At 72.8% G+C, this 56,179-nt stretch carries 49 protein-coding genes (2 of these 49 cut by a window edge); 11 read left to right on the top strand and 38 right to left on the bottom strand.

From position 1 onward, the window contains the following. Window positions 1–6, top strand: partial view of an RHS repeat-associated core domain-containing protein gene (locus ACGFZL_RS19490; protein ID WP_393693348.1) — the end only. The gene continues 2,904 nt to the left of window position 1, outside the view; the window shows 6 of its 2,910 coding nt (coding positions 2,905–2,910); the start codon falls outside the window, past its left edge; it ends in the stop codon at window positions 4–6. 204 nt (window positions 7–210) lie between these two features. Here the strand turns inward: ACGFZL_RS19490 and ACGFZL_RS19495 are convergent, their stop codons facing one another. Together ACGFZL_RS19495 and ACGFZL_RS19500 are read right to left on the bottom strand one after the other, a co-directional pair. After that, window positions 211–477: a GlsB/YeaQ/YmgE family stress response membrane protein gene (locus tag ACGFZL_RS19495; RefSeq protein ID WP_355176301.1), complete on the bottom strand. Its 267-nt coding sequence runs from the start codon at window positions 475–477 to the stop codon at window positions 211–213. 190 nt (window positions 478–667) lie between these two features. Continuing rightward, window positions 668–1,105: a MarR family winged helix-turn-helix transcriptional regulator gene (locus ACGFZL_RS19500; RefSeq protein ID WP_393693170.1), complete on the bottom strand. Its 438-nt coding sequence runs from the start codon at window positions 1,103–1,105 to the stop codon at window positions 668–670. Between the two features lie 56 nt (window positions 1,106–1,161). Here ACGFZL_RS19500 and ACGFZL_RS19505 point away from each other — a divergent pair, with 56 nt between their 5' ends. Both ACGFZL_RS19505 and ACGFZL_RS19510 read left to right on the top strand, forming a co-directional pair. After that, complete coding sequence (locus ACGFZL_RS19505) at window positions 1,162–1,686, top strand: DUF6790 family protein (protein WP_393693172.1); 525 nt, start codon at window positions 1,162–1,164, stop codon at window positions 1,684–1,686. A gap of 20 nt (window positions 1,687–1,706) precedes the next feature. Beyond that, window positions 1,707–2,375: a TMEM175 family protein gene (locus ACGFZL_RS19510; protein ID WP_393693174.1), complete on the top strand. Its 669-nt coding sequence runs from the start codon at window positions 1,707–1,709 to the stop codon at window positions 2,373–2,375. 69 nt (window positions 2,376–2,444) lie between these two features. Here ACGFZL_RS19510 and ACGFZL_RS19515 read toward each other — a convergent pair whose 3' ends face one another. Beyond that, window positions 2,445–3,050: a dihydrofolate reductase family protein gene (locus tag ACGFZL_RS19515; protein WP_393693176.1), complete on the bottom strand. Its 606-nt coding sequence runs from the start codon at window positions 3,048–3,050 to the stop codon at window positions 2,445–2,447. Between the two features lie 47 nt (window positions 3,051–3,097). Continuing rightward, entirely contained in the window at window positions 3,098–3,484 is a 387-nt protein-coding gene (locus ACGFZL_RS19520) for an ATP-binding protein (protein ID WP_393693178.1), read from the bottom strand. 112 nt (window positions 3,485–3,596) lie between these two features. Between ACGFZL_RS19520 and ACGFZL_RS19525 the strand changes: the two genes are divergently transcribed. Beyond that, window positions 3,597–4,418, top strand: a complete 822-nt coding sequence (locus ACGFZL_RS19525) for a Scr1 family TA system antitoxin-like transcriptional regulator (protein WP_393693180.1) — start codon at window positions 3,597–3,599, stop codon at window positions 4,416–4,418. After that, complete coding sequence (locus tag ACGFZL_RS19530) at window positions 4,415–4,645, top strand: DUF397 domain-containing protein (RefSeq protein ID WP_393693182.1); 231 nt, start codon at window positions 4,415–4,417, stop codon at window positions 4,643–4,645. Before ACGFZL_RS19525 ends, ACGFZL_RS19530 begins: the two co-directional genes overlap by 4 nt. Here the strand turns inward: ACGFZL_RS19530 and ACGFZL_RS19535 are convergent. From ACGFZL_RS19535 to ureA, 6 genes are all read right to left on the bottom strand, one after another. Further along, a complete protein-coding gene (locus ACGFZL_RS19535) occupies window positions 4,642–5,985 on the bottom strand; it encodes a hypothetical protein (protein ID WP_393693184.1) in 1,344 nt (447 codons plus the stop codon). The two genes, ACGFZL_RS19530 and ACGFZL_RS19535, sit on opposite strands and share 4 nt — an antisense overlap. Before the next feature lie 36 nt (window positions 5,986–6,021). Further along, on the bottom strand, window positions 6,022–7,635 hold the full coding sequence (gene cimA / locus ACGFZL_RS19540) for a citramalate synthase (protein WP_393693186.1): 1,614 nt from the start codon (window positions 7,633–7,635) through the stop codon (window positions 6,022–6,024). A 305-nt stretch (window positions 7,636–7,940) separates the two neighbouring features. Then, window positions 7,941–8,549 (bottom strand): TetR/AcrR family transcriptional regulator, encoded by a 609-nt coding sequence (locus tag ACGFZL_RS19545; protein ID WP_393693188.1) that lies wholly within the window; start codon window positions 8,547–8,549, stop codon window positions 7,941–7,943. A gap of 31 nt (window positions 8,550–8,580) precedes the next feature. Next, entirely contained in the window at window positions 8,581–9,621 is a 1,041-nt protein-coding gene (locus ACGFZL_RS19550; RefSeq protein WP_393693190.1) for an agmatine/peptidylarginine deiminase, read from the bottom strand. Window positions 9,622–9,650: 29 nt separating this feature from the next. Continuing rightward, window positions 9,651–11,375, bottom strand: a complete 1,725-nt coding sequence (locus ACGFZL_RS19555) for an urease subunit alpha (RefSeq protein WP_393693192.1) — start codon at window positions 11,373–11,375, stop codon at window positions 9,651–9,653. After that, entirely contained in the window at window positions 11,372–12,103 is a 732-nt protein-coding gene (gene ureA / locus ACGFZL_RS19560) for an urease subunit gamma (RefSeq protein ID WP_355176290.1), read from the bottom strand. Before ureA ends, ACGFZL_RS19555 begins: the two co-directional genes overlap by 4 nt. A 157-nt stretch (window positions 12,104–12,260) precedes the next feature. Between ureA and ACGFZL_RS19565 the strand changes: the two genes are divergently transcribed. After that, the gene (locus ACGFZL_RS19565) at window positions 12,261–13,694 is read left to right on the top strand and encodes a cytosine permease (RefSeq protein ID WP_393693194.1); all 1,434 of its coding nucleotides are present in this window, start codon (window positions 12,261–12,263) and stop codon (window positions 13,692–13,694) included. 383 nt (window positions 13,695–14,077) lie between these two features. Here the strand turns inward: ACGFZL_RS19565 and ACGFZL_RS19570 are convergent, their stop codons facing one another. The 6 genes from ACGFZL_RS19570 to ACGFZL_RS19595 form a co-directional block, all read right to left on the bottom strand. Further along, window positions 14,078–15,166: a branched-chain amino acid aminotransferase gene (locus ACGFZL_RS19570; protein WP_393693196.1), complete on the bottom strand. Its 1,089-nt coding sequence runs from the start codon at window positions 15,164–15,166 to the stop codon at window positions 14,078–14,080. 255 nt (window positions 15,167–15,421) lie between these two features. Further along, complete coding sequence (locus ACGFZL_RS19575; protein ID WP_393693198.1) at window positions 15,422–16,474, bottom strand: 3-isopropylmalate dehydrogenase; 1,053 nt, start codon at window positions 16,472–16,474, stop codon at window positions 15,422–15,424. 76 nt (window positions 16,475–16,550) lie between these two features. Continuing rightward, the gene (locus ACGFZL_RS19580) at window positions 16,551–16,682 is read right to left on the bottom strand and encodes a hypothetical protein (protein ID WP_355176286.1); all 132 of its coding nucleotides are present in this window, start codon (window positions 16,680–16,682) and stop codon (window positions 16,551–16,553) included. A gap of 241 nt (window positions 16,683–16,923) precedes the next feature. Next, window positions 16,924–17,457, bottom strand: a complete 534-nt coding sequence (locus ACGFZL_RS19585; RefSeq protein WP_393693200.1) for a GNAT family N-acetyltransferase — start codon at window positions 17,455–17,457, stop codon at window positions 16,924–16,926. A 54-nt stretch (window positions 17,458–17,511) separates the two neighbouring features. Then, on the bottom strand, window positions 17,512–19,143 hold the full coding sequence (gene pruA / locus ACGFZL_RS19590) for an L-glutamate gamma-semialdehyde dehydrogenase (RefSeq protein WP_393693202.1): 1,632 nt from the start codon (window positions 19,141–19,143) through the stop codon (window positions 17,512–17,514). Between the two features lie 183 nt (window positions 19,144–19,326). Next, window positions 19,327–20,253, bottom strand: coding sequence for a proline dehydrogenase family protein (locus ACGFZL_RS19595; RefSeq protein ID WP_393693204.1), 927 nt, complete (start codon window positions 20,251–20,253; stop codon window positions 19,327–19,329). Window positions 20,254–20,414: 161 nt separating this feature from the next. On the opposite strand from ACGFZL_RS19595, the gene ACGFZL_RS19600 reads away from it, so the two are divergent. Beyond that, window positions 20,415–21,611 (top strand): PucR family transcriptional regulator, encoded by a 1,197-nt coding sequence (locus ACGFZL_RS19600; RefSeq protein WP_393693206.1) that lies wholly within the window; start codon window positions 20,415–20,417, stop codon window positions 21,609–21,611. On the opposite strand, the gene ACGFZL_RS19605 is transcribed toward ACGFZL_RS19600, so the two are convergent. Next, window positions 21,586–22,182 (bottom strand): TetR/AcrR family transcriptional regulator, encoded by a 597-nt coding sequence (locus tag ACGFZL_RS19605; RefSeq protein ID WP_393693208.1) that lies wholly within the window; start codon window positions 22,180–22,182, stop codon window positions 21,586–21,588. The two genes, ACGFZL_RS19600 and ACGFZL_RS19605, sit on opposite strands and share 26 nt — an antisense overlap. Window positions 22,183–22,279: 97 nt before the next feature. On the opposite strand from ACGFZL_RS19605, the gene ACGFZL_RS19610 reads away from it, so the two are divergent. Next, window positions 22,280–23,806: an MFS transporter gene (locus ACGFZL_RS19610; RefSeq protein ID WP_393693210.1), complete on the top strand. Its 1,527-nt coding sequence runs from the start codon at window positions 22,280–22,282 to the stop codon at window positions 23,804–23,806. Window positions 23,807–23,882: 76 nt separating this feature from the next. On the opposite strand, the gene serA is transcribed toward ACGFZL_RS19610, so the two are convergent. From serA to ACGFZL_RS19640, 6 genes are all read right to left on the bottom strand, one after another. Beyond that, window positions 23,883–25,472, bottom strand: coding sequence for a phosphoglycerate dehydrogenase (gene serA / locus ACGFZL_RS19615; protein ID WP_393693212.1), 1,590 nt, complete (start codon window positions 25,470–25,472; stop codon window positions 23,883–23,885). 237 nt (window positions 25,473–25,709) lie between these two features. After that, the gene (gene ilvC, locus ACGFZL_RS19620; protein WP_355176279.1) at window positions 25,710–26,708 is read right to left on the bottom strand and encodes a ketol-acid reductoisomerase; all 999 of its coding nucleotides are present in this window, start codon (window positions 26,706–26,708) and stop codon (window positions 25,710–25,712) included. An 86-nt stretch (window positions 26,709–26,794) separates the two neighbouring features. Further along, window positions 26,795–27,319, bottom strand: a complete 525-nt coding sequence (ilvN, locus tag ACGFZL_RS19625) for an acetolactate synthase small subunit (RefSeq protein ID WP_355176278.1) — start codon at window positions 27,317–27,319, stop codon at window positions 26,795–26,797. A gap of 22 nt (window positions 27,320–27,341) precedes the next feature. Beyond that, entirely contained in the window at window positions 27,342–29,195 is a 1,854-nt protein-coding gene (locus ACGFZL_RS19630) for an acetolactate synthase large subunit (RefSeq protein WP_393693215.1), read from the bottom strand. A 239-nt stretch (window positions 29,196–29,434) separates the two neighbouring features. Continuing rightward, window positions 29,435–32,503: a putative bifunctional diguanylate cyclase/phosphodiesterase gene (locus ACGFZL_RS19635; protein ID WP_393693350.1), complete on the bottom strand. Its 3,069-nt coding sequence runs from the start codon at window positions 32,501–32,503 to the stop codon at window positions 29,435–29,437. Window positions 32,504–32,837: 334 nt separating this feature from the next. After that, window positions 32,838–33,779, bottom strand: coding sequence for a 2-hydroxyacid dehydrogenase (locus ACGFZL_RS19640; RefSeq protein WP_355176275.1), 942 nt, complete (start codon window positions 33,777–33,779; stop codon window positions 32,838–32,840). Between the two features lie 73 nt (window positions 33,780–33,852). Here ACGFZL_RS19640 and ACGFZL_RS19645 point away from each other — a divergent pair, with 73 nt between their 5' ends. Then, complete coding sequence (locus tag ACGFZL_RS19645) at window positions 33,853–34,851, top strand: aldo/keto reductase (RefSeq protein WP_393693217.1); 999 nt, start codon at window positions 33,853–33,855, stop codon at window positions 34,849–34,851. Between the two features lie 109 nt (window positions 34,852–34,960). Beyond that, entirely contained in the window at window positions 34,961–36,127 is a 1,167-nt protein-coding gene (locus tag ACGFZL_RS19650) for a PQQ-dependent sugar dehydrogenase (RefSeq protein WP_393693352.1), read from the top strand. Here the strand turns inward: ACGFZL_RS19650 and ACGFZL_RS19655 are convergent. The 14 genes from ACGFZL_RS19655 to ACGFZL_RS19720 all read right to left on the bottom strand — a co-directional run bounded on the left by ACGFZL_RS19655 (window position 36,120) and on the right by ACGFZL_RS19720 (window position 54,666). Next, window positions 36,120–39,233: an AAA family ATPase gene (locus ACGFZL_RS19655; RefSeq protein WP_393693219.1), complete on the bottom strand. Its 3,114-nt coding sequence runs from the start codon at window positions 39,231–39,233 to the stop codon at window positions 36,120–36,122. The two genes, ACGFZL_RS19650 and ACGFZL_RS19655, sit on opposite strands and share 8 nt — an antisense overlap. A 146-nt stretch (window positions 39,234–39,379) precedes the next feature. After that, the gene (locus ACGFZL_RS19660; protein WP_355176272.1) at window positions 39,380–39,565 is read right to left on the bottom strand and encodes a hypothetical protein; all 186 of its coding nucleotides are present in this window, start codon (window positions 39,563–39,565) and stop codon (window positions 39,380–39,382) included. Window positions 39,566–39,771: 206 nt separating this feature from the next. After that, window positions 39,772–40,320 carry a hypothetical protein gene (locus tag ACGFZL_RS19665; protein WP_393693221.1) on the bottom strand — a complete coding sequence of 183 codons (549 nt, stop codon included), beginning with the start codon at window positions 40,318–40,320 and terminating at the stop codon, window positions 39,772–39,774. A gap of 35 nt (window positions 40,321–40,355) precedes the next feature. Further along, on the bottom strand, window positions 40,356–40,916 hold the full coding sequence (locus tag ACGFZL_RS19670; RefSeq protein ID WP_393693223.1) for a GNAT family N-acetyltransferase: 561 nt from the start codon (window positions 40,914–40,916) through the stop codon (window positions 40,356–40,358). After that, a complete protein-coding gene (locus tag ACGFZL_RS19675; protein WP_393693227.1) occupies window positions 40,894–43,140 on the bottom strand; it encodes an MMPL family transporter in 2,247 nt (748 codons plus the stop codon). Before ACGFZL_RS19675 ends, ACGFZL_RS19670 begins: the two co-directional genes overlap by 23 nt. Before the next feature lie 192 nt (window positions 43,141–43,332). Next, window positions 43,333–44,847, bottom strand: coding sequence for an Asp-tRNA(Asn)/Glu-tRNA(Gln) amidotransferase subunit GatB (gatB, locus tag ACGFZL_RS19680; protein WP_393693229.1), 1,515 nt, complete (start codon window positions 44,845–44,847; stop codon window positions 43,333–43,335). A 15-nt stretch (window positions 44,848–44,862) separates the two neighbouring features. Further along, the gene (locus tag ACGFZL_RS19685; RefSeq protein ID WP_355176267.1) at window positions 44,863–45,105 is read right to left on the bottom strand and encodes a hypothetical protein; all 243 of its coding nucleotides are present in this window, start codon (window positions 45,103–45,105) and stop codon (window positions 44,863–44,865) included. Next, entirely contained in the window at window positions 45,102–46,616 is a 1,515-nt protein-coding gene (gatA, locus tag ACGFZL_RS19690) for an Asp-tRNA(Asn)/Glu-tRNA(Gln) amidotransferase subunit GatA (protein WP_393693232.1), read from the bottom strand. The genes ACGFZL_RS19685 and gatA overlap by 4 nt, the downstream gene beginning before the upstream one ends. A 5-nt stretch (window positions 46,617–46,621) precedes the next feature. After that, window positions 46,622–46,918 (bottom strand): Asp-tRNA(Asn)/Glu-tRNA(Gln) amidotransferase subunit GatC, encoded by a 297-nt coding sequence (gene gatC, locus ACGFZL_RS19695; RefSeq protein WP_070023066.1) that lies wholly within the window; start codon window positions 46,916–46,918, stop codon window positions 46,622–46,624. Between the two features lie 543 nt (window positions 46,919–47,461). Next, the gene (locus ACGFZL_RS19700; RefSeq protein ID WP_393693234.1) at window positions 47,462–49,711 is read right to left on the bottom strand and encodes a putative bifunctional diguanylate cyclase/phosphodiesterase; all 2,250 of its coding nucleotides are present in this window, start codon (window positions 49,709–49,711) and stop codon (window positions 47,462–47,464) included. Between the two features lie 258 nt (window positions 49,712–49,969). After that, the gene (ligA, locus tag ACGFZL_RS19705) at window positions 49,970–52,162 is read right to left on the bottom strand and encodes an NAD-dependent DNA ligase LigA (RefSeq protein ID WP_355176265.1); all 2,193 of its coding nucleotides are present in this window, start codon (window positions 52,160–52,162) and stop codon (window positions 49,970–49,972) included. 15 nt (window positions 52,163–52,177) lie between these two features. After that, entirely contained in the window at window positions 52,178–53,191 is a 1,014-nt protein-coding gene (locus ACGFZL_RS19710; RefSeq protein ID WP_393693354.1) for a methionine synthase, read from the bottom strand. A 207-nt stretch (window positions 53,192–53,398) separates the two neighbouring features. Next, on the bottom strand, window positions 53,399–54,088 hold the full coding sequence (locus ACGFZL_RS19715) for an SDR family oxidoreductase (RefSeq protein WP_355175972.1): 690 nt from the start codon (window positions 54,086–54,088) through the stop codon (window positions 53,399–53,401). Between the two features lie 38 nt (window positions 54,089–54,126). Further along, window positions 54,127–54,666 carry a TIGR00730 family Rossman fold protein gene (locus ACGFZL_RS19720; protein ID WP_355175973.1) on the bottom strand — a complete coding sequence of 180 codons (540 nt, stop codon included), beginning with the start codon at window positions 54,664–54,666 and terminating at the stop codon, window positions 54,127–54,129. Between the two features lie 109 nt (window positions 54,667–54,775). Here ACGFZL_RS19720 and ACGFZL_RS19725 point away from each other — a divergent pair, with 109 nt between their 5' ends. Further along, window positions 54,776–55,099, top strand: a complete 324-nt coding sequence (locus tag ACGFZL_RS19725; protein WP_355175974.1) for a DUF427 domain-containing protein — start codon at window positions 54,776–54,778, stop codon at window positions 55,097–55,099. Between the two features lie 19 nt (window positions 55,100–55,118). Here the strand turns inward: ACGFZL_RS19725 and mnmA are convergent, their stop codons facing one another. Next, a protein-coding gene (gene mnmA, locus ACGFZL_RS19730) for a tRNA 2-thiouridine(34) synthase MnmA (RefSeq protein ID WP_393693238.1) crosses the window boundary here: on the bottom strand, window positions 55,119–56,179 show its 3' portion. 67 nt of this gene lie beyond the right edge of the window; 1,061 of the gene's 1,128 nt are visible here — the last part of the coding sequence; its start codon lies beyond the right edge, outside the window; its stop codon occupies window positions 55,119–55,121.

Below are 56,179 nucleotides of genomic sequence, written 5' to 3' on the forward strand. Positions count from 1 at the left end.
AAGTAGTCCCGACAGTGAAGGCAAAGGCGCAGAAGTGAGCGTTCTCACCATGGCAGTGATCGGTGCCGTCCTCGGTCTCGTGGTCGGGCCCTTGACTGTCCTGCTCGTCGTCAGATCCCGGCGACGCCGGTAGGGAACCAGAAGTCGGCGGCTCCCGCGACCTCAGCGCGCGGGAGCCGCCGACGGGCGGGGTGCCGATGCTGAGCGCGGTCAGTGCGAACGTCGGCCGGTGATGACGCGGTACAGCAGGAGAACGATCACCGAGCCGACGATCGCGGCGATCCACGTCGAGAGGTGGAAGAAGCCGTTGATGGAGTGAACGCCGAAGATCACCTTGCCGAGCCAGCCGCCGAGCAGACCACCGACGATGCCGATGAGCATCGTGACGAGGCAGCCGCCCGGGTCCTTGCCCGGCATGAGCGCCTTGGCGATGGCGCCCGCGATGAGGCCGATGAGAATCCAGGCGATGATGCCCACGGTGTGCGTCCTTTGTTGTAGGTGATGCGGTGGAGGGCCCTACGGGGGCTCCCCCGGGGCTGCGACATACACATATCCGCTCGCGATCACTCCACACGGGACCAAGGTCCCGTACCCCACGACCGGCCCATCCGCAGGGGACTCGCAGCCGGGCGGAGTGCGCTCGCGGTCTCCCGGGCGGGCCGCGCGCTCAGTCGCCCGTGTCGCCCGTGTCGCCCGTGAGCAGCTCGGCCAGCCGCTGCGTGTCCGCGAGGTAGCGCTCGTAGGGGAAGCCGGCCGCGACGAGCGCGGCACGGAACTCGTCGTCGAGCGGCTTCCCCATGGCGTGGAACGCCTCCCGGCCGGCCTCGGTGAGCCGGACCAGCCGCCGCCGGGCGTGGCCGGGGTCCACGGTGATCCGCACGAGCCCGTCCGATTCGAGGGGCCGCAGCGCCCGGCTGACCGCCGGGTCGGACACCGACAGCGCCTGGGCGAGGCGATGCTGCGTGGCCGGCTCGACCTCCTCCAGCGTGCCCAGGAGCCGTATCTGGCTGTAGGTCAGGCCGCCGGGATTCCCCGTACGCCGCCGGGCCGCCTCGCCCAGCAGCATGACCACGCGGTGCAGCACGTCTGCGAGTCCTTCGTCCACGGCTCCACTGTACCTGACTGTTGACTGGTTAATGTTAACCATGCAAGACTCACTGCATGGACAATCTCTCGTACGTCGCTCAGTCCGCGTTCCCCCTGGTCTGGATAGCCGTCCCGGCCGCCGGGGCCTACCTGCGGACCCGTCACGCCAGGTCTCCCCAGGAGGCGCTGGAGACCTGGCAGCGCTGGTGGGCGATCGGCGCCTTCGGCTGCGGCAGCCTGTGGATGACGGTCGCGTTTCTCGGCGCCCCGGACACCATGGCCACGGCGATCGGCTTCGAGCGCACGCCCTTCATGTTCGAGATCGCCTTCGCCAACCTCGGGATGGCCCTCCTCGGCTTCCGGGCCGCCTCGGCCTCCGCACGCGAGCGCGTCACCATCGGGGTCGGCGGCGCGATGTTCCTGTGGGGGGCCGTCGCCGGCCACCTCTACCAGTGGTTCGCGAACGGCGACCACGCCCCCGGCAACACCGGCGGAGTCCTCGCCACCGACATCCTGATCCCGGCCGTCATGATCATCCTCGCCGTGCGGTCCCGGCGCCTGGCGGCCACGCCCAGGCCCGCCGAGGCCGTCGCCGCCTGAACCCGCGGGAGCCGTTCCCCATGATGGTGATCCGTACCAGCCGCACGCCCGACGACGTGACCGAAGCCGAGCCCGCAGAAGTACGGGCGGTCGCCGCCGACCGGCTCACCGCCTTCGTCGACGCGGCGATCCCGATCGCGCTCACCCTGCTGGCGCTCGACCTCCCCGTCCCCTCGGGGGAGACCACCGACGCCATGCTGAGGTCGGTGGCACACCACGGCAGGGAGTACCTGGCCTTCGCGATCAGCTTCGTGGTGATCGCCGCCCACTGGCGGGCCCACCACGAGGTCTTCCGCTACGTCCGCTCGCTGAGCACCCGACTGACCGGCCTCACCCTGGCATGGCTGTTCATGCAGGTCCTGATGCCGTTCGCGACCCGAGTGATCACCGCGGAGGGCGCCTTCGCGCCCCGGTTCAGCCTGTACGCGATCGTGCAGGTCCTGGCCTCGGCGTCGTTCGCGCTGATCATCCGGGAGATCCAGCACGCGCTTCTGTACCGCACCGAGGAACCACCCCGGGTGTTCGCCCAGAACCGGGTGCGCAGCCTCTGCCTGGCCGCGGTGTTCGCGGTGTCCGTCCCCGTCTCCTTCCTGACCACCAGCACCGGTGCCTCCCTGTGCTGGCTCGCGGCACCGGCCGTGCTCCGCGTCGCCCACCGCCTCCAGAGCCGCGCACCGTCGGGCGGCTGACGGATCGGCGGCGATACCGTGCAGCCAGGCTTGCACGAGGGAGGGGGGAGGTCAGCTCGCCATGATCGCCTAGTAGCTGTCGTAGGTGGGCTTGCCGGTCGTGCGGTAGACGGCGACGGTCGTGCCGCTCTTCGTCGTCTCGATGCTGACCGGGTCCAGGGCGGTGGGGATCGCGCCGTCGGCGAACAGGTGCTTGCCGGTGCCGATGATGACCGGGTGGATGGTCAGGCGGTACTCGTCCACGAGGTCGTGCCGCATCAGGGTCTGGGCGAGGTCGCCGCTGCCCACCACCTGGATGTCGCCGCCCTCGGCCGCCTTCAGCTCCCGTACGGCCTCGACCGCGTCGCCCTCCAGCAACGTGGAGTTCTGCCAGTCGACCGAGGTCAGGGTCCGGGACGCCACGTACTTGTGCATGCTGTTCATCCGGTCGGTGAACGGGTTCCCCGGATCGGCGGTCGGCCAGTACGAGGCGAAGATCTCGTACGTCTTGCGGCCGAGCAGCATCGCGTCGGAGGTCTCGTACCAGCCGGCGATGGCCGCGCCCGCCTCGTCGTCGGACACCGGCTTCTGCCAGCCGCCGTGCGTGAAGCTGCTCTCCGGGTCCTCTTCCGGATTGCCGGGCGCCTGCATGACGCCGTCCAGGGTCAGGAACGTACAGACGATGATCTTGCGCATGGTGTGCTCCCTTCGTCTTAGGGATAGACCGCCCGGCTGCCCGTGACTCATCGGGGCGGCGGCGCGAACTCGCACCACACGATCTTGCCGGGGTTGCGCTCCCCCACCCCCCACTTGTCCGACAGGGCGGCGACCAGCAGGAGGCCCCGGCCGCCCTCGTCGTCCTCCGACGGCTCCGGCGTCCGCAGTTCGCCCGGGCCGCTGTCGTGCACCTCCATCCGCAGGACGCCGTCTGCGTGCAGGGCGAGGCGGACGAGGTAGCCCCGGCCCGGGGGGACGCCGTGCAGCAGCGCGTTCGTCGCCAGCTCGCTCACACAGAGCAGTACGTCGTCGCGCCGCTCGGTCAGGGACCAGGCGTCCAGGGTCTTCCCGACGAACGTCCGGGCCTGGCGTACCGACTTGCGTTCACGGAGGTAGAAGAGTTCTGCGTTCATGAGACGAGTGTCACCGTGCGTCACTACCCTGGGCCTGTGAGTGAGGTCGTAGTTCTCATTACTACGACCTCACTACGACCCCTTCGCCCCCACACACGGGTAGGCAACGCGCATGAACTCAACACCCAAGAACCGGAAGCTCGGTACGTGGCAGGCGGTGGGGGCGTTAGTCGCCTTCTACCGCAAGCGGGCCCGGCTGACCCAGGAGCAGTTCGCCGAGCTGGCCCACCTCCACGTCGACACCATTCGCTCCATCGAGCAGGGCAGGATGCCCCTCCAGCCGGACCGGGCCGAGCAGTTCGACGAGCTGCTGAACACGGGCGGGGCGTTGTCGGCCTTCGTCACCCGCCTGCCCGTGCGGGAGCGGATCGTGCAGTTCGCGCAGGGGCTGGTGGATCACGAGCAGGAGGCAGTCGGAATCCTGGCGTACCAGAGTCTTGCGGTGCCGGGACTGCTCCAGACCAGGGACTACTGCCGCGCCGTATTCGACTACCGGTATCCGGCGATGGGCGACGAGACGGCCGAGCAGTGGGTGGACGCCCGCATGGAACGGCAGTTGATCTGGCAGCGTGAGCGACCGCCCGTCGGGCACTTCGTCCTCGAAGAGAGCATCCTGCGGCGGCAGGTGGGCAGCCTCGAGGTGATGCGCGAGCAGTTCCGGCGCATCCTGGAGTACACCGAGCCGACGAATATGAGCTTCCAGGTCATGCCCATGGAGCGGACCCCACACGCATGCCTGGATGGTCCCGTGGTCCTGCTGGAAACCCCCGAACACGAACGGCTGGTCTACCTGGAAGTGCAGAGGGCGAGTTTCCTGGAAGATGATCCTGAAGAGGTCAGCGTCTATCACCACAAGTATGGAATGCTGCGGTCACAGGCGCTCCCGCCCGCCGAGAGCGTCCGCCTCTTGCACGAACTGCTAGGAGAGACATGACGACCGCGTGGTTCAAGTCCAGCTACAGCGGCAGCGAGGGAGGCGACTGCCTCGAAGTCACCTACGACTGGCGCAAGTCCAGCTACAGCAGCTCCGAGGGCGGCAACTGCGTAGAGGTCTCCACCCACCCCGCCGCCATCCACATCCGTGACTCCAAGGCCGCCCCCATCGGCCCGGTCCTCACCGTGGCCCCCTCCACCTGGCGCCGCTTCCTCGGCGAGGTCTAGAACCCGCCCCCGAAGTCCCCTCCCCCGCCGCCACCCCCGAAGTCGCCTCCCCCGAACCCGCCCCCGAAGTCCCCGGGGTCGAAGTTGCCGCCGGAGACGTCGCCGCCGTCGAAGCCTCCGAAGTCGCCGTAGCCGGAGCCGTAGGAGGCGCCGTAGGCGGGGCCGGACATCATGCCGCCCAGCATCGTGCCGAGGAGCAGGCCGGGCAGGATGCCGCCGCCGAAGTAGCCGCCCGCCCAGGGGCCGTAGGCCGGGCCCGCGTCCCAGTACGGGCGGCGGCCCTGGTCGGTGTCGACCTCGCGGACCGCGGGGTCGAGGCCGTCGGCGAGCCGGGTCTGGTCGGCGGCGCAGACGGGCACCTCGCGGGCGGCGCCGCCCGGGGGCGTCCAGGACGCGTCGGCGACCGAGGGGCCGTGCCGGGGGTCGAAGAAGCAGGGCGGGCGCCGCTCCGGGAGCGGACGGCCCTCGCGGCGGGCTGCCAGCTGGGCGAGGGAGAAGCGGCCGTCCTCCAGGGCCTCGGTGACGCCGCGCACGTCCTCGGGGCGGCGGGCGTCGGCCATGAAGCGCTTCGCCTGGTCGTAGGCGTCCAGGGCGCGCTCGTAGTCGGCGCGCATCGCGTCGTCGGCGCCCGGCTCGGCGGGGTGGAAGTCGAGGCGGTCCAGCTCCTCGCCGAAGGCCGTGATGTCCTCGTCCACCACCACGCGCAGCCGCTCCAGGGCCGCCCGCTGCTCCTCCTCGCGGCGGCGCCGGCTGCGGCGGCTCACCGCGTAGACCCCGGCGCCCCCGGCGACCACCACCGCGCCGGCCGTGATCAGGGCGCCGGTGGAGACACCGGATCCCCCGTCGGAGCCCCAGGAGGACGGCGCCGAGCCGCGCACGCTGCGCAGGGCGTCGTCCACGAAGTCGTTGAGCTGGGCCTTGGGGTCGCCCGCGCCCTGCACCGTCCCGACCAGGTTGCCCACGCCCTGCCTGCTCAGCACCACGCTGTCGGCCCGCGCGTCGAAGCGGTCGCCGAGGCGGACGCCGTACAGGCCGGTGATGCCGGTGGACGTGCGGAGTTGGTTGAAGAGGTTCGCCGTCGGCTGGTCGGCCGGCAGGACCGCCACGAAGACCGGCTTGTCCGCGTCCTTGATCTTGTCGGCGAGCGCGTCCGCGTCCGCCTTGGACAGGATGTCCGTGGCGGCCGGGTCGACGTAGACCGGGCTCTCGCGCAGGGCCCGGCCGATGGTCGACACGTCGGTGGCCGCCTGGGCGCCCGGCACGCCGGTCGTCAGGACCGCCAGTGCGGCGACGACCGGCACGAGCAGGAGGCGGATGAGGACGAGCGCGTGGCCCTTCATATGTTCGAAGGTACCCGAAAGCCCCTAAAGCAGGCATCAGGCGGCCGGGGCGACCCCCGCGCGCAGCAGGCCGTAGGTGTACGCGTCCTCCAGGGCCTGCCAGGAGGCCGCGATGACGTTCTCCGCGACGCCCACCGTCGACCACTCCCCCGTCCCGTCGGTGGTGGAGATCAGGACGCGGGTCGTGGACTGGGTGCCGTGCTTGCCCTCCAGGATGCGCACCTTGTAGTCGACCAGCTCGAAGCCGGCGAGCGGCGGGTAGATCGTGCCGAGCCCGACGCGCAGCGCCCGGTCCAGGGCGTTGACCGGGCCGTTGCCCTCGGCGGTGGCGACGATGCGCTCGCCCTTGGCCCACAGCTTCACCGTGGCCTCGTTGGCGTGGGTGCCGTCGGGGCGGTCCTCCACGATCGCGCGCCAGGACTCGACCTCGAAGTACTTCAGCGGGCGGCCCTCGGCCTCGGCGCGCAGCAGCAGTTCGAAGGAGGCGTCGGCCGCCTCGTAGGTGTAGCCCTCGAGCTCGCGCTCCTTGACCCGCGCGACGACCCGGCCGACCAGCTCGCGGTCGTCGCCGAGGTCGATGCCCAGCTCCTTGCCCTTCAGCTCGATGGAGGCGCGCCCGGCCATGTCGGAGACGAGCATCCGCATGGTGTTGCCGACCAGCTCGGGGTCGATGTGCTGGTACAGGTCCGGGTCGACCTTGATCGCGGAGGCGTGCAGCCCGGCCTTGTGCGCGAAGGCGGAGACGCCGACGTAGGGCTGGTGGGTGGAGGGGGTGAGGTTGACGACCTCGGCGATGGCGTGCGAGATGCGGGTCGTCTCGCGCAGTTTGCCCTCGGGGAGCACCTGCTTGCCGTACTTCAGCTCCAGGGCGGCGACCACCGGGAAGAGGTTGGCGTTGCCGACCCGCTCGCCGTAGCCGTTGGCGGTGCACTGCACGTGGGTGGCGCCCGCGTCGACGGCGGCGAGGGTGTTGGCGACCGCGCAGCCGGTGTCGTCCTGGGCGTGGATGCCGAGCCGGGCGCCGGTGTCGGCGAGCACGGTGGCGACGACGGCGTGGATCTGGGCGGGGAGCATGCCCCCGTTGGTGTCGCAGAGGATCACGACGTCGGCGCCGGCCTCGGCGGCGGTGCGGACGACGGCCTTGGCGTACTCCGGGTTGGCGCGGTAGCCGTCGAAGAAGTGCTCGCAGTCCACGAAGACCCGGCGGCCCTGGGCGCGCAGGTGCTCGACCGTGTCGCGGACCATGGCGAGGTTCTCGTCCAGGGTGGTGCGCAGGGCCAGCTCGACGTGCCGGTCGTGGGACTTGGCGACCAGGGTGATGACCTCGGCGCCGGACTCCAGGAGCGCCCTGACCTGGTGGTCCTCGGCGGCGGTGGCCCCGGCGCGGCGGGTGGCGCCGAAGGCGACGAGCTTGGCGTGCCGGAAGTCGATCTCCTGCCGGGCGCGGGCGAAGAACTCGGTGTCCCGGGGGTTGGCGCCGGGCCAGCCGCCCTCGATGAAGCCCACCCCGAAGTCGTCCAGGTGCCGCGCGATGGTCAGCTTGTCCGCGACGGTGAGGTTGATGCCCTCGCGCTGCGCGCCGTCGCGCAGGGTGGTGTCGAAGACGTGGAAGGAGTCGTCCGGTTCGGTGGGCTCACTGGGTGCGGTCATGATCTTCACAGCTCCTGTTGGGGATCTCGGTCTAACCGGAATGACCGGCTCCACCGTCCGTCTATGATCCCGTGCGCTCCCTTCCCGGCTGGGGGTGGGCCGGAAAAGCGAAAAACCCCTCGCGGGTGCGAGAGGTCTGCGCGCGGGTCGAGGACGACGGTGTCCGCCCGTACCTGGTCGTACGTGGCGGTCACTGCGGACCGGCGCGCCTGCTGCCGATAATCATGGCGAGCGAGAGCACGCCAGCAGTCTGGCACAGACCAACGGCCGCGGAGGGTGCGTCTCAGAATGCGAGCCGGTGACGCTCAGTCCCGCGCGTACAGACCCTCGGTGAGGAACTCCCCGACGTGGCCGAGGATCTGCTCGCGGTCGGTGCCGCGCAGGCCGATGGCCACGTGGATGGCGAAGCCGTCGAGCAGGGCGCGCAGCTTGGCGCCGAACCGGTCCGGGTCGACCCGGCGGAACTCCCCGCGTGAGACGCCCTCGGCGAGCAGCGCGACCAGGTCGCGGTGCCAGGCGCTCTCGATGGCCACCTGGCGGTCGCGTCCGGTGTCGTCGGCGTTCTGCGAGCGGTTCCAGACCTCCAGCCACAGCGTCCAGTGCGGGTCGCCGGGGCGTTCGGGGACGTAGAGGTCGACGTAGGCGTCGAGGCGGGCGCGGCAGGTGCCCGCGCGGGCGAGCAGCCGGCCGCGCTCGACGCCGAGGCGGCCCTCGCTCCACTCCAGGGTGCGGAGCAGGAGTTCGTCCTTGCTGCCGAAGTAGTAGAGGAGGTGGCCGCTGCTCATGCCGACCTCGCGGCCGAGCGCCGCCATGGTGAGCTGCTCCAGACCGCGTTCGGCGATCATCTCCATGGCGGTGGCGAGCACGTCCTCGCGCGGCGGGGCCGGTCTGCGTCCTCCACCACCACCGGCCATCGTCGTTCGCTCCCGCTCCTCGTTGGTCGTGCTAGATCTTCGGCTGCTGCTGGGTGATGCAGTGGATGCCGCCGCCACCCGCGAAGATCGTACGCGCGTCCACCAGGGTCACCGTCCGGCCCGGATGCAGGCGGCGGAAGATGCCGGCCGCGACCTCGTCGCGCGGGTCGTCGAAGCCGCAGAGCACGACGCCGCCGTTGCAGAGGTAGTGGTTGATGTAGGAGTAGTCGGCCCAGTGGCCGTCCGCCTCCAGGACGGTCGGGGCGGGGACCTCCACGACCTCGAGGGGGCGCCCGTGCGCGTCGGTGGCGGCGCGCAGGATGCCGATGGCCTCCTTGGTGACCTCGTGGTCGGGGTGGGCCGGGTCGGGCTGGTGGTGGGCGACGACCACGCCGGGCGCGGCGAAGGCGGCGACGATGTCGACGTGGCCGAGGGTGCCGAAGCCGTAGGGCGGGTAGTCCGAGGTCAGGCCGCGGGGCAGCCAGATCGCCTTGGAGGTGCCGAGGTGGGCGTGCACCTCGGCCTCGACGCGCTCCTTGGTCCAGCCCGGGTTGCGCTCGGGGCCGAGCTGCACGGTCTCGGTGAGCAGCACCGTGCCCTCGCCGTCGACGTGGATGCCGCCGCCCTCGTTGACCAGCGCCGAGGTGTAGGTCAGGGCGCCGGCCAGGTCGGCGACGTACGCGCCGATCTTCGCGTCGTGGTCCCAGCGGGCCCAGCTCTGGGCGCCCCAGCCGTTGAACGTCCAGTCGACGGCGGCGAGGCCGCCCCGGCCGTCGGTGAGGAAGGTCGGGCCGATGTCCCGCATCCAGGCGTCGTCCAGCTCGCGCTCGACGGTCTCGACGCCCTCGCCGAGCAGGGCGCGCGCCTCGGCCGCCTGGCCCGGCCCGCACACCACGGTCACCGGCTCGAACCGGCGCACCGCGCGGGCGACGGCCGCCCAGGCGATGCGGGAGGCGGCGAGGTCCTCGGGGTCGTCGAAGGTCGGGTTGGGGCCGGGCCAGGCCATCCAGGTGCGCTCGTGCGGGGCCCACTCGGGGGGCATGCGGAAGCCGTCGGCGGCGGGAGTGGTCATGTCGGTCCTAGCGAGTGGTTCGGCGGGGGTCACAGGAAGTAGAGGCGGTTCAGCGAGACCGAGTCGGCCGGTTCCGAGCGCAGCGGGTCGCCGTCGAGGGTGACCAGGCCGGTGCGCTGGTCGACGTCGACCGCGCCGACGCGGGCGTTGAGCCGCAGGTCGGCCGGGCCGATGCCCCGGGTGCCGCGCACGGCGACGCGGCGGCGCCGGGTGGGCATGGTGTCGTTGCCCTGGTCGAGCGCGGCCTGGGCGACGAAGGCGACGGAGATGTCGGCGGCCGTCGCGCCGTACGCCCCGAACTGCGGGCCCAGCACGAGGGGTTCGCAGGTGTCGGTGGCCGCGTTCGGGTCGCCGACCACGCCGTACGCCGGGAAGCCGGACTTGAGGACGAGCTGCGGCTTGGCGCCGAAGTACTCCGGGCGCCACAGCACGATGTCGGCGAGCTTGCCGGCCTCGATCGAGCCGACCTCGTGGGAGAGGCCGTGGGCGATGGCCGGGTTGATGGTCAGCTTGGCCATGTAGCGCAGGACGCGGGCGTTGTCGTCGCCGGCGCCGTCGCCCGCCAGGGGGCCCAGCTCGCCCTTCATCTTGCCGGCCATCGCGAAGGTGCGGCGCACCGTCTCGCCGGCCCGGCCCATGCCCTGGGCGTCGGAGGAGGTGATGCCGATGGCGCCCAGGTCGTGCAACACGTCCTCGGCGCCCATCGTGCCGGCGCGGATGCGGTCGCGGGCCATGGCGGCGTCGCCGGGCAGGTCGGTCTTCAGGTCGTGGACGGAGACGATCATGCCGTAGTGCTCGGCGACCGCGTCCCGGCCGAAGGGCAGGGTGGGGTTGGTGGAGGAGCCGATGACGTTGGGGACGCCGGCCATCTTCAGCACGTTGGGGACGTGTCCGCCGCCGCAGCCCTCGATGTGGAAGGCGTGGATGGTGCGGCCCTCCAGGACACGGAGGGTGTCCTCCACGGAGAGGCACTCGTTGAGGCCGTCGCTGTGCAGGGCGACCTGGACGTCGTGCTCCTCGGCGACGCGCAGGGCGGTGTCGAGGGCGCGGGTGTGGGCGCCCATGTCCTCATGGACCTTGAAGCCGCTGGCGCCGCCCTCGGCGAGGGCCTCGATGAGGGGGGCGTCGTGCGAGGACGAACCCCGGCCGAGGAAGCCGATGTTGACCGGCCAGGCGTCGAAGGCGTTGAAGGCGTGGCGCAGCGCCCAGGGCGAGTTGACGCCGACGCCCCAGACCGGGCCGAACTCCTGGCCGATGATGGTGGTGACGCCGGAGGCGAGGGACGCCTCCATGATGCGCGGGGAGAGCAGGTGGACGTGGGTGTCCACGGCCCCGGCGGTGGCGATGAGGCCCTCGCCGGACACGATGGACGTGCCGGTGCCGACGACGACGTCCACGCCGTCCAGGGTGTCGGGGTTGCCGGCCCGGCCGACGGCGTGGATGCGGCCCTCGCGGATGCCGATGGACACCTTGCGGATGCCCTGCACGGCGTCGATCACGACGACGTTGCTGATCACGACGTCGCAGGTCTCGCGCACGGCGGCGGCCTTGAGGTGCAGCCCGTCGCGGGCGGTCTTGCCGAAGCCGGCCAGGAACTCCTCGCCGTAGAGCTGGGAGTCGGACTCGACGCGGATGGTGAGCCCCGAGTCGCCGAGGCGGACCCGGTCGCCGGCGCGGGGGCCGTGGGTGGCGGCGTAGGCGTGCGGGTCGACGTGGATCGACTCGCTGATCTCGCGTCCCTTGGAGCGGCTCATCGGTCGCCTCCTTCCGTGGGGGCCGTGGGGGTGTCTTTCGGGGCCTTCGGGTCGGTGCCCAGGTAGCCGCAGGCGGCGGCCCGGCGCAGGGCCTCCTCCTTGGCGCCCGGGACGTCCAGCGGGCCATCGACCAGGCCGGCGAAGCCGATGGCGACGCGCAGGCCGCCGATGGGCACCAGGCCGACCTCGGCGCTCTCGCCGGGGCCGAAGCGCACGGAGGAGCCGGCGGGGACGGCCAGGCGCATGCCGTAGGCGCGTTCGCGGTCGAAGTCGAGGCGCGGGTTGGCCTCGAAGAAGTGGAAGTGGGAGGTGACGGAGACCGGCACGGTGGCGGTGTTGGTGACCGGCAGCCGCACCGCGGCCTCCGGCTCGGCGTGGTCGGGGCCTGGCAGTAGGGCGCCGGGTGCCGCCTCGCCGAGGGCGCCGCCCGCGATCGGGTCGGAGACGACCGCGAGCCGGGAGCCGTCGTCGAAGACCGCTTCCACGTGCACCTCGGTGACCACGTCCGCGACGCCGGGCAGCACGTCGTCCGGGCCGAGCACCGAGCGGGCCCGCTCGATGGCCTCCGCGAGGCGCGCGCCGTCCCGGGCGGCCTCGCAGACGGTGTCCGCGATGAGCGCCGTGGCCTCGGGGACGTTCAGCCTGAGGCCCCGGGAGCGGCGGGCGCGGGCCAGTTCCGCGGCTCCGAAGAGCAGCAGCCGGTCACGTTCCGTGGGGGTCAGTCTCACGTCGCGGCACCTCCTTGCCATCCGATAATTAGAACACCACTCTAAACAGACATCCGCATGCAGGGAAAGATTGACGGATGAGACGTCGCGCGTCACATTGAACGTCGCTCTAAAGCTTTGGTCCTCAGTCCCAGGCGGCCGTCGAAGGAGACCAGCCATGCCGATCGAACAGCGCGGAGTCGACACCATCCCGGAGGCCGAGCGCACCAGCGGGCCCCGGGACCTGGTGTCGATCCTGCTGGGGTCCAACCTCTGCCTGGGGGTGATCGTCTTCGGCTGGCTGCCGCCGTCCTTCGGCCTCGACTGGTGGGGCTCGGTCAGCGCGGTCCTCGCCGGCACGGTGATCGGCACCCTGTTCACCGCCCCGCTGGCGCTGATCTCGCTGCGCACCGCGACCAACCTGTCCACCTCGTCAGGCGCCCAGTTCGGGGTGCGCGGCCGCCTGGTCGGCTCGGTGGTCGGGCTGCTGCTGGCCCTCGGGTACACCGCGCTGACCGTGTGGATCGGCGGGGACGTGATGGTCGGGGCGCTGGGGCGGCTGATCGGGCTGCCGCAGGACGGGGTGGCGTACGGGGTGGTCTACGGGCTGCTGGCGGCGGCGACGGTGGCCGGCGCGGTCTACGGGTACCGGGTGCTGCTCGCGATGTCCCGGGTGCTGGCCTTCGGGATGACGGCGCTGCTGGTCCTCGGGGTGATCGCCTACGCCCCCGACTTCACCACCGCCGCGCTGCCCTCAGCGGGCGGGTATCTGCTGGGCGGCTTCTGGCCGACCTGGCTGCTGGCGGCCGTGGCTGCGGGGCTGTCCGGGCCCATCGCCTTCATCACCCTCCTCGGCGACTACACCCGCTACATCTCCCCCGCCCGCTTCGCCTCGCGCCGGGTGCTGCACGCGACCTGGCTGGGGCTGCTGCTCGGGCTGCTGGTGCCGCAGCTCTTCGGCACGTTCACGGCGTACGCGGCGCGGGGGGCGCTCGACTATGCCGGGCCGCTGGTGGCTGCCTCGCCGGGCTGGTACCTGGTGCCGCTGCTGCTCGCGGCGTCGGCGGGGTCGGTGGGGAACGCCGGGCTGATGCTGTACTCGATGGGCCTCGACCTGGACGCGATCCTGCCCCGTGCCTCGCGGGCGCGGGCCACGGTGACGGTCGCGGTCGTCGCCACGGCGTGCGTCTTCGCGGGGCACTTTGCCTGGGAGGCCCAGTCCGCGATGACGTCCTTCGTGCTGCTGCTGACGGCGATCGGGACGCCGTGGGCGGTGATCACGCTGATCGGGTTCGTGCGGTGTCGGGGGGTGTACGACGCGGACGCCCTCCAGGTGTTCAACCGGCGGGCGCGGGGCGGGGTGTACTGGTACCGGGGTGGCTGGAACGTGCCGGCGGCGGTGGCGTGGGCGGCCGGCGCGGTGACGGGGCTGCTGGCGGTGTCGCTGCCGTCGTACTCGGGCCCGCTGCTGTCCCTGACCGGGGGTGTGGATTGCAGCTTCCTGCTGTCCGGGCTGGTCGGTGGCGTGGTGTATCTGGCGCTGACGCCGGGTGGGGAGCGGGGTAGGGCCGCCGAGGTGGAGTCCAGGGCGGCCCTGCGCGTGTCCGACTAGGGCGTTCCGGGGGGCATGGCACTGGCGTGACTGCATGCCCTAGGGGCGCGGGGAACTGCGCGACCAGCCACGACGCACCCGCACCCCCGATCAATGCGCAACCCGGCACGTGGGGGGGGGCGTGGCGCAGCCCGGCGCAACGGGGTGCCGCTGCGCCCACCCGTGCCGCCCCAGCGGCACGACTGCCCGCAGCTACGCGGGCGGGGTGGGCGGGTGCGGCACGACTGCCCGCAGCGGCGCGGGTGGGTGGGCGGGTGCGGCACGACTGACCGCAGCTGGGGCGGAAGGAGTGCCGCAGCTACGGCGCAGGCGGGACTGCATGCCCTAGGGGCGCGGGGAACTGCGCGACCAGCCACGGCGCGCCCGCAGGCAACCCGCGATGCTCAGCCGATCTTGTGCATCCAGCCGTGCTGGTCCGGGGTCAGGCCGCGCTGGACGCCCAGGAGGGCCTCGCGGAGGGCCAGGGTGACCGGGCCGGGGTCACCCGTGCCGTGGGTCCAGCTGTCCGACCGGGTCTTCACGTGGCCGATCGGCGTGACGACCGCCGCCGTGCCGCAGGCGAAGACCTCCGTCAGGGCACCGGACGCCGCGTCGGCACGCCACTGGTCGAGGGTGATCGTGCCCTCCTCGGCCGTGTAACCCGCGTCCCGGGCGACCTGGAGGAGCGAGTCCCGGGTGATGCCCTCCAGGATCGAGCCGGTCAGCGACGGGGTGACGATGCGGTCGCCGTAGACGAAGGCGACGTTCATGCTGCCGCTCTCCTCGACCTTCGTGCGGGTCACCGCGTCGAGGTAGACGACCTGGTCGCAGCCGTTTGCCGCGGCCTCGGCCTGCGGGAGCAGGGAGGCCGCGTAGTTGCCGCCGGTCTTGGCGTCACCCGTGCCGCCCGGGACCGCGCGGACGTGGTCCTCGGAGACCCAGATGGTGACCGGCTTGACCCCGCCCGCGAAGTACGCGCCGGACGGGGAGGCGATCAGCATGAAGAGGTACTCGTTGGCCGGGTGGACGCCGAGCGCGGCCTCCGAGGCGAACATGAAGGGGCGCAGGTAGAGCGACGCCTCGCCGCCGTGCGCCGGCACCCAGTCCGCGTCCTGGGTGAGCAGCGCGTCCAGCGCGGAGATGAACAGCTCCTCGGGCAGCTCGGCCATGGCCATGCGGCGGGCGGAGTTGCGGAAGCGGCGGGCGTTGGCCTCGGGGCGGAAGAGCGCGATCGAGTCGTCCGGCTGGCGGTAGGCCTTCAGGCCCTCGAAGATCTCCTGGCCGTAGTGCAGGACGTGGGTGGAGGGGTCCAGGGAGATCGGGCCGTAGGGGACGAGCTGCGCGTCGTGCCAGCCGCGGCCCTCGGTCCACTTGATCGTCACCATGTGGTCGGTGAAGTGGCGGCCGAATCCCGGATTGGCCAGGATCGCCTCGCGCTCCGCGGCGGCCAGCGGATGGGCGGAGGGCTTGAGCTCGATCGTGGGCGTCGTCATGGGTGCTTGTCCTCACCAGGTTGTGTAGTGACGGGCCGCGCCGGGCGCCCGCACCGCCTGTCGCCAGTGCTAGGACGTCCGAGCTTTCCCTCATACCGCGGCTCCGCGTTCGATTATCGCGCGGACCCGGGCGGGAGGGCGGCCCAGGGTCGATGGTGGCACCCGGCGTAGACACGCGGAAGCCGCCGGGTGGGGTGACCCGGCGGCTCGCGTACGTCGTGTACGTCGTGTACGTCGTACAGAAGGTGCGCCGGGTCAGCCGGCTACTCGCGCGGCCAGCGCGTCGCCGATCCGCGCGGTGCTCCGCTCGCCGAGCGCGGCCCGCTCGGTCAGGTCGGCGGCGACGGCCGCGTCGATGCGGTCGGCCTCGCCCTCGTAGCCGAGGTGGCGCAGGAGCAGGGCGACGGACAGCACGGTGGCGGTGGGGTCGGCCTTGCCCTGGCCCGCGATGTCCGGGGCCGAGCCGTGCACCGGCTCGAACATGGACGGGAAGTCGCCGGAGGGGTTGATGTTCCCGCTGGCGGCGACCCCGATGCCGCCGGAGACGGCGGCGGCGAGGTCGGTGATGATGTCGCCGAAGAGGTTGTCGGTGACGATGACGTCGAAGCGCTCGGGCTGGGTGACGAGGTAGATCGTCGCCGCGTCGACGTGGATGTACTCGGTGGTGACCTCGGGGAACTCCTCGGCCACCTTGTTGAAGATGTTCGTCCACAGGTGGCCGGCGAAGGTCAGCACGTTGTTCTTGTGGACCAGCGTGAGCTTCTTGCGCGGGCGGGCCTGGGCGCGGGCGAAGGCGTCGCGGACGACGCGCTCCACCCCGTAGGCGGTGTTGACGGAGACCTCGGTGGCGACCTCGTGCTCCGTGCCGGTGCGGATGCTGCCGCCGTTGCCGGTGTACGGGCCCTCGGTGCCCTCGCGGACCACGACGAAGTCGATCTCCGGCTGGCCGGCCAGCGGGGTGGCGACGCCGGGCAGCAGCTTGCTGGGGCGGAGGTTGACGTGGTGGTCGAAGGCGAAGCGGAGCTTGAGCAGGAACCCGCGCTCCAGGACGCCCGAGGGCACCGACGGGTCGCCGATCGCGCCGAGCAGGATCGCGTCGTGGCCCTTGAGCGCGGCCAGGTCGGCGTCGGTGAGGGTCTCCCCGGTGGCCTGGTAGCGCCGGGCGCCGAAGTCGAACTCCTGGGTCTCCAGCTTCACGTCCTGCGGAAGCACGGCGGAGAGGACCTTGAGCCCTTCGGCCACGACCTCCCGGCCGATGCCGTCACCGGGGATCACTGCGAGATCGATGCTGCGAGAACTAGCCGACATGTGCGGCACCCTACCGCTCGTCCCAAGAGATGACACGGCCCGTCCGGCATGCGGACAGGCCGGCGGAGGGGACCGCTCAGTGCCCGGTCACGCCGCCGTTGTCCCGGCGGTCGAGGGCGCGCTGGAGGGCGGCCGCGGCGTTCTTGCGGTCGGAGTCACTGGAAGCGGAGGCGTGGCGGACTCGGCGGCGGACGGTCGTCTCGGCCATGGGGGATCGACTCCTTCGAGGCAAGCGGGGAGTACGGGCGAGGAAGTGTGCGCGACACCGGAAGGGGCGGGGAGCCATGGGCCACAGGGGTCGCCTGCGCGGAGCCCGGCTCTCGACCGCCGTTCGCTGGATCAGCGATTCGTTCGGCTCCTACCAAGCTAAGGGAGCCTCGCCCACCTGTCTGCACAATTACTTGGGCTTCCTACTATCTGAGACGGCGACGCCCGGGACCCCCCGGCCGTCAGGTCACGTCGCCGTCCCGCCAGTCGAGGACCAGCGCGGACCCGTGGTCGGGCGGCAGGTTCCGTACGAAGAAGTCGCCCTCCTCCTCGGGCAGCCGTACGACGCCGCGCTCGGGCGACAGCACGTGCACCTCGCCGCCCCAGCGCTCCCAGCCCCGGGCGGCGTAGAGCAGGGCGCCCTCGTCGCTGGCGGACAGCGCGCCCAGCTCGTAGCCGCCGTCGATGATCCGCTCCAGCTCGGCCATGACCCGCCCGCCGAGCCCGGTCCGGCGCACGTCGGCGCGCACGGCGACGGCCTCGACGTACCCGGTGCGCAGCCAGCGGCCCGCGCACCGCACCCGGCGCATGACGACGGAGCCGTGCGCGGCGAGCCCGCGGGCGTCGGAGACGAGGACGTGCGTCCCGCCGAGCCCGTGGTTCCAGTCCTCGTCGGAGAAGTCCCCGTCGAAGGCCCCGTCCAGCAGGGCGCGGACGGAGCGCAGGGCGGCCGGGTCGAGGTCGGCGGTGTGGGCTAGACGCAGGCGGCTGGTCATGATGCGAGTATCCCCGCACCGGTGGCGGCCGGTGCGGGGATACAAGGGCAGCGGTCAGCCCATGTGCGGGTAGCCGTAGTCGGTCGGGGCGACCAGGGTCTCCTTGATGGCGCGGGTCAGCGTCCAGCGCATCAGGTTCTGCGGGGCGCCGGCCTTGTCGTTGGTGCCGGAGGCCCGGCCGCCGCCGAAGGGCTGCTGGCCGACGACGGCGCCGGTCGACTTGTCGTTGATGTAGAAGTTGCCGGCCGCGTAGCGCAGCTTGTCCATGGTGTACGCGGCGGCGGCGCGGTCGCCCGCGACGACCGACCCGGTGAGCGCGTAGTCGGAGACGGACTCCATCTGGGTCAGCATCTCGTCGTACGTGTCGTCCTCGTAGACCAGGACGGCGAGGATCGGGCCGAAGTACTCGGTGCGGAAGACCTCGTTCTCCGGGTCGGTGCAGGCGATGACGGTCGGGCGGACGAAGTAGCCCACCGAGTCGTCGTAGGAGCCGCCCGCGACGATCTCGCAGGTCGGGTCCTCCTTGGCGCGGTCGATGGCGGCCTTGTTCTTGGCGAAGGACCGCTCGTCGATGACGGCGCCGACGAAGTTGGAGAGGTCGGTGACGTCGCCCATGGTGAGGTAGTCGACCTCGGCGGCGAAGTCCTCCTTGAAACCGTCGTTCCAGATCGACGCGGGGAGGTAGGCGCGCGAGGTGGCGCTGCACTTCTGGCCCTGGTACTCGAAGGCGCCGCGGGTCAGCGCGGTCTTCAGCACGGCGCGGTCGGCGCTCGGGTGGGCGACCAGGAAGTCCTTGCCGCCGGTCTCGCCGACCAGGCGCGGGTAGGTGCGGTACTTCTCGATGTTGTTGCCGACCGTCTTCCACAGGTGCTGGAAGGTCCTGGTCGAGCCGGTGAAGTGGATGCCGGCCAGGTCCCGGTGCTCGAGCGCCACCTTGGAGACCTCGATGCCGTCGCCGGTGACCAGGTTGATGACGCCCTTGGGCAGCCCGGCCTCCTCCAGGAGCTGCATCAGCAGCACGGCGGCGTGGGTCTGGGTCGGGGACGGCTTCCAGACCACCACGTTGCCCATCAGGGCCGGGGCGGTGGGCAGGTTGGCGGCGATGGCGCTGAAGTTGAACGGCGTGATCGCGTAGACGAAGCCCTCCAGCGGGCGGTGGTCCAGGCGGTTCCACACGCCCGGCGAGTTGGCCGGGGGCTGCTCGGCGAGGATGCCGCGCGCGTAGTGGACGTTGAAGCGCCAGAAGTCGACCAGCTCGCAGGGGCTGTCGATCTCGGCCTGCTGGGCCGTCTTGGACTGGCCGAGCATGGTGGAGGCGGCGATGGTCTCGCGCCAGGGCCCGGCCAGCAGCTCGGCGGCGCGCAGGATGATCGCGGCGCGGTCGTCGAAGGCCATCGCGCGCCAGGCGGGGGCGGCGGCGAGGGCCGCGTCGATCGCGTCCTGCGCGTCGGCCTGCGTGGCGTTGGCGTACGTGCCCAGGCGGGCCTTGTGGTTGTGCGGCTGCACGACGTCGAAGCGCTCGCCGCCGCCCATCCGCCGCTCGCCGCCGATGGTGCAGGTCAGGTCGAGCGGGTTGTCGGCCAGCTCCTTGAGCTTGGCCTCCAGGCGGGCGCGCTCGGGCGAACCGGGGGCGTAGCCGTGCACCGGCTCGTTGACGGGGGTGGGGACCTGGGTCACAGCGTCCATGGGATCCGTGGCTCCTTGTACGTGAGCGGGTGTGCGAGCGGTGGGGCGGGTCAGCCCTTGGTGACCATGCTGCGGACGAAGAACCGGAGGTTGGCCGGCTTCTCCGCGAGCCTGCGCATACTGTGCCTTCCCGGGGGACAACCCCCGGACCCCCGGCCGAGGCCGCGGTGCGGGCTCCTTGCATCAGCCATGGCTGACCATGCTCCTGACGAAGAACCGGAGGTTGGCCGGCTTCTCCGCGAGACGGCGCATGAAGTAGCCGTACCAGTCGGTGCCGTAGGCGGTGTACACGCGCATGCGGTGGCCCTCGCGGGCCAGGCGCAGGTGCTCCTCGCCCCGGATGCCGTACAGCATCTGGAACTCGTACTCGTCGAGCTTGCGTCCGGCGGCGGCGGCCAGCTCCTGTGCGATGGCGATCAGGCGCGGGTCGTGGGACCCGACCATCGGATAGCCCTCGCCCGCCATGAGGATCCGCAGGATGCGCACATACGCCTTGTCGATCTCGTGGCGCTGCTGGTGGGCGACCTCGGCGGGCTCCTTGTAGGCGCCCTTCACCAACCGTACGCGACTGCCGCTGTCGGCGAGGCGGCGCGCGTCGGCCTCGGTGCGGAAGAGGTAGGCCTGGATGACGCAGCCGGTCTGCGGCACGTCGCGGCGCAGCTCCTCGTGGATGGCGAACATCGAGTCCAGGGTGGTGTGGTCCTCGGCGTCCAGGGTGACGGTGGTGCCGATCTCGGCGGCGGCCTCCACGACCGGGCGGACGTTCTTGAGGGCCAGCTCGTGGCCGCCGTCCAGGGCCTGGCCGAACATGGAGAGCTTCACGGACATCTCGGCGCGGGTGCCGAGGTCCAGCGGCTTGAGCCGGTCGATCAGCTCCAGGTAGGCGTCGCGGGCGGCCTCGGCCTGCGCGGGGGTGGTGATGTCCTCGCCGACGACGTCCATCGTCAGTTCCAGGCCCTGGTCGGTGAGGCCCTGGATGATCGGCAGCACCTCGTCCACGCCCTCGCCGGGGATGAAGCGGTCGACGACCTGCTTGGTCATCGGCGCGGCGGAGACCAGCCGGCGCATCCGGTCGCTGCGCGAGGCGGCGAGAATCACGGGACCCAGCACGGGGCACCTCCACTTACAGGACGACTGGAACGGCACGGGCAACCAGCCTGCAATCTAGGGACGCCCCCCGATCGTCGGCCATCGACAGCTGTCACGCATCCGTGCCGCAGATCTCAGACATGTGTATGAAGAGCGCACCGGGATGCGGCAGAATTGTCCGGGTGACGTCCGATTCCAGGGGTGAGTACCAGGAGCTGGTGGACGAGGTCTCGGAGCTGCTCGGCGCCCCGGCGACGCTGGAGAACCGCGAGTTCGAGCTGATCGCCTTCGGCGCCTACGACAGCGAGGGCGACCTGGACCCCACCGCCCTGGACCCCGTGCGCACCCGCTCGATCCTGACCCGGCGCTCGACGGCGGCCGTGCGGTCCTGGTTCGAGTCCTTCGGCATCACCCGCGCCACCGGGCCCGTGCACGTCCCGGCGGCCACCGAGGCGGGCGTGTACCGGGGGCGGACCTGCCTGCCGGTGCGCCACCGGGGCGTGGTGCTCGGCTACGTCTGGCTGCTGGACACCGACCCGGGGCCGACCGAGCCGCAGCTCGCGGCGGCGATGGAGGTCACCGCGCGGATCGGGGCGCTGCTCGCCGACGAGGCGCAGCACGGCGCCGACCTGAGCCGGGAGCTGCGCGCGGTGCTCACCGCCGAGCGGGACTGGCAGCGGGACATGGCGGTGGCCGAGCTGCGCACCGCGCTCGGCGCCCGCGGCGACGGGCCGCACACGGTGGTGTGCGTCGCGCCCTGGCCGGCCACGGGCCCGGACGACGCCCCGTCCGTCCGTACGGTGCCGGGGGCGACCGCCCTGTGCCTGCTGCCCTGGGAATCGGGCACGCCCCGGCCCTGGACGCTGGCCCTGCTGGTCCGCCTGCGCTCGGCGGGCGTCCTCACCCCGGCGACGACGGCGGCGGCGCGGCTCCTGGAGCGGCTGCGCGGCGAGGCCGGGGGCGGGGTGGCGGCCGGGATCTCCGCGCCGCGGACCGGCCTCGCCGAGCTGGGGGACGCCTGGCGCGAGGCGACGGCCGCGGCCCGGGCCGCCCGCGGCGAGGGGCGGTTCGGGCCGGTGGCCGAGTGGTCCGGCATCGGGCCGTTCCGCCTGCTGACCGCGCTGCCCCCCGACGCCGCCGGCGACCCGGCCGTACGGGCGCTGCTCGAACCCGCCCACCGCGAGCTGGCCCGCACCGCCGAGGTCTACCTGGACCGCGCGGGCCAGGCCGCCCGGGCCGCCGCCGAGCTGGGCATCCACCGCCAGACGCTCTACTACCGGCTCTCCCGCATCGAGCAGCTCACCGGCCTGGACCTGGACGACGGCGAGGACCGGCTGCTGCTGCACATGGCGCTCAAGCGGGCCCGTCTGTCGCCCTGATCCCCTCGACCACCTGGCGCAGGCCCTCGGTGAGCTGGGCGGCCTCGGTGGCGGTCTTCGGGTCGAAGGTCCACTGGGCCATGAGACCCATCATGAGGGTGGTGTAGAAGGCGCCGAGGGTGTCCACCGACTCCTCCGTGACCTCCTCCTCGGGCACCCCGGTCATCAGGGACACGAACCCGCGCGAACCCTCCCGCTGGGCCTTCGCGAGGTGGTCGCGCACCTCCGGGAGCAGATCGCCCATGGCGACGATCTCCATGCTCAGCCGCCACAGCGAGTCCGGCCCCCGCATCGTGCCGATGACGCTCCCCCACACCTCACCGAACCGCTCCAGGGAGCCCGGCGCACCGCGCAGTTCCTTGGCCGGCTCGCCGAGCGGCTCGTCGAAGACGTTCTCGATCAGCGCCACGTACGCCTGCGCCAGCAGAGCGTCCTTGGAGCCGTAGTGGTAGCCGATCGACGCCAGGTTGGTGCCCGACTCCTTGACGATCTCCCGCGCGGTGGTGCGCACGAACCCCTTCGCCAGCAGGCAGCGCTTGGCGCCTTCGAGCAGATCCTCACGATGTCCCATGCCGTTCAGCGTACTCCGCGATCCATACGGTCGTCCCATACGCATGACTTACACGCGCGTACTAGACAGGCGTTTAATACGTGCGTACATTCCTCGCATGGCGAACCTGACGAGCACCACCCCGACCGCTCCCCCACCCCCGACCGCCCGCGCCGGACGCCGCGAGTGGACCGCGATGGGCGTGCTGATGCTCCCGCTGCTGCTGGTCTCGATGGACGTCTCCGTCCTCTACTTCGCGGCCCCCGCGATCAGCGCCGACCTCCGCCCGAGCGGCACCCAGCAGCTGTGGATCTTCGACATCTACGGCTTCGTCCTGGCCGGCCTGCTGATGACGATGGGCGCGCTCGGCGACCGGATCGGGCGCCGCAAGCTGCTCCTGATGGGCGCCACCGCCTTCGGCGCCGCCTCGGTCCTCGCCGCCTACGCGAACAGCGCCGAGACCCTCATCGCGGCCCGCGCGATCCTCGGCATCGGCGGCGCCACCCTGATGCCGTCGACCATGGCCCTGCTGCGCACGATGTTCACCGACCCGGGGCAGCGCGCGAAGGCCATCGGGCTCTGGTCCGGCGTGATGACCGGCGGCATCGCGCTCGGCTCGGTGATGAGCGGCGTGCTGGTCGAGCACTTCTGGTGGGGTTCGGTCTTCCTGGTCAACCTGCCGGCGATGCTGCTCCTGCTGGTGTGCGGCCCGTGGCTGCTGCCGGAGTCGAAGAGCGCGCACCCGGGCCGCTTCGACTGGCGATCCGTCCCGCTGTCCATGGCCGCCGTGCTGCCGGTCGTCTACGGCCTGAAGGAGATCCCCTCCGAGGGCTGGCACCCGCTGTACGTCGTCTCGGTGACGGTCGGTCTGCTCTTCGGCGCCCTCTTCGTGCACCGGCAGCGCACCGGCGCCGCCCCGATGATCCCGCCGGCCCTGCTGCGGGGGCACGGCTTCACGCCGGCGCTCGTGCTCAACCTGGTCTGTTCGTTCGCCATGCTGGGCTCGGCCATCTTCACCACCCAGTACCTGCAGTCGGTGCTCGGCAAGGCGCCGCTGGAGGCCGCGCTGTGGAGCCTGCTGCCGTCGGTGCTGATCGGCGTGGCCGCCCCGGTGACCGGGGTGATCGTGGCGCGGGGCGCCCACCGCGGGTACGTCGTCGCCGCCGGGTTCGCGATCTCCGCCGCCGGCTACGCGATGCTGATCCTCACCGGCACCGACGCGCTGTGGCTCGCGCTGGCCGCGGCCGGGGTGCTGGCCGCCGGAGCGGTGGTGGTGATCTCCCAGCTGACCGACCTGGCCATGACGAGCGCGCCGGTGGAGCGGGCCGGGACGGCCTCCTCGCTCCTGGAGACCAGCGCCGAGTTCGGCGGGGCGCTCGGCATGGCGGTCCTCGGCTCCATCGGCACCGCCGTCTACCGGCACGGCATGCCGGCCGGCGCGCCGGCCGAGGCCCGCGAGACGCTGGGCGGGGCGCTGGAGAGCGCGGCCCGGCTGCCCGGCGGCACCGGGAACGAACTGCTGGACGCGGCACGGGAGGCGTTCACCGGCGGGATGCACGCGGCGGCGATCGCGGGCACGGTGATCCTGCTGCTGGCCGCGCTGGGCGCCGGGGTGGCGCTGCGCCGGGTCGGGGCGACGGAGTAGGGCCCTCGGACACGCGGAACGCCGGCCGGTCCGAGGGTGTCCTCGGGCCGGCCGGCGTTCGCGTTGCCGAACCGGGTCAGACCAGGTTGACCGACCGCGCCGACGTGGCGCCGATCTCGGCGGCTACCTCGGCGACGACGTTGGTCGGCACGGTGTCGTCCACCGTGAGCACCGCGAGGGCCTCGCCGCCGACCGTGGCGCGGGCGACCTGCATGCCGGCGATGTTGATGCCGGCCTCGCCGATGACGCGGCCGACGGTGCCGACGACGCCGGGGCGGTCCTCGTAGCGCAGGACCAGCATGTGGTCGGCGAGGGCCAGGTCCACGTCGTACTCGCCGACGGCGACCAGCTTCTGGAGGTGCTTGGGGCCTGCCAGGGTGCCGGAGACGGAGACCTCCTGGCCGTCGGCGAGGGTGCCGCGGACCGTGACCACGTTGCGGTGCTCGGGCGACTCCGAGCTGGTGGTCAGCCGCACCTCGACGCCGCGCTCCTGCGCGAACAGCGGGGCGTTGACGTAGGAGACGGTCTCGGCGACCACGTCCTCGAAGACGCCCTTGAGGGCGGACAGCTCCAGGACCTTCACGTCGTGCTGGGTGATCTCGCCGTACACCTCGACATCCAGGCGGACGGCGACCTCGCCGGCCAGCGCGGTGAAGATGCGGCCGAGGCGCTCGGCGAGGGGCAGGCCGGGCTTGACGTCCTCGGCGATCACGCCGCCCTGGACGTTCACCGCGTCCGGGACCAGCTCGCCGGCGAGCGCGAGGCGGACCGACTTGGCGACGGCGATGCCGGCCTTCTCCTGGGCCTCGTCGGTGGAGGCGCCCAGGTGCGGGGTGGCGACGACCTGGTCGAACTCGAAGAGCGGGGAGTCGGTGCACGGCTCCTTGGCGTACACATCCAGCCCGGCGCCGGCGACGCGGCCCTCCTTGAGCGCCGAGTACAGCGCCTCCTCGTCGACGATGCCGCCGCGCGCGGCGTTGACGATGCGCACGCTGGGCTTGACCTTGCGCAGCGCCTCGTCGCCGATGAGGCCGAGGGTCTCGGGGGTCTTGGGGAGGTGGACGGTGATGAAGTCGGAGACCTCGAGCAGTTCGTCCAGGGTCAGCACCTTCACGCCCATCTGCGCGGCCCGGGCGGGCTGTACATAGGGGTCGTAGGCGACGACCTTCATGCCGAAGGCGGACATGCGCTGCGCGACGAGGGCGCCGATGCGGCCGAGGCCGACCACGCCGAGGGTCTTCTCGGCCAGCTCGACGCCGGTGTACTTGCTGCGCTTCCACTCGCCGTTCTTCAGCGCGGCGTTGGCCTGCGGGATGTTGCGCGCGGTGGCGATCAGCAGGCCGCAGGCCAGCTCGGCGGCGGTGACGATGTTGGAGGTCGGGGCGTTGACGACCATCACGCCGGCCTTGGTGGCGGCGGAGACGTCCACGTTGTCCAGGCCGACGCCGGCTCGTGCGACGACCTTCAGCCTGCGGGCCGCGGCGATGGCCTCGGCGTCCACCTTGGTGGCGGAGCGGACCAGGATCGCGTCGACGTCGGCGATGGCGGGGAGCAGTTCGGCGCGGTCCGCGCCGTTGCACTGCCGGATCTCGAAGTCCGGGCCGAGCGCGTCGACGGTGGCGGGCGACAGCTCTTCAGCAATGAGTACGACAGGTTTCGAGCTCACGTGAGTCCTCACAGGTGCGATGCGGACGGCCGTCCCGACGGCCGCAGGCGGTGGAGGGGCTAGCCGCGGAAGACGCACGACGCTGTGGGCCTGACGCGTGTTGTGCAGCAGTCTAGTGGCGCGGTGGGGCACGTCATGCGCCTGAGCGGAAGGATCACCCGTCCGTGGCTGGACGGTATGGACAACCTGTGGACGACGGGGGCCGGGGCGATCACGCCCCGGCCCCCGTCGAGCGGCTCACGCCTCTTCGTCGACCCAGCTCATCAGCTTGCGCAGCTTCTTGCCGGTGGTCTCCAGGAGGTGCTCGGAGTCCTGCTGCTTGTACTCGTTGTACTTCTTCAGACCGCCGTGGTACTCGTCCATCCAGTTCTTGGCGAAGGTGCCGTCCTGGATCTCGGCGAGGACCTTCTTCATCTCGGCCTTGGTGGCGTCGGTGATGATCCGCGGGCCGGTGACGTAGTCGCCCCACTCGGCGGTCTCGGAGATCGACCAGCGCATCTTCTCCAGGCCGCCCTCGTACATGAGGTCCACGATGAGCTTCAGCTCGTGCAGGCACTCGAAGTAGGCGATCTCCGGCTGGTAGCCGGCCTCGGTCAGGGTCTCGAAGCCCGCCTTGACCAGCGCGGCGGTGCCGCCGCAGAGCACGGCCTGCTCGCCGAAGAGGTCGGTCTCGGTCTCCTCGGTGAAGGTCGTCTTGATGACGCCGGCCCGGGTGCCGCCGATGCCCTTGGCGTAGGACAGGGCGAGCGCGAAGGCGTTGCCGCTGGCGTCCTGCTCGACGGCCGCGATGCACGGGACGCCGCGGCCCTCCTCGTACTGGCGGCGCACCAGGTGGCCCGGGCCCTTGGGGGCGACCATGCAGACGTCGACGCCGGCCGGGGGCTTGATGAAGCCGTAGCGGATGTTGAGGCCGTGGCCGAAGAACAGCGCGTCGCCGTCCTTCAGGTTGCCGGCGATGTGCTCCTCGTAGACCTGGGCCTGGAGGGGGTCCGGGACGAGGATCATGATGACGTCGGCCTCGGCGGCGGCCTCCGAGGGGGTGACCACGCGCAGGCCCTGCTCCTCGGCCTTGGCCTTGGACTTGGAGCCCTCGTGCAGGCCGACGCGGACGTCGACACCGGAGTCGCGCAGCGACAGGGCGTGGGCGTGGCCCTGGCTGCCGTAGCCGATGACCGCGACCTTGCGGCCCTGGATGATGGACAGGTCGGCGTCGGCGTCGTAGAACAGCTCGGCCACTTCGGTTCTCCTTGTGTGCTGGTGTCGCGTCCCACCGTATGCCGGTGGGGGGAGGGGAGGTTCGGGGGTCTCGGAATGCGGGCGGGTCAGGCGGAGCGGTCCAGGGCGCGCAGCGAGCGGTCGGTGATCGAGCGGGCGCCGCGCCCTATGGCGATGGTGCCGGACTGCACCAGCTCCTTGATGCCGTACGGCTCCAGCATCTTGAGCATCGCGGTGAGCTTCTCGCCGCTGCCGGTGGCCTCGATGGTGACGGCGTCCGGGGAGACGTCGACGGTCTTGGCGCGGAAGAGCTGGACGATCTCGACGATCTGCGAGCGCGTCTCGTTGTCGGCGCGCACCTTCACCAGGACGAGTTCGCGCTGGACCGCCTGGGAGGGCTCGAGCTCCACGATCTTGAGCACGTTGACCAGCTTGTTGAGCTGCTTGGTCACCTGCTCCAGCGGGAACTCCTCGACGCTCACGACGATGGTGATGCGGGAGATGTCGGGGTGCTCGGTGACGCCGACCGCGAGGGAGTCGATGTTGAAGCCGCGGCGGGAGAACAGGGCGGCGATCCGGGCGAGGATGCCTGGGGTGTTCTCCACCAGGACGGAGAGCGTGTGCTTGGACATGATCTCGAAGGCTCTCTCTCGCTCAGTCGTCTTCGCTGTCGCCGAAGTCGGGGCGGACGTCCCGGGCGGCCAGGATCTCGTCGTTGGAGGTGCCAGCGGCGACCATCGGCCAGACCATCGCGTCCTCGTGGACGATGAAGTCGATGACGACCGGGCGGTCGTTGACCGCGTTCGCCTCCTCGATGACCTTGTCGAGGTCGGCGGGGTCCTCGCAGCGGATCGCGTAGCAGCCCATGGCCTCCGACAGCTTGACGAAGTCGGGGACGCGGGTGCCGGCGCTGGGCTGCTTGCCGTCGGCCTCGGGGCCGCTGTGCAGCACGGTGTTGGAGTAGCGCTGGTTGTAGAAGAGGGTCTGCCACTGGCGGACCATCCCGAGGGCGCCGTTGTTGATGATGGCGACCTTGATGGGGATGTTGTTCAGGGCGCAGGTGGTCAGTTCCTGGTTGGTCATCTGGAAGCAGCCGTCGCCGTCGATGGCCCACACCGCGCGCTCGGGCATGCCGGCCTTGGCGCCCATGGCGGCCGGCACCGCGTAGCCCATGGTTCCGGCGCCGCCGGAGTTGAGCCAGGTGGCGGGCTTCTCGTACTGCACGAAGTGCGCGGCCCACATCTGGTGCTGGCCGACGCCGGCGGCGAAGATCGTGCCCTCCGGCGCGAGTTGGCCGATGCGCTCGATGACCTGCTGCGGGGCGAGCGAGCCGTCGGACGGCTGCTCGTAGCCGAGCGGGTAGGTGTCGCGCCAGCGGGAGAGGTCCCGCCACCAGGCGGTGTAGTCGCCGCGTCGGCCCTCCTCGTACTCCTTCTGGACGGCCTGGACGAGGTCGGCGACGACCTCGCGGGCGTCGCCGACGATCGGCACGTCGGCGGCGCGGTTCTTGCCGATCTCCGCCGGGTCGATGTCGGCGTGCACGATCTTGGCGAACGGGGCGAAGCTGTCCAGCTTGCCGGTGACCCGGTCGTCGAAGCGGGCGCCGAGGGCGACGATCAGGTCGGCCTTCTGCAGCGCGGTGACGGCGGTGACCGCACCGTGCATGCCCGGCATTCCCACGTGCAGCGGGTGGCTGTCGGGGAATGCGCCGAGCGCCATCAGGGTGGTGGTGACGGGCGCTCCGGTGAGTTCGGCGAGGACCTTCAGCTCGGCGGTGGCCTGCGCCTTGAGGACGCCGCCGCCGACGTAGAGGACGGGGCGCTTGGCCGCGGTGATCAGCTTGGCGGCCTCGCGGATCTGCTTGGCGTGCGGCTTGGTGACCGGGCGGTAGCCGGGCAGGTCCATGACCGGGGGCCAGGAGAAGGTCGTCTGCGCCTGCAGCACGTCCTTCGGGATGTCGACGAGGACCGGGCCGGGGCGGCCGGTCGAGGCGATGTGGAACGCCTGCGCGATCGTCTTCGGGATGTCCTCGGCCTTGGTGACCAGGAAGCTGTGCTTGGTGATCGGCATCGAGATGCCGACGATGTCCGCCTCCTGGAAGGCGTCCGTGCCGATGGCCTTGGTGACGACCTGGCCGGTGATGGCGACCAGCGGCACCGAGTCCATGTTGGCGTCGGCGATCGGGGTGACCAGGTTGGTGGCGCCCGGTCCCGAGGTCGCCATGCAGACGCCGACCTTGCCGGTCGCCTGCGCGTAGCCGGTGGCCGCGTGGCCGGCTCCCTGCTCGTGGCGGACGAGCACGTGGCGCACCCGGCTGGAGTCCATCATCGGGTCGTACGCGGGGAGGATCGTGCCCCCGGGAATGCCGAATACGGTGTCGACCCCGACCTCCTCGAGCGAGCGGATGAGGGACTTGGCGCCCGTGACGTGCTCGGGGACGGGCTGTCCTCCGGATCGGGGCCGCGGCTGCGGCATGGGGGCCCCGGTGGCCTGCTCGGTCATCGGCATTCTCTTCTCGATGCTGAGGGTTTTTGCGAGGTTTCGGGCGGTGCATGGGGGTCGCTCAGGGGGTGCCTGTGCAACAAAAAACCCCTCGTGCCGGTAGGCAAGCGAGGGGAGCGCGTCGGAGGTGGGTCGCCGGTCTCCGGGGGTGGGCCCGGAGGTCACCGGCTTCAGCCGACGCGCTGTCCAAGTACGAGAATTCGGGTGCGCATGGCACTGACCCTCCCCCCGGCGCGCACCCACTGTCAAGTGGGTGGGACGGGGGTCTCATTATGTGAACGCAGGGCGGCACCGCCGAGCACCGTGTACACCCCGGCCGAGCCGACCGTTCCGGCGAACGCCGGTTCGACCGGACCGTGCGGCACCGAGTACCGGCCGATGGCCAGCGCCCGGCGCAGCCGGTACTCGTCCAGCGGCCCGGAGAAGGCGTTGCCCTGGCCGTGGGTGCAGCCCATCGCGCGCAGGGCGACGACCTGCTCGGGCAGGTCGACCCCGTCGGCCACCGAGGTCAGGCCCAGGTCGGTGGCGATGCGCAGCAGCCCGCTGGTGATCTTGTGCAGCCGCGCCGACTCCACGACGCCCTCGACCAGGCCGCGCTCCAGCCGCAGCACGTCGACAGGGAGCCGGCGCAGGGCGGTGATCGCCGCGTAGCCGCTGCCGAAGCCGTCCAGGGCGATGCGGACGCCGGCCCGTCTGAGCGCGTTGAGGCGGCGCTCCAGCTCGTCCAGGGAGACCTTGGGGTCGAGGTCGGCCAGCTCGACGGTGAGGGATCCCGCGGGCAGGCCGTGCCGGGTGAGCAGGGCCTCCACCGAGCCGAGCGGCATGGAGCGGTCCAGGAGGCGGCGGGCGCCGAGCCGGACGGCCACGCTCGCGGGGAGGCCGGCCGCCGCGCGCTCGGCGGCGGCCTGGACGGCTTCCTGGAGGACCCACCGGTCCAGCTCGGCGGTCTTGTCGCTGTCCTCGCTGACCCGGAGGAACTCGGCGGGGGTGAAGAGCACCCCCTGGGAGGAGCGCCAGCGCGCGCGGGCGGAGACCGAGGCGACGCGGCCGTCGGTGAGGCAGACCACCGGCTGGTGCAGCAGCGCGAACTCGCCGTCGTGCAGGGCGGCCCGCAGCCGGGTGGCCAGCTCGGCCTTGCGGACCACGTCCTGCTGCATCTGCGGCTTGTACAGCTCCACCCGGCCCTTGCCGGCCGCCTTGGCGCGGTACATCGCCAGGTCGGCATTGCGCAGCAGCTCGCCCGCACCGAGGCCGGGTTCGGCGAAGGCGACGCCGATGGAGGCGTTGACCCGGACGTCGTTGCCGTCGATCAGGTAGGGCTGGGAGAGGGTGAGGCGGAGCCGGTCGGCGAGGTCCAGGATGACCCGCTCGCGGGCGGTCCGGTCCCGGGAGCCGTCGCCTGCGATCAGGGCCGCGAACTCGTCGCCGCCGAGCCGGGAGGCGGTGTCGCCCTTGCGGACGGCGTCGGCGAGCCGGCGGGCGGCCTGGACGAGGAGTTCGTCGCCGGCCTGGTGGCCGATGGTGTCGTTGACCGCCTTGAAGCCGTCCAGGTCGATGAAGAGGACGGCCGTGCCGCGCAGCGCGGCGCCCCGCTCGGTGCTGCGGCGCCCGGAGAGGGCCTGCTGGACGCGCCGGGTGAACAGGGCGCGGTTGGGCAGGTCGGTGAGCGGGTCGTGCTCCGCGTTGTGCTGGAGCTGGGCCTGGAGGCGGACGCGTTCGGTGACGTCGCGGCTGTTGAAGATGAGGCCGCCGTGGTGGCGGTTGACGGTGGACTCGACGTTGAGCCAGCCCGCCCCGCCGCCTCCCGCGCCGCCTCCCGGGCCGCCGGAGCGGAAGCGGCACTCGATGCGGGTGGTCGGCTCCTCGGCGGGGTCGGCGGTGAGGAAGCGGCGCACCTCGTGCACCACGCAGCCGAGGTCCTCCGGGTGGATCAGGCCGGCCAGTTCGCTGCCGACCAGGTCCTCGGCGGGGCGGCCGTAGACGCCGGCGGCGGCCGGGGAGACGTAGCGCAGCACGCCGTTGGGGGCGGCGATCATGATGACGTCGCTGGAACCCTGGACCAGGGAGCGGAAGTGGTTCTCCTTCTGGGCCAGTTCCTGGGTGAGGGTGATGTTGTCGAGCAGCATGATGCCCTGGCGGACGACGAGGGCGAGCACCACGGTGCCGCCGGTCAGCAGGACCACGCGGTCGACGCTGCGGCCGTGCAGCACGTTGTAGAGGATGCCCAGGGTGCAGACGGCGGCGGCCAGATAGGGCGTGAGCGCGGCCAGGGAGCCGGCGATGGGCCGGGCGGTGGGATAGCGGCCCCGGTCGGCGCCGGGCAGCGGGGTGGTCGCGGGGCCCTGCGGGGCGGTGGGGGCGGCAGCGGTCGCGGGGGCGGGCGGCGGGTGGCCGGGGCCGCGCTGGCCCGGGACATGCTCGTGCACCACGAGGGTGTGCCCGCCGGGCGCCTCCTCGTCGCCCGGGCGCGCGTACCGCACGGCCGCCCAGGGGGCGTAGGCGAGGAGCAGGGAGCCGGCGAACCAGCCGGCGTCGAGCAACTGGCCCGAGTGGTAGTTGTTGTGCAGCAGCGGCGAGGTGAACAGGGCGTCGCACATCACCGTCAGGGCGAGCGCGCCGATGGCCGTGTTGACCGCGGAGCGCCCCATCGGCGAGCGCCGGAAGTGCAGCGCGAGGACCATGCTGACCAGGGCGATGTCCAAGAGCGGATACGCCACCGACAGCGCGCCGTGCGTCACGCTGGAGCCGTCGGCCTTGGCGGCCTGGGCGAGCGCGAGGCTCCAGGCCAGGGTGACCAGCGAGCCGCCGATCAGCCAGGCGTCCAGGGCGAGGCAGATCCAGCCGGCCTTGGTGACCGGCCGCTTGGCGAGGACCAGGAGGCCGACGATGGCGGGCGGGGCGAAGCAGAGGAAGAACACGTCCGCGTAGCTGGGGCTGGGCACCGGCTCGCGCAGCACGACCTCGTACCACCCCCAGACCAGGTTGCCGAGGGCCGCCATCGCCGAGGAGAGCGCGAAGAGCAGCCAGGCGGGTCGAAAGCGGACCCTGCGGGTGCGGGCGTAGGCGAAGCAGGAGACGGCGGCGGCGCCGGCGGCGGCGCTCAGCCCGAAGTCGCCCATGATGTTGGCGACCTGGTCGGAGCCCCAGCCGAGTGCGGAACCCACCCCGTACCCGGCGCAGACCAGGGCCAGCACGAGCTGGCGGACCAGGGCGGGCGGGCCCGCGGCGGCCGGGGCGCGGGGCACCGGCGGTCCGGGCGCGGGCCGGCCGCGCAGCGCGCCGTCCAGGGTGGGGGCGGGGGCCGGCGGGCTCACCGGGACCTCGCCGTGCGCCGGCACATCGCCGTGCGCCAGGACCCCGTCGTGCGCCAGGGTCGCCGGCGGCGGCTCCGCCGCGTCGGGTCGTTCGTCCATTGGCCGTGCATCGCCCGTCGCCCCCCATCACCGTCTGAGTACGTCTGTGTCGTCCCGCCGTCTGAGTACGTCCGTGTCGCGCCCCCGGCGCCGTACCCGTGCGCGGCGCGTTTCCTGTCGGACGATACACCAGACTCGTCACGCAGGGACATAGCTTCTCTACGCTCCGTGACGACCAGCGGATATGCGGATACCCACCGCATCGGGAGAGCTGCGGAGGGTGCCGGAACGGGCTCTAGGCGCCCGTCGTCAGGATCACATTGCGCAGGTCCTCGCCACGGGTGAAACGGCCCAACTGGTCCACCAGGAGCCGCTCGGCGCGGGGTCGGAACGCGGACGTGGGGCCGCCGACGTGCGGGCTGACCAGCACGCCGGGCGCCTGCCACAACGGGTGGCCGGGCGGGAGGGGTTCGGGGTCGGTGACGTCGAGGGCGGCGGTGAGCCGGCCGCTCGTCAGCTCGGCGAGCAGGGCGTCGGTGTCGACCACGGGGCCGCGCGAGACGTTGACCAGGAGCGCGCCGTCCTTCATGCGGGCCAGGAAGGCGGCGTCGGCCAGGTGCCGGGTGCTCGCGTCGAGCGGGGTGGAGAGCACGACGACGTCCGCCTCGGGGAGCAGCGCGGGGAGTTCGCCGAGCGGGTGCACGGGACCGCGCTCCGTGGTGCGCGCGGAGCGCGCGACGCGCGTGACCGGCGCGACCTCGAACGGCACGAGCCGGTCCTCGATCGCGGCGCCGATGGAGCCGTAGCCGACGATCAGCACGGAGCGGTCGGCGAGCGCGGGCCGGAAGCCGCCGCGCCACTCGCCCCGGTCCTGGCCCCGCACGAAGTCGGGCACGCCGCGCAGCGAGGCGAGGATCAGGGTGAGGGCCAGCTCGGCGGTGCTGGCCTCGTGCACGCCGCGGGCGTTGCACAGCCGGACCCCGGCCGGCAGGTCGCCGAGGCTCTGCTCGACGTTGTCGACGCCCGCGGTGAGGGTCTGGACGACCTGGAGGGAGGTCATCCGGGGCAGCGGGCGGACGGCGAGGCCGGCCGGCTTCATGTACGGGACGACGTAGAAGGCGCAGTCGGCCGGGTCGGCGGGGTAGTCGTCGGCGCCGTCCCAGAACCGGTAGGCGGGGCCCTCGGGGAGGCCCGCGACCTCGTCCGGCGGGAGGGGCAGCCACACGTCATAAGTCATGGTCGGAGGCTATGTCAGAGGCTCGCGGGAGCATTGGTTAGGTTGGTCGCCCGACGAGGGAGGGTCAGGGCAGGTGGAGCGCAGGACGATCGGCGCGGCGGGGCTCGCGGTGGGGGCCGTCGGACTGGGGTGCATGCCGATGAGCTGGGCCTACAGCGCCTCGCGGCAGCGGGGGGACGAGTCGCTGCGGGCGGTGCACCGGGCCCTCGACCTCGGGGTGTCCCTGCTCGACACCGCCGACATGTACGGCCCGTTCACCAACGAACTGCTGCTCGGCCGGGCCCTGAAGGAGCGGCGCGCGGACGCCTTCGTGTCGACCAAGGTCGGGCTGCTCGCCGGGGACCAGCACATCGTGGCCAACGGCCGCCCCGGGTATGTGCGCCGGGCCTGCGACGCCTCGCTGCGGCGGCTCCAGACCGACGTCATCGACCTGTGGCAGCTGCACCGGGCCGACCCCGAGATACCCGTCGAGGAGACGTGGGGGGCGATGGCGGAGCTGGTGCGGGCCGGGAAGGTCCGGGCGCTGGGGCTGTGCGCGATGGGCCCGCGGCCGGCCCGGCGGTCGGGGACGCGGCCGTACGAGGACACGATCCGTCGCCTGGAGCGGGTGCAGCAGGTCTTCCCGGTGAGCGCGGTCCAGGCCGAGCTGTCGGTGTGGGCGCCCGAGGCGCTGCGGGCGCTGCTGCCCTGGTGCGAGGCGCGGGGCATCGGCCTGCTCGCCGCGATGCCGCTCGGCAGCGGCTTCCTGACCGGCACCCTCACGCCCGGGCAGGGCTTCGAACCGGAGGACCTGCGCGCCCGGCACCCCCGCTTCACGGCCGAGATGATGGCCGCGAACCAGCCGGTGGTGGCCGGGCTCCGCCGCGTCGCGGCCCGCCACGGGGACGAGGTCACGCCGGCCCAGGTGGCTCTGGCGTGGGTGCTGGCCCAGGGGCGGCAGGTGATCCCGGTGCCGGGGACCAAGCGGGAGCGCTGGGTGAGCGAGAACGCCGCGGCGACGTCCCTGGGCCTGACCGACGGGGACCTCGCGGAGCTGAGCGGGTTGCCTGCGGCTCGGGAGTCGTGGGACTGAGGGGCGGACAGGCCCCCTGTTTCACCCGATCGGTTCGGGTCGGCGGGAGCGGGAACTCGGCACGGGTCGGCGGAGTATCAACAAGGGAGACCGCCGCTGCGAAGGGAAGATCATCGTGCAACGTCGAGCCGTACCGGCCGTGTTGGCCGCCGCCCTGCTGCTGACGGCCGGCTGTTCCGGCGGGGGCGGTGACGACGAGCCCGGGAAGGCCGGGGCGTCCGGGAGCCGGACGACGGCCGCCTCGCAGGCGCCGTCCTCCTCGGCCGCCGCGACCCCGCCCGCGAAGGGCACGGCGACGGTGACGCGGACCGTCGCGAAGGGACTGAAGAGCCCCTGGGGGCTCGCCCCGCTGCCCGACGGCGGGCTGCTGGTCGGGTCGCGCGACGAGGGCACGATCTCCCGGGTCGACGAGAAGACCGGCCGCGCCACCGAGCTGGGCGAGGTGTCCGGGGTGTCGCCGGCCGGCGAGGGCGGGCTGCTCGGGCTCGCGCTCTCCCCCGACTACGCCTCCGACCACCTGGTCTACGCCTACTTCACCTCCGCCTCCGACAACCGCATCGTGCGCCTGCGCTACGACCCCGACCGGCCGGCCGGCGAGCAGCTCGGCGCCCCGGACACGGTGTTCCGCGGCATCCCCAAGGGCATGATCCACAACGGCGGCCGGATCGCCTTCGGCCCGGACAAGCTGCTCTACGCGGGCACCGGCGAGAGCGGCGAGCGGGGCCTGGCCCAGGACCGCAAGTCCCTCGGCGGCAAGATCCTGCGTCTGACCCCGGACGGGGATCCGGCGCCGGGCAATCCGTTCCCCGACTCCCCCGTCTACTCCTACGGCCACCGCAACGTGCAGGGCCTGGCCTGGGACGACAAGCAGCGGCTGTTCGCCGCCGAGTTCGGCCAGGACACCTGGGACGAGCTGAACGCGATCAAGCCCGGCGGCAACTACGGTTGGCCGGAGGCCGAGGGCAAGGGCGGCGGAGGCGACTTCCAGGACCCCGTCGCCCAGTGGCACACCGACCAGGCGTCCCCCAGCGGCGTCGCCTACGCCGAGGGGTCGATGTGGATGGCCGGCCTGCGCGGCGAGCGGCTGTGGCGGATCCCGCTGAACGGCACGGCGGCCTCGGCCGACCCGCAGTCCTTCCTGGCGGGCGAGTACGGCCGGCTGCGCTCGGTCGTCGCGGCCGGCGACGACCGGCTCTGGGTCACCACCAGCAACACGGACGGGCGGGGCGACCCGAAGAGCGGTGACGACCGGATCCTGGAGGTGAAGGTCAGCTAGCCGCGCCCTCCGCGAACAGGCCGAGGCGGTGGGCCAGGGCCGCCGCCTCGCCGCGGCCCGCGACGCCCAGCTTGGCCAGGATGTTCGAGACGTGGACGCTGGCCGTCTTGGGCGAGATGAACAGCTCCCCGGCTATCTGCCGGTTGGTGCGGCCGGCCGAGACCAGGCGCAGCACGTCGCGCTCCCGGCTGGTGAGGCCGAGGCCGCCCGCCGGGTCGGCGGTGACGGCGGCCGGCTCCGCCGGGGCGTGGCCGAGGGTGAGCCGGGCCCGCTGGGCGAGCCGGGTCACCGCCTCGGCCAGCGGGCGGGCGCCGAGGTGGCCGGCGACGGTGTGCGCGAGGCGGAGCAGCTCGGTGGCGCGGGCGCGCTCGTCGTCGCCGCCGGTCGCGAGCAGCGCGTCGGCCAGCCGGTGCCGGACCCGGGCCAGGTCGTAGGGCCGCTCCAGGCGCTCGAAGGCAGTGACCGCCTCCGACCAGGTGTGCGGGGTGTCCAGGCCCTCGGCGCGGCGCAGTTCGGCCCGTACCCACAGCTCGTGGGCGAGCCAGACGGGGGCGCCGGTGGTCAGCGACTTGACCGCCCCGGCCAGCAGGGCGAGCGTCTCGGCGCGGCCCTCCTCGGCGTCCGGCAGCCCCCGCGCGTCGGCCTCGGCCTCGGCGGCGGCCAGCAGCAGGGGCCAGCCGTAGCGCTGGGTGCCGGGCGGGAAGCCGGTGTCCAGGGCGGCGCGCAGGGCGTCGCGGGCGGCGTCGAGGCGGCCCTCGGCGGCGGCGACGCCGATCTCCAGCGCGCCGAGCGGCAGCCGCTGCTGGGGCATCGGGTCGTGGGCGCCGTAGGCGGCGCGGGCCTCGGCGAGCAGCCGGCCGGCCTCGGCGTCGTCGCCCCGGGCGAGGGCGACGACGGCGCGCTTGAGGCAGGCCCCGCCGCGCGGGGAGGCGCTGCGGCCGGGCGCTCCGGAGACGAGCGCGGCCTCGACCGCCTCGTCCCAGCGGCCCAGCGAGATGAGCGACTCGGAGAGGTTGCCCCACACCCAGGCCTCGGACTCCAGGAGCCCCATCCGCCGGGTGACGCCGATCCCCTCGCGGAGGATGCCGACCGCCTCCTCGGAGCGGCCGAGGCCCTCCAGGGTCGAGGGCAGGTTGACGTGCGCGCGGGCCGCCAGGGCCGGCCGGCCCGGTCCCGCCACCCGTTCCTTGACCTGGTACAGCTCCGCGAGCCCCGCCTCGACGTGGCCGGCGTCGACCATCAGGCCGCCCAGGGTGAGCCGGGCGTTCAGCTCGATGTCCTCGGCGCCCACCATGCGCGCGTACTCCACGGCGCGCTCGGCGGCGACGACGGCGTCCGGACCCGGGCTGTGCAGCATGGACCAGTTGGCCGACATGGCCAGCACCTCGGCGTGCACCGCCGACGGGGGGAGGCCGCGCACGAGTTCCTGCGCGATGCCCAGCTCGCGCCAGCCGTCGCCGCGGCCCTGCGACTGCACCAGCAGGGAGCGCTGGGTCCAGAACCAGGCGGCCCGCTGGGGGTCCTTGTGGCGCCCGCCCGGGCCGCCGTCGGGGCCGGGCTCCCCCTCGCCCTCCAGCAGGCGCAGCGCCCGCTTGGTGATCTTCATGGCCCGCTCGCGCTCCCCGCACAGCCGCCCGGCGACGGCGGCCTCCGCCATCAGGTCCAGATAGCGCAGGGGCGTGGTGGCGGGGTCGCAGCCGCAGGGCGGGTAGACCTCGGTGTGGTCGACGGGGCGCAGTGCGGCGCGCACGTCGTCGGGGGCGGTGTCCCACAGCTCCATGGCCCGCTCCAGGAGCCCGAGTTGCTCGGCGTAGGCGTGCCGGCGGCGGGCCTCCACGGAGGCGTCGAGGACGGCGGGCAGCGCCCTGGCCGGGTCGTGCGCGTGGTACCAGTAGCTGGCCAGGCGCATCACGCGCTCGGCGGCGGGCACCAGCGTCGGGTCGGCGTCCAGGGCCTCGGCGTAGCGGCGGTTGAGGCGGGAGCGCTCGCCGGGCAGCAGGTCGTCGGCGACGGCCTCGCGGACCAGGGAGTGGCGGAAGCGGTAGCCGTCGCCGTCGGGCGCGGGGAGCAGCAGGTTGGCGCCGACGGCGGCGCGCAGCGCCTCGATCAGGTCGTCCTCGGAGAGCCGGGCGACGGCGGCGAGCAGCCGGTGCTCGACGGTGGAGCCGCCCTCGGCGACGATCCGGGCGACCGTCTGGGCGCGCTCGGGCAGCGCCTCGACGCGGACCAGGAGCAGGTCGCGCAGCGAGTCGCTGAGGCCCGCGCAGCAGCCGCCGCGGGACGCGACGGCGAGTTCCTCTACGAAGAAGGCGTTGCCGTCGGAGCGTTCGAAGATGTCGTCGATCTCGCCGGGCTCGGGCTCCCGGTCGAGGATGCCGGCCACCTGGCGGCAGACCTCGTCGCGGGTGAAGCGGCCTATCTCGAGGCGGCGGACGGTGCGCAGCCGGTCGAGTTCGGCGAGCAGGGGGCGCAGCGGGTGGCGGCGGTGGATGTCGTCGGAGCGGTAGGTCGCCAGGACGACGAGGCGGCCGGTGCGCAGGGTGCGGAAGAGGTAGGCGATCAGGTGGCGGGTGGAGGCGTCCGCCCAGTGCAGGTCCTCCAGGGCGAGGACCACGGTGTGCCGGGCGGCGACGCGCTCCAGGAGGCGGGCGGTCAGCTCGAAGAGGCGGGCGGTGCTCTCCTCGTCGGGCCGGCCCGGGCCGGTGCGCGGGGCGTGCTCGGCGAGGTCGGGCAGGAGGCGGGCCAGCTCCTCCTCCTGGCCGGCGGCGGCTTCCGCAAGCTCGTCGGGGAGTTCGCGGCGCAGGGCGCGCAGGGCGGTGGAGAAGGGCGCGAAGGGCAGCCCGTCGGCGCCGATCTCCACGCAGCCGCCGAGCGCGACGACGGCGCCCCGGCTTCGGGCGGCGGCGGCGAACTCCTCGACGAGGCGGGTCTTGCCGACCCCGGCCTCGCCGCCGAGCAGCATCGCCTGCGGCTCCCCCGCCGGGCCGGCGGCCCCGACGGCGCCGCCGCCCGTGGCGCGGGCGAGCGCGTCGTGCAGCGTGTCCAGTTCGCCGGCGCGGCCGATGAACACGGGACTGACGGACCTGGTCTCCATTCGGCCGAGCATCGCACGCCGGTCGGACAACGCGGCAGGGGTTTTCACCGGCGGCGCGGTGATCGGTGCGGGGCCCGGGGCGAGCGCGGGCCCCGACGTGAGCGGGGGGACGGCCGTGTGACCGTCCCCCCGTCCCCCGATCCCCCGTCTCCCGGCCGTCATGCGGGCCGGGCGACCCGGTGCCGCCGGAGGCGGGAGCTATGGCTCTCGGTCTCCGCGGTGCGCTCGGCGGCTTCGCGGCGGGCGGCCCGCCGGGCGCGGACGGCCTCGCGGGCCAGGCGCTCCTCGTCGGCCCGGCGGATCAGTTCGGCGGTGCGGACCTGCTGGAGTTCGAACTCGTACATGGTGTGTCCCTCGGTCGTTTCCGGTGTCGGTATCGCTTGCTGCGATGCCTCTACTTTCGTCTCCGTGGGGGGTCCGCCACATCGGGTAAGTGCCGCATCTTCCGGCGTGACGAGGGCCTTAGACGCGTCTGAGGGGTCTTAGGACGCGCGCCGGCGGAGCGGCGGCGGCCTAAGACCCCTCAGGCGAAGGGGGCTGCGGGGCGGGATCAGCCCGTGGCGGGCAGGCCCAGCAGGACGTCGGTGTACTTCAGGACGGCCAGGAGCAGGCCGATCACGCCGAGCGCGACGCCCGCCCAGGAGACCGACTTGATCCACGCGGCCTGCGGCCGGCCGGGCGCCCCGAAGGCGGGCCGGGCCAGCACGACGACGCCGACGACCAGGGCGAGCAGGGCGAAGAGGCCGGCCCACAGGGCGGTGGCGTGCCAGGCGTCGCCGTAGCCCTTCTCGATCATGGTGGCGACCTTGGAGGACTGGGAGGTCTCCAGCTGGCCGACGAGCGACTGGCGGGCCGAGGCCACGGTGCCGATCCAGCCGCCGGTCAGCGAGACCAGGCCGAGGGCGGCGGAGACGACCGCGCCCGCGCCCTGCCCGACACCGCTCGGGCCGGCCGGCCGCGCGGCGTCCTCGGTGGCCTCAGCGGCCTCGGCGGTCCCGTCCGCCGTGGGTTCCGTCGCGACGGTCTCGTCCGTCGCCGTCCGGTCCGTCGTCTCCTCGTCGTGCCGCAGGCCGTTCTCGTCCACTGTCTTCGTTCCCATGTCTCGCACCGTACGGACGCTGTCTGAGAAGTTGCTTAATGATCGTCGGGGGCCGCGCGCCACTCGGGGGCGAGCAGCGAGAAGACGTCGGCGGACTGGCGCACGCCCCGGTGCGGGAAGACCTCGCGCAGGACGCCCTCGTGGGTGAAGCCCAGGCGCCGGGCGGCCTTGCCGCTGGGGATGTTCTCGGGTGCCGCGTGCCACTCCACGCGGTGCATGCCGCGCTGGTGGAACGCCCAGTCGATCAGCACCCGGCAGCCGCGGGTGACCAGGCCGCGGCCGGTGCCGGCCGGCTCCAGCCAGCAGCCGATCTCGCAGACGCCGGTGGCGGCGTCGAAGGCCGGGAAGAGCACCCCGCCGACCAGCGTGCCGTCCAGCCACAGCCCGTGCAGGGAGCCGGTGTCGGCGGCGCGCCGGTCGGCCCAGGTGCGCAGCAGGTCGCGGGCGGAGTCGGCGTCGACGGCCTTGCTGCCGAAGGGGACGTACCGGTTGACGAAGTCCCGGCCGCGCTCCAGGTGGGCGAGGAACTCCTCGGCGTGCCAGACCTCCAGGGGGCGCAGCTCGGCGCCGTCGTCACCCAGTCGTATCGCGTACATCGCTCGGCCGTTCCTCCCTCGCGAGCCCGTCCGCCACGTCGGCGGCCGGGCCGGCGGCCAGCCTCTCATGGGCGGCGCGGCACTCGGGCGGTTCGATGCTGATCCGGGGCAGGGCCGCGTCCAGGCGGCGCGGCAGCCACCAGTTGGCACGGCCGAGCAGGTGCATCAGGGCCGGCACCAGGAGGGTGCGCAGCACGAACGCGTCCAGGGCGACGGCGGCGGCGAGCGCGATGCCGAACATGGCGATGACCCGGTCGCCGCTGAGCACGAAGGCGAGGAACACCGAGATCATGATGACCGCGGCCGAGTTGATCACCCGGCTGGTCTCGGCGAGCCCGACCCGCACGGCCCGCCGGTTGTCGCCGGTCTCCAGCCACTCCTCGTACATCCGGCTGACCAGGAAGACCTGGTAGTCCATGGAGAGCCCGAAGAGCACCGAGACCATGATCACCGGCAGGAACGGCTCGATGGGCCCCGCGCTGCCCAGGCCGAGCAGGTCGCTGCCCCAGCCCCACTGGAAGACGGCGACGACGATCCCGAAGGACGCGGCCACCGCGAAGACGTTCATCGCGGCGGCCTTGAGCGGGATGCCGACCGAGCGGAAGGCCAGCAGGAGCAGCAGGCAGCCCAGGCCCACCACCACGCCGACGAAGAGCGGCAGCTTGCCGACGATGACCCCGGCGAAGTCGTCGTGCCCGGCCGTCACCCCGCCCACGTGCACGTCGAGCGAGGTGCCGGCCTCGGCGCGCGGCAGCGCCTCGGTGCGCAGCCGGTGGACCAGGTCGCTGGTGGCCTCGGACTGGGGCGCCGACTCGGGGACGACGGCCAGGTAGCCCGCGTCGCCGCCGGCGTCGTAGGTCACCGGGGTGACCGAGGAGACGCCCTCGGTGGTGCGCAGGGTGGCGCCCAGGCCGTCCAGGGCGAGCCGGTCCTCGGCGTCGCGGACCTTGGTGACCAGGGTGAGCGGGCCGTTGACGCCGGGTCCGAAGCCCTCGGCGAGCAGCTCGTAGGCCGCGCGGGTGGTGCTGCCGCGCGGGTCGTTGCCCTGGTCGGAGGTGCCCAGGCGCAGCGACAGGGTGGGCAGCGCGAGGACGGTGACGACGGCCAGGGCGAGGGCGCCGAGCAGCTTCGGGCGGCGCTCCACGAGGGCCGACCAGCGGGCGGCGAACCCGGTGGGCAGCTCGGGGCGCGGCCCGTGCGCGGCGAGCCGGCGCCGTTCGCCCCGGGTCAGGGCGCGCGGGCCGATGTACGCCAGCAGGGCGGGCAGCAGCGTGACGGAGGCGGCGACGGTGAGGACGACGGTCAGCGAGGCCGCGACGGCGACGCCGTTCAGGAAGCTGAGCCGCAGGATGAGCATGCCGAGCAGGGCGATGCACACCGTCGCACCCGCGAAGACGACGGCCCGCCCGGTGGTGGCGACGGCCCGCTCGGCGGCCTCGGGGACGGTGAGGCCCTGCTTCAGGCCGCGCCGGTGCCGGGTGACGATGAACAGGGCGTAGTCGATGCCGACGCCGAGCCCGATGAGGGTGCCCAGCATCGGCGCGAAGTCGGCGACGGTCATGGCGTGGCCGAGCAGGGTGATGCCGGCGTAGGCGGTGCCGACGGAGACCAGCGCGGTGGCGATGGGCAGCAGCGAGGCGGCCAGGGAGCCGAAGGCGAGGAACAGCACGACGGCGGCCACGCTCACCCCGACGACCTCGGCGAGGTGGCCGCCGGGCGCCTGGGTGAGGGCGACGGCGCCGCCGCCCAGCTCGACGCGGAGGCCGTCGCCCGCGGCGGCCTCGGCCGTGCGGACCACGGCCCGCGCCTCGGCGGGATCGACGTCCGGTGTCTCGGCGGCGAAGGTGACGACGGCGTAGGCGGTGCGGGAGTCCTCGCTGATCAGCTCGGAGTCGGGTTCGTCGTACGGGCCGGTGACCGAGGCGACGCCGGGCAGGTCCGCGATGCTGTCCAGGGCGCGGGTCATGGTCTGCTCGACGTCCGGGGCGCGGACGGTGCCCTCGGTGGTGCGCCAGACGACCGTGTCGGCGTCGCCGCGCAGGCCGGGGAAGCCGGTCGCCAGGAGCCGGGCGGCGCGGTCGGAGCCGGTGTCGGGGACGCCGTAGTCGTTGGAGTAGGCGGAGCCGGCGAGGGCGGCGGCGGTGGCCGTGCCACCGAGGGCGAGGAGCCAGAGCAGGACGACGACGAGACGGCGTGCGACACACCAGCGGGCCAGGGCTGCCACCAACGTGCTCCCGGTGTCTGTTTGTGGGTTGTTTGGTGCTGCGCAGACACTCTTGCAGGCAAAGGTGATCGTTTGCGGGATTCGTGTGCCGCTTCACAGCAAAGGGTTCGCAGCAAACAGGTCACGGCACAGAAATCACGGCACAGAAAGAGGGGGCGCGCCGATGCCGGTGCGCCCCCTCCCAGAAGGTGATCAGCCCTCGGAGACCCCGAGCCGCTGGAGGATCAGCTCCTTGACGCGGGCCGCGTCCGCCTGGCCGCGGGTCGCCTTCATGACCGCGCCGACCAGGGCGCCGGCCGCGGCCACCTTGCCGCCGCGGATCTTGTCCGCGATGCCCGGGTTGCCGGCGATGGCCTCGTCCACGGCCGTGGTGAGGGCGCCCTCGTCGGAGACGACCTTCAGGCCGCGCTTGTCTACGACCTCGTCCGGGGTGCCCTCGCCGGCCAGGACGCCCTCGATGACCTGGCGGGCCAGCTTGTCGTTCAGCTCGCCCTTGGCGACCAGCTCGGCGACCCGGGCCACCTGCACCGGCGTGATCGCCAGCTCGTCCAGGGCGGTGCCGGACTCGTTGGCGCTGCGGGCCAGCTCGCCCATCCACCACTTGCGGGCGGCGGCGGCGTCGGCGCCGGCGCCGATGGTGGCGACGATCAGGTCGAGGGCACCGGCGTTGGTGATCGACTGCATGTCGGTGGCCGAGATGCCCCACTCCGCCAGCAGACGGGTGCGGCGGGCCAGCGGCAGCTCCGGCAGCGCGGCGCGGATCCCCTCGACCCACTCGCGGGACGGGGCGACCGGCACCAGGTCCGGCTCCGGGAAGTACCGGTAGTCCTCGGCCTCCTCCTTCACGCGGCCCGAGGTCGTCGACCCGGTGTCCTCGTGGAAGTGGCGGGTCTCCTGGATGATCGTGCCGCCGCCGTCGAGGACGGCCGCGTGCCGCTGGATCTCGAAGCGGGCGGCGCGCTCGACGGAGCGCAGCGAGTTGACGTTCTTCGTCTCGCTGCGGGTGCCGAACTTCTCCCGGCCGTGCGGGCGCAGCGACAGGTTCACGTCGCAGCGCATCTGGCCCATCTCCATGCGGGCGTCGGAGACGCCGAGCGCCCGGATGACCTCGCGCAGCTCGCGGACGTACGCCTTGGCCACCTCGGGGGCGCGCTCGCCGGCGCCCTCGATCGGCTTGGTGACGATCTCGATCAGCGGGATGCCGGCGCGGTTGTAGTCCAGCAGGGAGTGGGACGCGCCGTGGATGCGGCCGGTGGCGCCGCCGACGTGCGTCGACTTGCCGGTGTCCTCCTCCATGTGGGCGCGCTCGATCTCCACGCGGAAGGTCTCGCCGTCCTCCAGCTGCACGTCGAGGTAGCCGTCGAAGGCGATCGGCTCGTCGTACTGGGAGGTCTGGAAGTTCTTCGGCATGTCCGGATAGAAGTAGTTCTTCCGGGCGAAGCGGCACCACTCGGCGATCGAGCAGTTCAGCGCGAGGCCGATCTTGATCGCGGACTCGACGCCGGTCGCGTTGACGACCGGGAGCGCGCCGGGCAGGCCGAGGCAGACGGGGCAGGTCTGGCTGTTCGCACCGGCGCCGAGCGCGGTGGAGCAGCCGCAGAACATCTTCGTCCTGGTGCCGAGTTCGACATGGACCTCGAGGCCCATGACGGGGTCGTACGACGCCAGCGCGTCCTCGTACGACACCAGGTCGGTCGTGGTGGTCACGGTGGGGATTCCCTCTCAGCCCAGCAGGACGTCGTCGTCGCCGAGGCGCTTCAGCTCGCGGTAGAGGATCGCGAGGCCGGTGGCGACGGCGGCGGCGGACACGGCGGCGTCGATCAGGCGGAGCGTGTCGCTCTCGGCGCGGGCCAGCCGGGCCTGCTTGGCGATGCTGACCGCACCGAACGCGGTGGTGGCCATGGACAGGTACAGGCCGGACTTGGACTTCTTGAAGCCCTTGGCCTTCGACAGTGCCTTGCTCACAGCGACGGAGCCTCCTCTAGGAGCGGGTGGCCCCACTGTTCCACGAAGGCGGCCTCGACGGCGGCACCGACCTTGTACAGGCGGTCGTCCTGCATGGCGGGGGCGATGATCTGGAGACCGACCGGCAGGTTGTCCTCCGGCGCGAGGCCGCAGGGCAGCGACATGGCCGCGTTGCCCGCCAGGTTGGTGGGGATGGTGCACAGGTCGGCGAGGTACATCGCCATCGGGTCGTCGGCGCGCTCGCCGATCGGGAAGGCGGTGGTCGGGGTCGTCGGGGAGACGATCACGTCGACCTGCTCGAAGGCCCGCTCGAACTCCTGCTTGATCAGGGTGCGGACCTTCTGCGCGCTGCCGTAGTAGGCGTCGTAGTACCCGCTGGACAGGGCGTACGTGCCCAGCATGATGCGGCGCTTGACCTCGGGGCCGAAGCCGGCCTCGCGGGTCAGGGAGGTGACCTCCTCGGCGGAGTGGCCGCCGTCGTCGCCGGTGCGGCGGCCGTAGCGCAGGCCGTCGAAGCGGGCGAGGTTGGAGGAGCACTCGGAGGGCGCGATCAGGTAGTACGCGGAGAGCGCGAGGTCGAAGGACGGGCAGTCCAGCTCCACGATCTCGGCGCCCAGCTCCTTGAGCAGCGCCACCGACTCGTCGAAGCGCTGCACGACGCCGGCCTGGTAGCCCTCGCCGCGGAACTGCTTGACGACGCCGACGCGCATGCCCTCGACGCTGCCGTTGCGGGCGGCCTCGACGACGGCCGGGACCGGGGCGTCCACCGAGGTGGAGTCCAGCGGGTCGTGGCCGGCGATCACCTCGTGCAGCAGGGCCGCGTCCAGGACCGTGCGGGCGCAGGGGCCGCCCTGGTCGAGGGAGGAGGAGAAGGCCACCATGCCGTAGCGGGACACGCCGCCGTACGTCGGCTTCACGCCGACCGTGCCGGTGACGGCCGCGGGCTGGCGGATGGAGCCGCCGGTGTCGGTGCCGATGGCCAGCGGCGCCTGGAAGGCGGCCAGCGCGGCCGAGGAGCCGCCGCCGGAGCCGCCGGGGATCCGGGTGAGGTCCCAGGGGTTGCCGGTGGGGCCGTAGGCGCTGTTCTCGGTGGAGGAGCCCATCGCGAACTCGTCCATGTTGGTCTTGCCGAGGATGACGACGTCGGCGGCCTTCAGCTTCCGGGTGACCGTGGCGTCGTACGGCGGGATCCAGCCCTCCAGGATCTTCGAGCCGACGGTCGTGGGCACGCCCTCGGTGGTGAAGATGTCCTTCAGCGCGAGAGGCACGCCGGCCAGCGGGCCGAGCTTCTCGCCGCGCTCGCGCTTGGCGTCCACGGCGCGGGCCTGGGCGAGGGCGCCCTCGCGGTCGACGTGCAGGAAGGCGTGCACCTTCTCGTCGACGGCCTCGATGCGGGCGAGGTGGGCCTCGGTGACCTCGACGGCGGTCAGCTCGCCGGAGGCGATCTTCGCGGCGATCTCGGCCGCGGTGAGCTTGATGACGGCGTCGAGCTCGGTGATGGCGTCGCTCATGGCGGTTACTCCTCCCCCAGGATCTGCGGCACCTTGAAACGCTGCTGCTCCTGGGCCGGGGCGCCGGAGAGCGCCTGCTCGGGCGTGAGCGACGGACGGACCTCGTCGGCCCGCATGACGTTCGTCAGCGGGAGCGGGTGCGAGGTCGGCGGTACGTCTTGGTCGGCGACCTCGCTGACGCGGGCGACCGCGCCGATGATGTCGTCCAGCTGTCCCGCGAAGTGCTCGAGCTCTTCGGGCTTCAGCTCCAGACGCGCCAGCCGGGCGAGGTGGGCGACCTCCTCGCGCGTGATGCCAGGCATGCGGCGTTCCTCTGGGGTCGTGAGTGTGTTGGTCCGGGACCAATCCTATGGGTCGCGGCGGCCCACCTGTGCTTCGCCCACCGGGCGGGGGCCTTCCGTCGCACGGCGGCCGCGGGTACGCCGTGGCCGTTCGCGCAGTTCCCCGCGCCCCTGGAGGGTGGGTGGGTGGTGACGCTCGTGGTCGGGTGCAGGTGCGTCGTGGGCATTCGCGCAGTTCCCCGCGCCCCTGGAGGGGTGGGTGGGTGGTGGCGGTCGTGCGCCGGTGCGGGTGCGTTGTGGCTTGGCGCGCAGTTCCCCGCGCCCCTTGGGGACGTGCTGTGGACGCCCTCAGGGGCGCGGGGAACTGCGCGACCAGCCACGACGGGCCGGCACCTGAAAACGATCGGCACCACCATCCCACCCAGGGGCGCGGGGAACTGCGCGAATGCCCACGACGCACCTGCACCTGACGACGGTCGGTACCACCATCCCACCCAAGGGGCGCGGGGAACTGCGCGACCAGCCACGGCGTTCCCGCAGACGCGTACGCGCCCGAGGGGGCCCTCAGATCACGCGGCCCTGGTCGTCCGCGGCAGCGGGCAGCGCCGCTGTGGGGCGTTGCCAGCCTCGGGCGCCTCGGGCGAGGAGCCACGCCGTGGCCTCGTCGGCCGGCATCGCCGCGGCCACCAGCCAGCCCTGGACCGCGTCGCAGCCGAGGTCGCGCAGGCGCTCCCAGGTCTCGTCGTCCTCGACGCCCTCGGCGACGACGAGGAGGCCGAGGGAGTGGGCGAGGTCCACCGTGCAGCGGACGATCGACGCGTCCTCCGCGTCGATCGCGAGCCGGGCCACGAAGGAGCGGTCGATCTTCAGCTCGCTGACCGGGAGCCGGCGCAGGTGGACGAGGGAGGAGTACCCCGTGCCGAAGTCGTCCAGGGACATCTTCACGCCGTGCCCGGTGAGCCCGGCGAGGGTGTCGGCGGCCCGCTGCGGGTCCTCCAGGAGGACGTGCTCGGTGATCTCCAGCTGGAGCGCCCCCGCGGGGACCCCGTGCCGGGCCAGCCGCGCGGCGACCGAGCCGGCGAATCCGGGGGTGTGGACGTCGCGCGGCGAGACGTTCACCGCGACCGGCACGAAGAGCCCCTGCGCGCGCCAGCGGGCGACCTGGGCGAGTGCCGTCTCCAGCACGTACTCGGTGAGGTGGGGCATCAGGCCGGAGGACTCGGCGATCGCTATGAACTCGTCCGGCGGCACCTTGCCCCGCTCCGGGTGCACCCAGCGCACCAGCGCCTCCAGGCCGGCCACCTGGCCGTCGAAGCGGACCTTGGGCTGGTAGTGCAGCTGCACCTCGTGCGCGTCCAGGGCGCGGCGCAGGTCGCCGAGGAGGCCGAGCCGGTCGGGGGTGTTGGAGTCCCGCTTGGACTCGTAGACCTCGACGCCTGTACGGTCCCGCTTCGCCTGGTACATCGCGACGTCCGCCCGGCGCAGCAGGCCCTCCGCGTCGAGGGCGTGGTCCGGGAAGACGGCGACTCCCGCGCTGGCCTCCAGGACGAGGGTGAGCCCGTCCAGGTCCAGCGGGGAGCTGAGCGCGGCGACGAGGCCGCGGGCGATCCGGGTCGCCGACGTGGTCGAGTCGGCGACGGGCAGTAAGACGGCGAACTCGTCGCCGCCCAGACGGGCGGCCTCCGCGCCGCGGGGCAGCGCGAGGCGCAGCCGGTCGGCGGTCTGGAGCAGCAGCCGGTCGCCGGCCAGGTGCCCCAGCGTGTCGTTGACCGACCGGAAGCGGTCGAGGTCGATCAGCATGAGGGCGGAACGGGCGCCGATCCGCTCGGCGTCGTCCAGCGCGGTCCAGGTCCGCTCCAGGAGCCACTGCCGGTTGGGCAGCCCGGTGAGCGGGTCGCGCAGCTGCTCCTCGGCGCGGGCGCGGGCGATCCACAGCGTGGAGTCGAGGGCGATGAGCGGGATGGCGAACAGCGGCAGCAGCAGCGGCTTGGCGACGGCGACCACGCACACCAGCGGGGCGATGCCGAGCAGTGCGACGGCCACCAGGCCCTGGCGGACCAGGGCGGTGCGGGCGACGGTGGGCAGGCCGGCCCGCGGCGCCTGGAGGTACCAGAGCAGGGCGCGGGTGACGGCGAGGTAGGCGACCGCGGCCAGCACCACCTTGGGCAGCGCGGACACCGTCCAGCCGGCCGGGTCCCAGGGCGTCTCCACGGACGGCGCGCTGCCCAGGGCGGCGAGCAGCAGCGCGCCGGCGGCGATGCCGAGGACGTCCACCGCGCCGTGCAGGACGCCCTGCCGCCAGCGGCCCCGGCGGGCGACGCCGACCAGGACCACGACGGTCAGGCTGACCAGGCCGGCCGGCACCCAGCCGTAGAGCAGCAGGACGGCGAGGGTGAGGGCCGCGCCCGAGCCGGTGCCGCCCCACCAGCGGGAGCGGCCCAGCATCACCAGGTGGCCGACGACGATCCCGGTGAGCAGGGCGAGGGACCAGCCGGCGGTGCCCGATGGGAAGAGGGGGTGGCCGCCGGTGAAGGCGTGGTAGAAGCCGGCGCCCAGCACGAAGCCGGCCGCGGCGACGACGGCCGCGGGCAACGCGGGCCAGGACAGCTGCCGTTCGGCGTCGGTGTCGGCGTCGGACAGCCGGCCGCCCATCTGGCTGCCGGACGGCACGGCGGCGCCGGTGTCCGCGGCGGAACGCCGTGCCCCGGCCGGCGCGCTGCCGCGCTGCGCGGGCCACCGGGACTCGTGCCAGGCCCCCGCCAGGCGGCGCAGGCGCAGCCGTGCGGCCGCGGCGGCGCTCTCGGTCGGTTCCATTCCCGTCCCTCTCACAGCCGGCGGTGCGCACACCGCGCGGCCCGACGCCGGACAACCCTCATACGGCTCCGCGGTGGAGAGCCTCCCCCGTCCAGGAACCGGCAGGGGGACGCCCGGCCGCGACGTCGCGGCGGGCGCACATCTCAACAGTAGGCCGCTGAAGGCTGGTAGGGGCAGCGGTCGCCGACGGTTGCCCGAATGCGACCCGGCCACCCGTATGCATCTGGTATGCGCCGTTCGGGGCCCCTTCAACCGCCCTTACTCAGCCGAAAGCGCCACGCCCGCCGCCGCGTCGGGGCCCTGGTCGAGCAGGACGCGGAACCCGTCCTCGTCCAGCACCGGGACCTTGGCCTGCACCGCCTTGTCGTACTTGGAGCCGGGGTTGTCGCCGGCCACGACGAAGGACGTCTTCTTGGACACCGAGCCCGTGACCTTGGCACCTCTGCTCTGCAGGGCGTCCTTGGCCTCGTCCCGGGTGAAGTCCTCCAGGGTTCCGGTGACGACGACGGTCAGCCCCGCCAGCGGGCGCGGCCCCTCGTCGTCGCCGGTCGAGGCGTCCTCCAGCGGGACTCCGGCCGCCTTCCATTTCCGGACGATCTCGCGGTGCCAGTCCTCGGCGAACCACTCCTTGAGGGAGGCGGCGATGATCGGTCCGACGCCCTCGGTGTTCGCCAACTCCTCCTCGCTCGCCTGCTCGATGCGCTCGATCGAGGGGAACTCACGGGCCAGCGCCTGCGCGGCGACCGGCCCGACATGCCGGATGGACAGGCCGTTGAGGAACCGGGCCAGGGGGCGGGACTTGGCCTCCTCGATGCGCTCCAAGAGCGCGAGGGTGTTCTTCTTCGGCTCGCCCTTCTGGTTGGCGAAGACGGTGACGATCTTCTCCTCGCCGGTCTTCGGGTCGCGCTTGGGCAGCCCGCTGTCCGGGTCGAGGACGTACGCCCGGATGGGCAGCAGCTTCTCCACGGTGAGGCCGAAGAGGTCGCCCTCGTCGACCATCGGCGGGTCGGCCGGCTCCAGCGGCTGGGTGAGGGCGGCGGCGGCCACGCCGCCGAAGTGGTCGATGTCCAGGCACTGCCGCCCGGCGAGGTAGGCGACGCGCTCGCGCAACTGGGCCGGGCAGGTGCGGGCGTTGGGGCAGCGGAGGTCGATGTCGCCCTCCTTCATGGCGCGCAGCGGGGTGCCGCACTCGGGGCACTTCGTCGGCATGACGAACTCCCGCTCGCTGCCGTCGCGCAGGTCGGCGACCGGCCCGAGGATCTCCGGGATGACGTCCCCGGCCTTGCGCAGCACCACCGTGTCGCCGATGAGGACGCCCTTGGACTTGACGACCTCCTGGTTGTGCAGGGTGGCGAACTCGACCTCGCTGCCGGCCACGGTGACCGGCTCGACCTGGGCGAAGGGGGTGACCCGGCCGGTCCGGCCGACGCCGACCTTGATGTCGATGAGCTTGGTGTTGACCTCCTCCGGCGCGTACTTGTACGCGATCGCCCAGCGCGGGGCGCGGGCGGTGGAGCCGAGCCGGCCCTGGAGGCGGATCTCGTCCAGCTTGACGACCACGCCGTCGATCTCATGGGCCACGGAGTGGCGGTGCTCGCCGAAGTACCGGATGAACTCGCCGACGCCCGTGAGGTCGTCCACGACCCGGTTGTGCGGGGAGGTGGGCAGGCCCCAGGTGCTCAGCAGGTCGTACGCCTCGGAGAGGCGGGTGATGCCCTGATACCCCTCCAGGGCGCCGATGCCGTGCACCACCATGTGCAGCGGACGCCCCGCGGTGACCCGGGGGTCCTTCTGGCGCAGCGAACCGGCCGCCGCGTTGCGCGGGTTGGCGAACGGCTTGTCGCCGGCCGCGACCAGACGGGCGTTCAGCTCCTCGAACTTCTCCATCGGGAAGAAGACCTCGCCGCGGATCTCCACCAGGTCGGGGACCTTGTCGCCGGTCAGCCGCTCGGGGATGTCGGCGATGGTGCGGACGTTGGGGGTGATGTCCTCGCCGGTGCGGCCGTCACCGCGGGTGGCCGCGCGGACCAGCCGGCCGCGCTCATAGGTGAGGTTGACGGCGAGGCCGTCGACCTTCAGCTCGCACAGCAGGTGGAACTGCTGGGTGCCCAGCTCCTTGTGGAGGCGCTCGACCCAGGCGGCCAGCTCGTCGTCGTTGAACGTGTTGTCCAGCGAGAGCATCCGGGTGCGGTGCGCGACGGCGGTGAACTCCGTCTCGTAGGAACCGGAGACCTTCTGGGTCGGGGAGTCCGGGGTGCGCAGCTCCGGATACTGCTCCTCCAGCTCCTCCAGGGTGCGCAGCAGCCGGTCGAACTCGGCGTCGCTGACGACCGGGGCGTCCCGTACGTAGTACCGGAAGCGGTGCTCCTCGATCTGCTCAGCGAGCTGCACGTGCTTCTCGCGCGCCTCGGCGGGCACGCTCGTCGTCTCCGCCTGCTTGTCGCCGGCCACCGTATGGTCCTCCCGTTACTCTGGGTCGTCCGCGAGGGATCTCGCCGCCCGGACGCAGTGGGCGAGCGCCCGCCGCGCGTACTCGGGGGACGCGCCCGCGAGCCCGCACGCCGGGGTGACCGTGACGGCCTCCGCGAGAAGCTCCGGAGACAGCCCCAGCCTGCGCCACAGCGTCCTGACACCCATGACGCTACCGGCAGGGTCTGACAACGGACCGTCCGTGCCCGGCACGACACCGGCGAACAGCCGGGTGCCGCCTTCCACCGCCTCGCCGAGCACCTCGTCGTCACGCTCGGTGAGCAGGGAGAAGTCGAAGGAGACGCCCGCGACGCCGGCCCGGCGCAGCAGGGCGAACGGCACGTCCGGCGCGCACGAGTGGACCACGACCGGGCCGGTGCCGTGCACCCCGGCGACGTCGCGCAGCGCCGCCTCGACGACCTGGCGGTCCACGGCGCGGTGGGTGCGGTAGCCGCTGGCGCTGCGGATCTGGCCGCGCAGCACGGCGGTGAGCGACGGCTCGTCCAGCTGGAGCACGAGGCGGGCGCCGGGCACCCTTCGGGCGACCTCGGCGAGGTGCTGGCGCAGGCCCTCGGCGAGGGAGGCGGCCAGGTCGCGGCAGGCGCCGGCGTCGGAGAGGACGGCCTCGCCGCCGCGCAGCTCCAGGGCGGCGGCGAGCGTCCAGGGGCCGACGGCCTGGACCTTGAGGGGGCCCTGGTAGCCCTGGGTGAACTCCTCCAGGGCGTCCAGGTCCTCCCCCAGCCAGGACCTGGCCCGCTTGGTGTCCCGGCCCGGGCGGTCGCCGAGGCGCCAGCCGCTGGGCTCCACGCGGGCGTACAGCTCGACCAGCATCCCGGCGGTGCGGCCGATCATGTCGGCGCCGGGGCCGCGGGCGGGGAGCTCGGGCAGGAACGGGAAGTCCTCAAGGCTGCCGACGGCCGCCTTGACGGCCTCCCTGGCGTTCTGCCCGGGCAGGGACCCGATGCCGGTGGCTGCGCCGAAGCGGGGAAGGTCTTGGGCTGGGGTACCGATCTCACTCACACCGGAAGCGTAGTCGGGTGCGAGTGCGTCGTGGCTGGTCGCGCAGTTCCCCGCGCCCCTAGGGCATACAGTCCCGCCCACTCCCCAGCTGCGGGCAGTCGTGCCGCTGGGGCGGCACGGGTGGGCGCTGGGGGTCCCCCCTGCTCGAAGAGCTTGGGGGAGGCACCCCGCCGCGCCGGGCTGCGCCAACGCGCCCCTTCACTGACCAGGGCGGACCGTCAGGTCGTTCACCTCGGCATCCCTGGGCAGGTCCAGGGCCATCAAAAGCGCCGTCGCCACCGACTCCGGGTCGATCCAGCGGCGCGGGTCGTACTCCTTGCCCTCCTGGCGGTGGACCTTCTCCTGCATGGGGCTGGCCGTGCGGCCGGGGTAGACGGACGTGACCCGGACCCCGTTGCCGTGCTCCTCCTGGCGGAGGGAGTCGGCGAGGGCCTTGAGGCCGTGCTTGGAGGCGGCGTACGCGGCCCAGTCGGGCCCGGCGGAGAGGCCCGCGCCGGAGTTGACGAAGACGACGTGCCCCTGGGCGACGCGCAGCTGGGGCAGCAGCAGGCGGGTCAGCTCGGCCGGGGCGATCAGGTTGACGTTCAGCTGGTGGCGCCAGGTCTTGGGGGTGAGGTCGCCGACCGGGCCGAGGTCGACCACGCCGGCGATGTGCAGCAGCGAGTCGACCCGGTCGGGCAGGCTCTGGTGGGACAGCGCCCAGGAGAGCTTGTCGGGGTCGGCGAGGTCGCCGACCAGGGTGCGGGCGCCGGGCAGGCCGGCCGCCAGCTCCTTGGCGCGGCCCGCGTCGCGCGCGTGCAGCACGACGTCGTCGCCGCGCTCGTGCAGCCGGCGGGCGACGGCCGCGCCGATGCCGGAGCCGGCACCGGTGATCACATGAGTAGCCATGCCCGCCATGCTCGCACCCGCCGGCACGCCCTCCGAGGTCAGGCCACGCCCTGGCTCTCCTCCAGGTGGGCGAGCGCGCCGACCGGCTCCTCGGCGAAGAAGACCAGCTCGGTGAGGGGGCGGGGCAGGAAGCCCTCGTCCTCCATGCGGCGGAACTGCTCCTTGAGGCCGTCGTAGAAGCCGGCCGTGTTGAGCAGCACCACCGGCTTGTCGGTGTGCCCGTGCTTCTTCAGCTCCAGGATCTCCGTCGCCTCGTCCAGTGTGCCGGTGCCGCCGACCATGATGACCACGGCGTCGGCCCTCTCCAGGAGCAGCCGCTTGCGCTCGGCGAGGTCCTCGGCGACGACCATCTCGTCCACGCCGTCGCGGGCGGTGGCGGCGAGGAACTTCACCGACACCCCCATGAGCCGCCCGCCGGACTCCTGGACGCCGTCGGCGACGACCTTCATCAGGCCGACGTCCGAGCCGCCCCACACCAGCGTGTGGCCGCCCTTGCCGAGCAGCTCGGCGAACTGCCGGGCGGGGCGGGTGTAGCGGTCGTCGAGGTCGGCGGCGGAGAGGAAGACGCAGATGTTCATGGCTCCCACCGTACGACCCGGTCCGCACGGCCCCGCCTCGCGGGGAAGAAGCGCGCTCCCGGGCACGCTGTACCGACAGAGGCCGACCGCACGAGGAGGACGATCGATCGTGAGCACAGGGCACCAGATCACCGTGGAGCCGAGCGACCGGCACGTGCGCGTGGTGCGCGACGGGCAGGTTCTCGCCGAGAGCGACGAGGCGCTGGTCCTGAAGGAGACCGGCTGCCCCGACCGGTACTACCTACCGCCCATCGACGTGCGCGTGGACCTGCTGACCCCGTCGGCGACCACCACGCACTGCCCCTTCAAGGGCGACGCGTCCTACTGGTCGCTGCCGGACGCGCCGGACGCCGTCTGGGCGTACCCGGACCCGAAGCCGGAGGTGGCCGAGATCAAGGACCACCTCTGCTTCTACGAGGTGGAGGTGGCGTGAGGCGCCCCGCGAGGGACCGCTAGACCGACGCCGTCGCGCGCGTGGTGGACGCGATCGTCGCCGAACCCACCACGCGCGTGCCGTCGTACAGCACGATCGCCTGGCCGGGGGCGACCCCGCGCACCGGCTCGGCGAAGGTGACCGACAGGGCGCCGTCGACGTGCTCGGCGCGCACCTCGGTCTCGCCGCCGTGCGCCCGGAGCTGGGCCGTGTAGGTGCCCGCTCCGGCGGGGGCGGCGCCGCACCAGCGAGGCTTGATCGCGCGCAGCGCGGTGACGTCGAGGGCGGCGGCGGGGCCGACGGTGACCGTGTTGTCGACCGGCGAGATGTCCAGCACGTAGCGCGGCTTGCCGTCGGGCGCCGGGGTGCCGATCCTGAGGCCCTTGCGCTGGCCGATGGTGAAGCCGTACGCGCCCTCGTGGGTGCCGACGCGCTGCCCGGCCTCGTCCAGGATGTCGCCCTCGGCGCGGCCGAGGCGGTTCGCGAGGAAGCCCTGGGTGTCGCCGTCGGCGATGAAGCAGATGTCGTGCGAGTCGGGCTTCTTGGCCACCGCGAGGCCCCGGCGCTCGGCCTCGGCGCGGATCTCGTCCTTGGTGGTCACCGTGTCGCCCAGCGGGAACATGGCGTGCGCCAGCTGGCGGTCGTCCAGGACGCCGAGCACGTACGACTGGTCCTTGGCCATGTCGGAGGCGCGGTGCAGCTCGCGGACGCCGTCCGCGCGAGTGACCACCTGCGCGTAGTGGCCGGTGCAGACCGCGTCGAAGCCCAGCGCCAGGGCCTTGTCGAGCAGCGCGGCGAACTTGATCTTCTCGTTGCAGCGCAGGCACGGGTTCGGGGTGCGCCCGGCCTCGTACTCGGCGACGAAGTCCTCGACGACGTCCTCGCGGAAGCGCTCGGCGAGGTCCCAGACGTAGAACGGGATGCCGATGACGTCGGCGGCGCGGCGGGCGTCCCGGGAGTCCTCGATGGTGCAGCAGCCACGGGCGCCGGTGCGGAAGGACTGCGGGTTGGCGGAGAGCGCCAGGTGGACGCCGGTCACGTCGTGCCCCGCCTCGGCGGCGCGGGCGGCGGCGACGGCGG

The organism is Streptomyces sp. NPDC048182 (assembly GCF_043202555.1).
Taxonomy (GTDB): Bacteria; Actinomycetota; Actinomycetes; order Streptomycetales; family Streptomycetaceae; genus Streptomyces.

Coding starts and splice junctions, on each gene's coding strand:
- ACGFZL_RS19720 (WP_355175973.1), bottom strand. CDS start 54,666: ATGAACATCTGCGTCTTCCTCTCCGCCGCCGACCTCGACGACCGCTAC.
- ACGFZL_RS19660 (WP_355176272.1), bottom strand. CDS start 39,565: ATGTACGAGTTCGAACTCCAGCAGGTCCGCACCGCCGAACTGATCCGC.
- ACGFZL_RS19570 (WP_393693196.1), bottom strand. CDS start 15,166: ATGACGACGCCCACGATCGAGCTCAAGCCCTCCGCCCATCCGCTGGCC.
- gatC (WP_070023066.1), bottom strand. CDS start 46,918: ATGCCTGGCATCACGCGCGAGGAGGTCGCCCACCTCGCCCGGCTGGCG.
- ACGFZL_RS19505 (WP_393693172.1), top strand. CDS start 1,162: ATGGACAATCTCTCGTACGTCGCTCAGTCCGCGTTCCCCCTGGTCTGG.
- ACGFZL_RS19665 (WP_393693221.1), bottom strand. CDS start 40,320: ATGGGAACGAAGACAGTGGACGAGAACGGCCTGCGGCACGACGAGGAG.
- ilvN (WP_355176278.1), bottom strand. CDS start 27,319: ATGTCCAAGCACACGCTCTCCGTCCTGGTGGAGAACACCCCAGGCATC.
- ACGFZL_RS19510 (WP_393693174.1), top strand. CDS start 1,707: ATGATGGTGATCCGTACCAGCCGCACGCCCGACGACGTGACCGAAGCC.
- ACGFZL_RS19585 (WP_393693200.1), bottom strand. CDS start 17,457: ATGACCAGCCGCCTGCGTCTAGCCCACACCGCCGACCTCGACCCGGCC.
- ACGFZL_RS19610 (WP_393693210.1), top strand. CDS start 22,280: ATGGCGAACCTGACGAGCACCACCCCGACCGCTCCCCCACCCCCGACC.
- ACGFZL_RS19545 (WP_393693188.1), bottom strand. CDS start 8,549: ATGGCCGGTGGTGGTGGAGGACGCAGACCGGCCCCGCCGCGCGAGGAC.
- ACGFZL_RS19605 (WP_393693208.1), bottom strand. CDS start 22,182: ATGGGACATCGTGAGGATCTGCTCGAAGGCGCCAAGCGCTGCCTGCTG.
- ACGFZL_RS19630 (WP_393693215.1), bottom strand. CDS start 29,195: ATGCCGATGACCGAGCAGGCCACCGGGGCCCCCATGCCGCAGCCGCGG.
- ACGFZL_RS19530 (WP_393693182.1), top strand. CDS start 4,415: ATGACGACCGCGTGGTTCAAGTCCAGCTACAGCGGCAGCGAGGGAGGC.
- ACGFZL_RS19575 (WP_393693198.1), bottom strand. CDS start 16,474: ATGTCGGCTAGTTCTCGCAGCATCGATCTCGCAGTGATCCCCGGTGAC.
- ACGFZL_RS19670 (WP_393693223.1), bottom strand. CDS start 40,916: ATGTACGCGATACGACTGGGTGACGACGGCGCCGAGCTGCGCCCCCTG.
- ACGFZL_RS19580 (WP_355176286.1), bottom strand. CDS start 16,682: ATGGCCGAGACGACCGTCCGCCGCCGAGTCCGCCACGCCTCCGCTTCC.
- ACGFZL_RS19640 (WP_355176275.1), bottom strand. CDS start 33,779: ATGACTTATGACGTGTGGCTGCCCCTCCCGCCGGACGAGGTCGCGGGC.
- ACGFZL_RS19520 (WP_393693178.1), bottom strand. CDS start 3,484: ATGAACGCAGAACTCTTCTACCTCCGTGAACGCAAGTCGGTACGCCAG.
- ACGFZL_RS19655 (WP_393693219.1), bottom strand. CDS start 39,233: ATGCTCGGCCGAATGGAGACCAGGTCCGTCAGTCCCGTGTTCATCGGC.
- ACGFZL_RS19700 (WP_393693234.1), bottom strand. CDS start 49,711: ATGGAACCGACCGAGAGCGCCGCCGCGGCCGCACGGCTGCGCCTGCGC.
- ACGFZL_RS19535 (WP_393693184.1), bottom strand. CDS start 5,985: ATGAAGGGCCACGCGCTCGTCCTCATCCGCCTCCTGCTCGTGCCGGTC.
- ACGFZL_RS19565 (WP_393693194.1), top strand. CDS start 12,261: ATGCCGATCGAACAGCGCGGAGTCGACACCATCCCGGAGGCCGAGCGC.
- ACGFZL_RS19515 (WP_393693176.1), bottom strand. CDS start 3,050: ATGCGCAAGATCATCGTCTGTACGTTCCTGACCCTGGACGGCGTCATG.
- ACGFZL_RS19715 (WP_355175972.1), bottom strand. CDS start 54,088: ATGGCTACTCATGTGATCACCGGTGCCGGCTCCGGCATCGGCGCGGCC.
- ACGFZL_RS19555 (WP_393693192.1), bottom strand. CDS start 11,375: ATGAGCCGCTCCAAGGGACGCGAGATCAGCGAGTCGATCCACGTCGAC.
- ACGFZL_RS19550 (WP_393693190.1), bottom strand. CDS start 9,621: ATGACCACTCCCGCCGCCGACGGCTTCCGCATGCCCCCCGAGTGGGCC.
- pruA (WP_393693202.1), bottom strand. CDS start 19,143: ATGGACGCTGTGACCCAGGTCCCCACCCCCGTCAACGAGCCGGTGCAC.
- gatA (WP_393693232.1), bottom strand. CDS start 46,616: ATGAGCGACGCCATCACCGAGCTCGACGCCGTCATCAAGCTCACCGCG.
- ACGFZL_RS19525 (WP_393693180.1), top strand. CDS start 3,597: ATGAACTCAACACCCAAGAACCGGAAGCTCGGTACGTGGCAGGCGGTG.
- cimA (WP_393693186.1), bottom strand. CDS start 7,635: ATGACCGCACCCAGTGAGCCCACCGAACCGGACGACTCCTTCCACGTC.